Origin of the sequence: Enterococcus gallinarum, from assembly GCF_021496385.1 — a bacterium.
In the GTDB taxonomy this organism is placed as follows: domain Bacteria; phylum Bacillota; class Bacilli; order Lactobacillales; family Enterococcaceae; genus Enterococcus_D; species Enterococcus_D gallinarum.
In genome coordinates this window covers 1,595,172-1,652,842 of the sequence record NZ_CP050816.1, presented here as the reverse complement: position 1 = coordinate 1,652,842, position 57,671 = coordinate 1,595,172, and the positions used below count along the sequence as shown (strand labels likewise).

Below are 57,671 nucleotides of genomic sequence, written 5' to 3'. Positions count from 1 at the left end.
TACTGTGCCAGCGATGGCTTTGATCTCATATTCTTCTAGCAACCCATCGATGTGTTTCTTGAAGGTTTCTTTCTCAATAAATTGCATTTGAATAATTTCGACCTTCTCTTGATCGACGACCGGATAGATGCGCTGATACAGCTTGGCAGCGACACCTTCTCCCGTAAAGCACGTAACGATTACTGCCTTTTTATTGCCTTTGGCTTCCCGAACCGTGCGGAATTGCTCTTGAACGATCGTCTCAAAGGAACGCTGGATGTTTTGATAGATATCCTCGAGACTGCGTCCACTCTCTGCCATGCGCAAAGCTTCCAGCACGATCATCGTACTGGACATGGAGATTGCTTTCGTCCGAATGCCCGTTTCTTCATAAATAAGTGTTGCAAAAGAGTTCAATGATCCCATATCAGTGAGAAGCAATAGACCATTACTTAATTTATCTTTATTCTTAGAAACATAGGCCAGTAACTTTTCATACATGGCGCCCACTTCTGTATCCAATGACATATTCATTGCATAACCGCTAGTGGTTTCCAATAGCTCCTGTGCGGTTTCCAGCATACTGCTAGCTGTTGCTCTTCCATGCATCAAGACGACGACTTCTACCTTCTCAAGCGGCATGATCTGTTTTTTCACCTGAATAGCTAGAAACATACTAATAAAGCCAATTTCATCGAAGGGAATCTCCACGTGTCGTTCCTCTTCAATAATAGTTGATAGATCCATCGCCACTTGAAACTCTGATTTCAGATTTTTCCGAATCGTATTTAAGTCTGGATGAACGATCATGTGGCCTTCTTTTACGCGTTCTAATGTACTTTGAAGATGAAGTGCAAAGGCAAAACGTGCTTTTTCATTGTATGTACGATCCAATTTTTGCTCAGCGATATCATAAAGCTGATTGGTCAGTTTCCAAATATCTTCTGGAATCAACTCTTTGTGAACGGGATTTTGCGTCAGCTCTTCTACATACATTTCAAAATAGGCATCCACATCCTTGGAAATCAGATTTTCCAGATCGATCGTTGCAACACCTGTCTCGATCAAGCTGCTGACTTTCTCTTCAATCTCATTGTAAACCTGCATATTTCTTTGAGGATCTTGTGACCAAACAACATCTTGATCCCCAGGCTCGAAACTCAAAAAATCGCCTTTGCCTTCTAAAAATCGATCGAGACGTTCCGACATTTCTTTGATTTTCAACAATCCTTTTTGGACTTGCAGTGAACAATCTTCTTTACGAATCAATAAATGCTTTTTGCCGTAGGTCCGATAATGGAGGAAAGCTTTGGCACAGACTAATTTCAAATCACGTTTGATTTGACCGATATTGCCTTCTGCTTCATACAGCATAAAGGCCAAAATCGCATCTCGCTCAACGTCGATCCGTTGATTGAGCCGAGTTGCTTCTTGCTTGATAAATAAGGAGATGATTTCATATCGTTCATCCAGTGAACGACTCTCCACATTCGGCAAAGTGATGGCCATTGGAATCCTTCGGTTGAATGTCGTCAAAAATGTTTCTGAAGATTCTGTTGTAGCACCGATGATCTGCACAGAAGCTTCATACACTTGATTGCTTTCACCCAGAGGACGATAGACTCCCTTGTCGATAAAGGTAAAGAGCATTTCCTGGCCTTCCGGCGGCAAACGATGAATCTCATCCAGAAACAAAATACCGCCATCGGCTTTCGCCATTAGTCCGGGACTATCTTCCGCAGCGCCAGTGTATGCTCCTTTGCGGATCCCAAAGATATGACCAAATAGCAATTGGGGATTTTGCGCATAGTCCGCACAATTAAACGCAACAAATGGGGCATCTTTTTTCAGCATTTTTGATTCCACAGCGAAATGATACATACACTCCGCAAATAATGATTTCCCGGTCCCGGTTTCGCCGAATATAATAGTATGCAGTCCACGGGGCGGATATAGAATGGCCGCTTTCGCCTGTTGGATACTGACTTTCAAAGAAGCTTGAACGCCCACCAGACTTTCAAAACTAACCTCGGAGGACACATCCACATGAACTTCCTCATTCAATGGTTCATAGATTACTGGCCGACCAGCACGCTTGCTGATTTTATTTTCTTTAAATAATTCACTGAGATAACGGCTTGCATTACTGCGATCGATTTGTAAAATCTCCGCAACCTCTAAGGCTGTCAGACCTTGTTTGTGCAGTTCGATCGTCTGAAAGATTTCTTCTTTCCTTGAATTCACGAAAATGCCTCCTCAATATTACACACTAGTAATTAACCACCGTTAATGGTAACACAAAAAGACGCTCAATGGCGTCTTTTGCCTTTATCTTTTTGGTTTTTTTGCTTTTTCTTCGTTTTCTTTGGCATAGTGTGTAATTTTTCAGAAGTTTTTCTGGAATTTTTCTGCACACTCTGCTCTTTTTTAGGTTCACTTTTAACTTCCGGACGCTCTGTGTGAAGCGCACCTCCATGCAAGAAAACTTCTTGCAGCGTTACATCCAGCTGTGCGGCAATTTTCTTTAGATCCTTTAATGTATGGTCTTGGACGATCGTGATCACTGTTCCCTCATTTCCCATCCGTCCCACACGACCTGCTCGGTGAAGATAAGATTCTTTCTCTTGTGGAACCTCGGTGTTGACCACATACCCCAGCTGATCGACATCCAATCCTCTGGCAGCAACATCTGTCGTTAGTAATTCACAAATCTTTCCCTGACGGAACCCATCAAGCGAAGCACGGCGGGTCAGTTTGTTCTGGTCTGAAGCAAGGGAGGCGACTGGCAAACCATGAAAGAGCAGTTTTTCTTCAGCATTACCTAATGCACTTAATTCATTGAAAAAAATCAATCCTTGAAAATCTGGTAAGTAAGCCAACCGGCGCAAAGCATCCACTAGTTTACGACTCGGGTAATTCAAATAATAATGATGGATCATCCCTTTGCTCTGGTCTTCCTCTGTCACATCAATGACCTGTGGTGTTTCAAAAGCCAGTTCTTGAATTTCTTTTAGAACCTCATTGGCAGTTGCAGAGAAGAAACTGCGAGTCGCCTGTTTTGGAATAAGCGTCAAGATTTTGCTAGCGAGCCCAAAGGCCCCTTCTTTCAGTAATTGATCCACTTCATCCAAGACTATCCCGTGAATCTGTTGCGTTTTGACTTTTTTTAATTTGATCAATTCCAATACTCGTCCTGGTGTCCCCACCAAAACTTCTGGTTTGGCCTTCAACTTTTCAATTTGTCGCTTAGTATTTGCGCCGCCAATCAGTGGTAAAACCTGCAAATCTAAAAGCTGGGCCCAATCTCGTGCGACCTGTGTGACCTGCATGGCCAGTTCTTGGGAAGAGGTCAAAATCAGGAGCTGATTGCCTTCACCAACTTTTACAGTTTCCAATAAAGGTAGTAAATAGGCCAATGTTTTCCCTGAACCTGTCGGCGAAACGCCTACTACTGATTGTCCTGATTTCAAGAAGGGGTAAACCCGTTCTTGAATCAGTGATGGCGCAGAAAAGCCGCTGCTTTGCCATTTTTCTTGCCAAACTTCTGCTAAATAAGTTGCTGTCATACATTCCATTCCTTACTCTTTGTCTGTGTCAAAGGATATTTCTGCGTGTTTTCTCATGAGATAGATCGCTTCATTGACATCACGAGCTAATTCGATCCATTCTTCATAGCGCGCACCCAATTGGGGATCTGCTTTATTTTCGATGACTTCTGCAAAATCTGCAGCTTCTTCGACCATCGGATTTGCCTGCGCAGTCACCGGTAATACCGTTTCATTATTTGTACGGTCATAAAATACCGCTTGTTCAATGGCATTGACTGCATTTAGTTCCAGTGTTCCATTTTCAAAATATATTTCTGATTTCAAGTCAGAGTTGCCGATTTTTCCAGTTTGAATGGTTACGTCAAAAGTTTCATAACGTAAAATGATCGTACCGATCCCATCGACTCCTGTCACGATTTTCCGGGCAAAATAATAAACATTTTGTGGTCTGCCAAACCAAGCTAGTGCTGCATAAACGGGATAAACACCCAGATCTACCAATGCGCCGCCAGAAAAATGGGGAGAAAAAATATTTGGCTCCTCTCCTGCTAACACTGCATCATACCGTGAAGAGTATTTCATATAGGTAAAGTTTGCACCAATGATATTGCCATGTTCAGTTAAGACAGACGCAATGGTGTCAAAACTTTTCTCATGAATGTTGCGCGCTGCTTCAAAAAATAAAACTTGATTTTCATTGGCCAATTCAATGATCTCAGCCATTTCTGATGGTGTCGAAAAGGCAGGTTTTTCGACGATCACATTTTTTCCTGACAAAATCCCTTGTTTTGCTTGTTCAAAATGCAAACTGTTGGGAGATGCAATATATACCGTATCTAATTCTTCTAGTTGAAAGAAAGCCGTTAAATCATCTACACAAGTCACTTCTCCGTATTTCTCTGCAAAAGACTGAGCAGTCGCCAGTTTTCTAGAATAGACAGCCGTTAGATGGTAGCGTCCCGTTTCATGTGCAGCTTGTACAAATTGATCCGTGATCCAATTTGTACCGATTATCCCTAAATGAATCATTCATATTCCCTCTTTTCTTATAAGTTTGGGTCTTCAAAAGCAGCCGTAAGATCAAAAGGTACTGCTTTATTAATGGAAATGCTGGTTTCATCCACAAGACAATTATACGCGAAAACTTGGATTCCGTCTGCAATTGCTTGTCCGATTTTTTTTGCTAGCTCTGGTTGCATGGCACGATGGATCGTCGCGACATCAATGTCTTCAAATTGGACGACAAACAATACCGCGGCATAGTACCCTTCTTTCTTGGCATCTATCAGTTCACTTACATGTTTCAATCCGCGACTGGTGGGCGCATCTGGAAAAGCACCCACTCGTTTGTTTTCCAAAGTCATCCCTTTGATTTCTATAAAGCCCTTTTCTCCGACATCTGTTTCAAAATAAAAATCAAACTTTGAACGGTGATACGTCACTTCTCTCTTTAGTAAAGTTAGATTGCCTGTGATCTGCGGTAAAAGAATCGTTCCGTCCAATAAGGATTCATAGGCCAAACGGTTTGGGACTTGACTGTCGATATTGATCCATTGGTCGCCCTTTTTTACTGCGATCAAATCATAATTAGTTTTTCTCTTTGGACTATTCCAGTATTGCAAAGTGACTAACGCACCAGCAACAAGTACCTCTTTTCCTCGACCAGTATTTTTGACGTGAACGATTACTTCCTCCCCTGACATCAATCGACAGCGGGCAATAAAGCGATTTTCCCGAATAATAAATATCGCTAAGTGACTATTTGGATATTCCATCTTTTTCCCTCTCCATTAATACCTCGGCCTTAAAACAGCCGGACTTCCTTAAATAAACGCTAAATCAGTTGATCTAGTAATTGATGATGTTCTGATTCTCAGTGAAAGACTCTCTTTCAATTAAAGTAGGAGAAAGCAGAAAACTTTCTATCTGATTTTACCATAAGCTATGGAACAATGCTTTGGGTCAGCATCATTGCTGCAGCTATCCGCTGCCGCTGCAATTTTCTGGTATTTTCTGAGGGCTGTAAGATTTTGATAAATGGATTATACGGTCAATTAAAAACTTTTAAAGTTCCGACCAAAGTAGGAGGATTTCTTTGTTCCCCATGGTATACTAGTTCCATCATAGGTAGGAATGGATGTGAAAATGTGAAAAAACGTTCACTGTTGATTGGTCTGTCACTTTTGACCGGTGTTGCCAGTTCGCTCATATTAAGAAAAGAAAAGCAAAAAACTGAGCCCCGCCAACAATTCGTGGGGAAATGGCAGTTCACTTCAAAAATGAAAGACACTGTATCCATTGAGATCACAGAGGAGCATTCACTGACAATTGATGGGAAACATTCGCCTACTGTGATCGTTGAGCTGACCCCATCAAGATTGGTTTTACTAGATTCATTGGGTTACCATTTGATCATTGAACAAAAGGACCAGCGCTTCACCCTTTATGATGAAGCAGAAGATTGGCAATATCCTTTGACAAAGATCGAATGATTTCTTCAAAGTTTCTTCATTATTTATTCTTGATTTCCTCTGAAAATGCTCAGACTTTCTACCAGCATTTTTAGACGGTTCATGCTATGATAGTAATAAGAAGTGGTTGAACAAGGTGTTCCGTTGAGTGATAGATGATCGTTCATAGATTAAGGTGTAGGTTCGATTCCTACCTTCCACATTAATTAAAAACAGAAAGAAGGGATTTCTATGTTAGCGACGTTTGTTTCACTTTTTTCAATCTTTGGTTTAGCCGCATTACTTGGAGGAACGCTGTTTCTTGCCCGCCAATTGATGCAGCAAGAAACAAGAGCAGTGAAAGTACCTGTAAAAGTGCAAAGTGAGGATCCCCGAAATCATATTCGCCGATAGTTTTATTAGATAAAAAAACTGCTTTTCTTTGTTCGTTAAAGAAAAGCTTTTTTTTGTGTCTAAAAATAACTGTTGTTTCAAGACAAAGCGATCACTGGTGTGATTCGGCAAGAAGAAAAAAGCTGGTTCTTACGAATTTTTGAACTTTCTGCTAGAGTATTGCAACTCAAGAAACTCTTTGTTAAACTTTTGATTTAGATACAGAAACGAAGGAGTTTACCTATGCAGAAATTATCCAAAATCTGGTATTCATTGATTGCGGGTCTAGCAACCCTCTTTTTTATTGCCGGAATACCATTGATCTCCCACGCTGAGGAGACTACATTTACCGCTGAAGAAATCAAAAACTTTTCTATCGATGCAAAAGCTGCTTTTTCAGTGGATTTCGATACAGGCAAGATTTTATATGACCAAGAGGGAGAAACCCCGATGGGCATCGCCTCAGTGACAAAAATCATTAGTCTGTATCTAGTAGCAGAACAAGTCAAGGAAGGCAAATTGACTTGGGAAGACCCTGTTGAAATCTCACAATATGCAGCCGACCTCAGTGTCACACCTGACTTGTCCAATGTTCCTTTGCATCGTGATGTTCAATACACCGTTAAAGACCTTTATGAAGCGAGCTACATTCAATCAGCTAATGCTGCGGTCGTTGCCCTAGCAGAGAAAATTGCCGGGTCGGAGCCAGCCTTTGTCGATCAAATGAAAGACAAACTCACTGAATGGGGAATCACAGATGCTAAGATTGTCAATGCTTCCGGACTGAATAACACCTATCTGGGAGAAAACCTTTACCCTGGTTCCACTTCCACTGATGAAAATGAATTATCTGCAAAAGATGTCGCTATCGTAGCGAGACATTTGCTCCAAGACTTCCCAGAAGTATTAGAAGTCACCAGCACGGTTACCAAAACATTTGGTGAAGGTTCCTACTCACCAGTTGAGATGGTCAACTGGAACTGGATGCTACCTGGTTTCATCAACGCCAAAGATGGTGTTGACGGTTTGAAAACCGGAACCACTGATTTAGCAGGTGCTTGCTTTGTTGGAACGGCTGTGCGAGATGGCCAGCGTATTATCACCGTAGTGTTGAACGTCAACGGTCATGCTGAGAATCCTAGTGTACGTTTCACCGAAACAGGCAAACTGATGGATTACTCATTTGATGCGTGGGAGCAAGTTCCTATTCTATCTGCTGGTGATCAGTTAGCAGATACAAAAACGGTCGCTGTTAAAAACGGCAAAGAACTTACTGTTCCCATAGCGGTAAAAAATGATCTTTCTGTTTGGGTACGTAAAGATATGGATCCAAAAGACTTCACCACAACAATCGATTATAACAAAACAATGAACGAAGAAACCGTCTCTGCACCAGTTGCCAAAGCAACGGATTTAGGAAAAGTAACAGCAACGATTCCTGCAGATACATTAGGTTATATGGATGGTAGTAAAGAAGTCCCTACTACTGAGCTGATCACTACTAAAGCCGTTGAAAAAGCAAATATTTTTGTTATCGGCTGGCGATCAGTTGCCAATTTCTTTACAAATCTCTTTTAATCAAAAATAAACTTCCAGTGTTTGGCGTTGCCGGTAAGACCGGTGATCACTAAAACACTGGAAGTTTTTTGTTAAGAGAGTAACTCTTCTTTGGTCACAACAGGCGCAATCGGTTCAATAGGAAAATACAGTTCTACTTCCCCTTCTTGAAAATTAGGCAGGTAGTGTTCCTGAATAGCTGCTGCCAGTTGAACATTATTTTCTGGAAGAACTTCTCTCAACATCTTCTCTGTCATCATGTTTAGATTGGATTCATTTGTTTTTACGACCATGTATTCCATCTCTGGCATTTGCCAACGGACCCAATCTACTGGTGGAAAATTATCCGTAGTGACTTGGACACCCGCAAGGTAACGTCCTGTCTCTTGCCATGGTTCCAGCCAGTTCTCTCCGTCACTCATCAATCCCCAGAACTGCAGATCTTCCGCTTCTTGATCGGCTAGCAAAAACTCGATTTCTTCAAAATCTTTCGTTGCAAGATCCCATAGTGCCGGTACCCATGAAGGGCCTTCTTCAGCAAGACCTTTCCCTTCTTTTCCGACAACATAAAACGCTGGGAGTGTTACTCGGATCACTTCACCTAATTCCATGCTTGTGCCTCCTTCTTTCTTCTCTATCCATTGTAGCGAATTCAAGAAAATTCAGCAACTTTGACCACATCTGCAAGCTTTTTCTTCGAAAATTAGGTATACTGTTCTTAGATTTAAAGGAGTGAAAAGAATGGATTTTACACAAATTGGGCTTTTCAGTATCGCTTATATCTTAGGAGCGATTTTTGTTTTTTGGTACCGCAAGAAAAAAGATGACCCAGATATCTTTTTCTTCGAGTGTTGTTGGACGATTGCCGCTTTATTGGCCTATTTGTCCATTTCGGAATTACGTACTGGCAGTTTTTTTATCTTAGCCCCGCTTAGTTTGGCCGGATTATTTTTATATTCCTATTTTAAAAACAAGCATCGTTTAGTGAATGGTTTGCTTTTTAATGTCTTCATCTTGACCTTTGGGATTTATTTGCTCGTTAATCTTTATCGGACAGAAGATATTTTAGTCGGTGGGATTTTAGCTGTTGCATTAGTTGGCTTTCTATTCGTTTTTCTTTTTGGTTTGTATGGATTGATTATTTTCCTCTATTGGAATTCAATCGTCGTTTTACGCCGAGAATCCCACTCATTGGCCAACCTGTTGACATTGGTTTTAGCTATCGTTTTAACGATCTTGTTGGTATCGGATTCCTTTTTACATGCCTTACCAAGTTGGGTCAGTGTTTTATTTACAATTTTTCCGGCATCGCTGCTTTATTTTTTTGTGGTTTTTCTTAACTTTTTGTCGATCTCGGTTATTTATCAATTCAATCATCCCCGCTATGACCAGGACTTCATTATAGTTTTAGGGGCAGGTCTCCTTAATGGCGAGAAAGTTTCTCCATTATTAGCCCAACGGATCGATAAAGCCATCGCATTTTATCATCTTCAATTTCGTGCGAAGAAAACAGCCCCTCGTCTTTTGATGTCCGGTGGTCAAGGCAGCGACGAAAAAATTCCTGAAGCAGTGGCCATGAAAGAATATGCCGTTTCTCAAGGAATCCCTGAAAGTGAAATCTTAGTGGAAGCCAATTCGACAACGACTTACGAAAATATGAAATTCTCCAAAGAAATCATGGATTCGTTACGTCCAGAAGGATATCACGCAATCTTTGCTTCCAATAACTATCATATTTTCCGGGCAGGGATGTACGCCGACCAAGCGCATGTCAAAGCAGATGGGATTGGCTCACACACAGCCTTCTATTACTTGCCGAATGCTTTTTTACGAGAATATATCGCCATTTTGTTCATGCACAAAAAAAGACATGCGTTAGCTATAGGCGGAATTGCAATCATCATCTTATTGATGACTATTCTCGAATTTTTCTTTGGAAACTAGCGTAAGTATGCCCTTTGAATGGAATCATGAGCACCACGATCCAATTGTTTCACCACCATACAAAAAAAGCGCCTGGAATCTGATAAATCACTACAGATTCTAGGCGCTTGCCTGTTTTATTAGAGATGTGTTGGTCGTTGTTTATGCCAAAACCGTTGTTGCCATTTTGCTTTCATGGCTTGAGTCATTGGTTCTGATGCTTCCTTCACCGCACAATATTTATCCACCATGGTTACGATATAACTTTCTTTATATCGGGGTGGTGCAATGGTTGCTCCCCACATATGTTTCAAAATAATGTCCCGCTCGAGATCACTTAATTCAGTAATTTTCTCTGCGTTTTTAACGGCAATTCGCGGATGCATATAGGCATGTGTTCCTTCATCGAATTTGGTTGTACGCCAATCATAATAGAAAAGGTCATGCAATAATCCAGCCCGAGCTGTTGCACGAGCATTGCCGCCCCATTTTTTTGCCAATTTATAACTGTAATAAGAAACGCTGATCGAATGTTCTAAACGTGTGGAACTCATATGTTGAACATAATTGGCTAATTTTTTTACAGCTTCTGTCTCTAACAAATCTGCTACATAAGACATATACTCGCTATCTTCTTGCCATTTTTCTGTCATAGATTTATGCCTGCCACCTTTTTGATACTGCTTATTTCTTACAAATAGAAGTATAGCATCTGCTCAGACAGAATTCTAGGAGAATCCAAAGAGTTGCTTTGAGTTTAACAGTTCCTTAAAAAAGTCTAACTGACAAAAAAGTACATCAAAATACCGGCAGCAATAGCTACATTCAGTGATTCTGCTTGCCCATAGATAGGAATATAGACATTTTGATCGGTCAACCCTAAAATATCTGGATGGACGCCTTGTCCTTCGTTCCCTAAAATAAACGCAGCTGTTCCTTTCTTAGATAACTCCGTATAAGAAACCGCCTCTTTATTCAATTCAGTCCCGTAAATAGCAGTCCCTTGGGCTTTTAATTTTTGGATGAATGCTGGCACATCCCCTTCAAGGATCGGTAAATGAAAGTTGCTGCCTTGCATACTACGCAAGACTTTTGTGCTGTAACGATCAGCTGTGCCTGTTCCTAAAAAGACCCCAGCAAAACCCGCAGCATCGGCTGTACGAATCATGGTCCCAACATTCCCTGGATCCTGGACATTATCTAAAATCAGCCAATTTCCATGAATCGTTTCTTGAACCGTCTCTTTTTCGATCACTGCAAAGATCCCTTGGGGTGTCGGTAAATCTGATAGAAAAGCAGCTACTTCATCGGAGATACGAAATACTTTGTCTTGATAGTCTTTTAATTGATTGCCGGTTTCTTGGATTCCTTTATCAGTAACAAATAGATAATTGATCGGTGCCGATGCTGCAATGGCTTCTTGTACCAAATGCCAACCGTCGATTATATACTTATTGGTTTGATTGCGGTATTTTTTTTGTGCGAGTTTTTTGACCTCTTTGATCAATGTATTTTTTTTTGAAAGAATTTCCCTCATCCTGTTCACCTCGCCTCATTATAGCATGAGTCAAAGGATGAAACTTGTTCTTTCGTTAGAAAAACGCTATCATATACCATAGAGGTTGACTGAAACGAGGGGTGATTTGATGAAAAAAATACGCATTCAAGTTCAAGGCCGAGTCCAAGGAGTCGGTTTTCGTTACACGACAAAATTGTTAGCGGACCGGATGGGGATCCAAGGATCCGTCAAAAATGAATCTGATGGCTCAGTAACGATCGAAGCTATCGGCGAAGAGAAACAGGTAGACGCTTTTGTTGAAGCAGTCAAAGATTCACCGTCTCCTTCTGGTAAAGTGACAAGTACAAAGATCCAAGAAGATCCTTCTATCAAGGAAAGAACAAGTTTTGATGTTGAATATGGTTACTAAATCTACGACGAAAGATTGATTTTTCAATGAATTTCCTTTTGTACATTGAAATAGTCGGTCTTTTTTAGTATAGTTATTTTTGTCTAAATTTATAGTGAAGAGGAAGAAAAGAATGTCAAAAATGAATAAATGGCTGCTCTCGTCTGGATTGTTAGGACTTTTACTGACTTTATCCGGATGTGTCAGCACAAACTCTGATGGAACACCGAATGAAAACGGCATGATCTATCGTTTCTTAGTGAAACCATTAGGTAATTTGATCACCATGCTGGTAGAAAACTTCGATTGGTCTTATGGTTGGGCAATTATCGCTGTGACAATCGTTGTACGCCTTATTATCTTACCGCTTGGGATCCATCAATCGAAGAAAACGATGATCCAAAGTGAAAAAATGCAGTTCTTGAAACCGCAGGTAGATATCGCACAAGCCAACTTGAAAAAAGCGACCACTCGTGAAGAGCAAATGCAAGCACAAGCAGACATGCAAAAAATTTATTCTGAAAATAATGTCAGCATGTTTGGCGGAATCGGTTGCTTGCCGCTGCTGATTCAGATGCCAATATTTTCAGCTTTATATTTTACTGCTCGTTACACACAAGGGATTCAAAATTCGGAATTCTTTGGGATTTCCTTAGGACAACCAAGTTTCCTATTTGTAGCCATTGCTGGTATTTCGTATCTCATACAAGGATATATTTCAACCATTGGAATCCCAGAAGAACAGAAAAAAACGATGAAAACAATGTTGATCGTTTCGCCATTGATGATTGTCTTCATGTCATTAAGTGCACCTGCTGGTGTAACGTTGTACTGGGTTGTCGGCGGGGTCTTCAGCTGCCTGCAAACCTTTATTACAAATGTCATCATGAAACCTAAGATTCGTGCGCAAGTTGAAGCAGAAATGAAAGCCAATCCGCCTAAAACGGTCGTGACGCCTCGGAAAGATGTCACTCCTACGCAGCAGACGCAGCCTACAACGCCAAAAAACTTGAATCATAAAAATGCAAAAGGCCGTAATGCCGGCAAACAACAACGAAAATAAATTTAGAACTATGACCGACTCTTCTCGGTCATAGTTTTTTTGATTGCTTTTTTAGGGTATTCTTTTCTGATTGAATTGATTATGGAATCAAGATTCGCTATAGTGAAAGAGAGGTGAGTTCATGTTCCAAGCATATAGCAATATTTTTGTGATTTTTAGTTTGATGTTTATTGGCTACTGGTTGTCTTTTAAGCAATGGTTCTCAAATCGTACAGCAGATACCTTTTCAAAACTTGTTTTGAATCTCTCACTGCCGGCAAGTATGTTTTTGAATATCATCAAGAATTTTACCCGCGATGAATTCCTTTCACTGTTTTCTGGAATGATCATTCCATTATTATCCATTGTCATTACTTATGGGATCAGTAAACTTTGGCAGCGTGTCTTTCAAGTAGCTCCCACTCATCATGGATCCTTCTCCACCATGTTTACTTTTTCCAATACAATTTTTATTGGATTACCGATCAACCTGGCTATTTTTGGCGAAAAGGCTGTTCCTTATGTCTTGCTTTATTATATTGTCAACACTAGTTTGTTTTGGACGGTTGGGATCTATGAAATCGCTCGAGACAGCCCTAGTTTCGAAGAAGCAAAAGTCTCCTTTCACCCTTTAGTTGTGTTGAAAAAAATCTTCTCTCCTGCATTGATTGGGTTTATTATTGGATTGATCTGGATGCTCTTCGATTTTCCTTTACCGAAATTTATTGCAGGCCTAGGAGGCTATCTTTCTGAGTTGACCACGCCTCTATCCATGTTCATCATTGGGATCATCGTTTACTATAGTGGTATCAAGAATTTACGTATGACCAAGGATCTTGCCGGTGTCCTCGCAGGTCGTTTTCTCCTCTCTCCATTGATCGTGTGGCTGATTGGTCAATGGATACAGGTTCCTTCATTGATGCTGCAAGTCTTTATCATCCAAGCATCGATGCCTGTTCAAAATTCTGTGCCGATCCTGGTTAGAAATTACCAGGGAGATGAAGAGTTTGCTGCTTCTTCATTAGGCTACTCCGTTTTGATTTATATGATTTACATTCCATTATTGTTGATGGTTTTATTATGACATGCAGCAAAAGTGTCGATGTATAAAAACAAAAAAACGATTCGAGGACCTATCATTTCTGAGAAAGATAGTGCCTGCGAATCGTTTTTATAGTTGATAATAAATTTCTTCTTTATAGCATATCAAACAACGACAATTGATTTTCATCCGGTAAATCTTTCAAGACACCATTGTCTGTCATATATTCGATTAATGTTTTGGAAACTTTTCCTCGATTGGCCAGATCTTCTTTGGACAAGAACGGACCATCTTTCCGGGCCTCACAGATTTGTTTGGCTACGTTTAGACCTAAACTTGGTACAGCTCGAAATGGTGCGATCAGCTTGTTGCCATCGATCACAAAATTCTCAGCATCCGATTTATATAAATCGATCATGCCAAATTCATAGCCTCTTTCCAACATTTCATTGGCCAATTCTAAAACAGTCAGCAAGTTTTTTTCTTTTGTCGATGCATCCATGCCTTTGTCATTGATTTCTTGCATCCGCTCTTTTACCGCTTCTTTGCCTTTTGACATGGCGATCAAATCAAAGTCGTCCGCACGAACAGAGAAATAGGCACAGTAATACAGAATTGGGAAATATACTTTGAAGTAAGCGACCCGCAATGCCATCAATACATAGGCTGCCGCATGGGCTTTGGGGAACATATACTTGATCTTAGAACAAGAATCGATATACCATTCAGGGACATTATTTTCCCGCATCGCTTGCAGATACGTATCTCGCAAATCATCCGGGATCTTGTTCCATTGTCCTTTACGAACCGTCTCCATGATTTTGAAAGCCATACCGTCATCTAATCCTGCATGAATCAGATAGACCATGATGTCATCCCGACAACCAATGACTTCTGCCAAGTTGGCATCACCGCGCCGAATCAGTTCCTCGGCATTTCCCAGCCAAACATCCGTTCCGTGGGAAAGCCCTGAAATCTGCAACAGCTCTGCGAAGGTGGACGGATGGGTCTGTTCCAACATCCCCCGTACGAAACGGGTCCCAAATTCAGGAATCCCTAAAGTACCAGTTTTAGAATAAATTTGCTCTTCTGTTACACCTAAAACATCCGTTCCGCCAAAAATACGCATAACTTCTGGATCATCGGTAGGGATCGTTTTTGGATCAATTCCAGATAAGTCCTGTAACATCCGAATCACTGTCGGATCATCATGTCCTAAAATATCCAGTTTCAAAATATTGTCATGGATCGAGTGGAAATCAAAGTGTGTCGTCTTCCATTCAGAATTCATATCATCGGCTGGGTATTGAATCGGTGTGAAATCATAGACATCCATATAATCGGGGATTACAATGATCCCCCCTGGATGCTGTCCGGTGGTGCGCTTCACTCCGGTAGCCCCTTTGGCCAATCGGTCCACTTCTGCTGCACGATAATGAAGATTGTGATCCCGCTCAAACCCTTTTACAAAACCGAATGCGGTTTTGTCTGCTACCGTACCGATCGTTCCTGCACGGTAAACATAATCTTCTCCGAAAAGAACCTTTGTATAATTGTGCGCTTCGGGCTGGTATTCCCCAGAGAAGTTCAAATCGATATCGGGGACTTTATCTCCATGGAAACCTAAGAAGGTTTCAAACGGAATGTCATGACCGTCCTTGTTTAGTCGGGTGCCGCATTTCGGACATTTTTTTTCTGGCATATCATAGCCAGAACCATAAGACCCGTCCTCATAAAACTCCGAGTACTGACAGTCTGGGCAATAATAATGAGGAGCTAATGGATTCACTTCAGTGATCCCCGTCATCGTTGCGACAAAACTGGAACCGACAGATCCCCGCGAGCCCACCAAGTAGCCATCTTCATTGCTCTTGTGTACCAGTTTTTGGGAGATCAGGTAAATCACGGAGAAGCCATTTCCGATAATGGAATCTAATTCTTTTTTCAATCGCTTTTCAACGATCTCAGGCAAAGGATCCCCATATAATTCTTTGGCACGATTGTAACTTAGATCTGTGATTTCTTGTTCGGAACCTGGGATTTTTGGCGTATACAAATCATCCTTGACTGGAATGACCTTTTCACACATATCCGCAATTTTGTTGGGGTTCGTCACGACGATTTCTTTGGCTGTATCTGGGCCTAAAAATTGAAAAGCGGTCAGCATCTCATCTGTCGTCCGAAAGTGAACAGCTGGGAGACTATGGCGATTCAGAGGATTGGCTCCCCCCATTGAATTGATCAAAATCTTACGATAGATCGCATCTTCTTCATTCAAATAATGTACATTCCCTGTAGCTACCACCACTTTGCCTAATTCGTTGCCAATCTCGATCAAATTGCGAATAATGTCTTCTAGGTCTGATTCATTCTTAACAAGTTCGGTCTCAATCAAATGAGCGTAAACTTCTTTGGGCATGACTTCAATATAATCGTAGAACTCTGCTAATTTACGGGCAGCATCCACCCCTTTTTGCATCATGGCGACAAAGACTTCTCCCTTGTCACAGGCGGTTCCTACAAGTAATCCTTCCCGCAGCTTCACCAATTCCGAGCGAGGAATTCTTGGGACTTTGTCATGGAAATATTTCACGTTCGACATCGAGATCAATTTAAATAAATTTTTTAATCCGGCTTGCGTCTTCGCCAAGATCGTCGCATGGAATGGTCGCGCCGCTTTGAAGGAGTTCTCTCCTCCCACATGGCGGTTCAAGTCTTCATGCAGCAGCATGCCATGCTTTTCCATCGCTTCTTTGACAAAGATCCAAGCTAAATGGCCCGTGGCTTCCGCATCATAGATCGCTCGGTGATGCTGTTCTAAGCTGACGCCGAATTTTTTAGATAAGACGCCTAGACCAAAACGTTTGAACTCAGGATATAAGTAACGTGCCAGTTCTAATGTATCAATAACCGGATTTTCGGCTTCTGGAATCCCATATTTTCGATAACTCGTATTTAAAAAGCCCATATCGAAAGAAGCATTGTGGGCAACCAAGATTGCTCCTTCAGAAAACTCTCTAAAGAGTCGCAATACTTCTTCTTCTGATTTAGAACCGCGAACCATTTCATCGGTGATCCCTGTAAGCTCTACGGTGGTGCGAGACAATGGGTGTCCTGGATCAATGAATTCATCAAATGAGCCTTCCACATTGCCTTTATGCATGCGGACAGCCGCTAATTCGATAATTGTATCATAAACGGCAGATAGCCCCGTCGTTTCCACGTCAAACACAATATACGTGGCATCCGTCAAAGGAACTGGTTTAGGATTATAAGCTACTGCAACGCCATCATCAACGATATTGGCTTCAACCCCATATAAAATCTTAACACCAGCTTTTTCACCCGCATGATGGGCATCTGGGAAAGCTTGCGCGCCACCATGGTCCGTAATAGCGATCGCCTTATGTCCCCATTTTCCAGCTTGTGCAACTAAATCACTGATATTATTCGTGGCATCCATCGTACTCATATTTGAATGAAGATGGAGTTCCACCCGTTTTTCTCCTTCAGGTGCATAGTCTTTCCGAATCTCGTGTTTTACCTCAATCAAGTCTTGAGCATTCATAACAAGATCTCGCATAAAGGTATCTTCCTGCACGCTTCCGCGAACTTTTACCCAGCTGCCTTTGGCGATTGCCTCAAAGATTTGTTCATCTTTTTCATTATTGGAGAACTTTTTGACACTGAAAGATGACGTATAATCCGTGATTTTCAGAATCAAGATCTTCCGCTTTGAACGTAATTCCCGAACTTCTTTATCAAAGACATATCCTTGGATCGTCACACGGCGTTCTTCCTCAATGATATTAATCATTGGGGTAACGGGTTCATCGGCTGGAATATTCCTTCCCAATGCAATCGGACCGTCAAATTCAACAGCTTTCACTTCTTTTTTCCGCTGTTCATGGGCGATCAAGTTCTCAGCAGCCTGTAATTGGAAAGCAGCAGTCTGTTCTTCTTTACGAGCTTCCAATTCTTTTAAAGCTTCTTCTGCTTGTTCGGCATCCATTTCAGGAATGATACGAAATTTTTGAAAACCAAATGTTTGATAGTTTTCTTCAATGATTGGTAAATATTGTTGCTGCAAAATCGCGATTACCGCTTCATTGGTAACAGGCAGGATCACTTTTTTCTCATTCACTACCGGTAGCTGATTCTTAATGACTTGCTGTACTAGTGGACGATCACAGTTTTGATTTGCGAGTGCTAATGGCCAGTACTCTTGGATCAGTTGTTGATCGAAGGCATTATCCTTGGCTTCAATGATCATTCGCACCGCAGCGATTTCCTTAAAGGCCAGTTCCAAATGTTGTTTGAACGATTGATACACCATAACGGGTAGCAATGTATCAAACTGCAAGTAAAATGTCCAAGCTTTTGACTGGCGATGGACCACGACTTGTTTGATTTGAGCGGTCTGTATCAAAGGATGTTGGCGTAAATTAGGACCAGCATTGATTTGCTCTAATAAAATCTCAAAGGTCTCTCTTTCTTTTGACAATTGACCATCCTCCTTTTTCTCAGTATTAATTAGTATACCTCTTTTTCTTTTGTCTTTCATTAAAAAATCGAGAAAGGGCTCCCCCTTCCTCGATTTTTGTCACGGATCATTCAGATGCAGTCAACAAGATCGTTAATGTCGTAGCCACTTCCTCTTTACGAACTTCAACGGTTGCATTTGTGTGTTTGATTTTTATTTCGACAATCCCTTCTGTCGCTTTGTTGCCAATGGTCAATCGAATCGGACAGCCTATCAAATCCGCATCCGCAAATTTGACACCAGCACGTTCGTTGCGATCATCTACTAAAACTTCATAACCGACAGCAAGCATCGCTTGCTCTACTTCCTCGCACAAAGCAGTTTGATACGAGTCTTCCATTGTGGTTTGAATAATATGGATATCATAGGGTGCAATCTCTTTCGGCCAATCGATTCCCTCTTCATTGCCGTGCTGTTCAACGATTGTTGATAGAAGACGAGATACACCGATGCCATAACACCCCATCATGACTGGCGTCTCCTGACCGTTCTCATCGACAACTGTCGCACCAAGTCTTTCACTGTATTTGGTTCCTAGCTTGAAAATGTGGCCAACTTCGATTCCTCGTGTGAAAGTTAGGACCCCTTTGCCATCTGGAGAAGGATCACCTTCTTGCACCAATCGAAAATCAGCAAATGCCAATGGGGAAAAATCTCGTCCTACATTTGCGTTTTGATAGTAATGGCCCGGTTGATTTCCAAAGACGATCACATTTGCTAAATCTTGTACATGCTGATCAGCATATAAGCGGACATTTTCCGGCAGCGCAATGGGACTGATTGCTTCAGTTTGCAGATGACAACGTAATTCTTCTGGTGTAGCTATTTTCAATTGATCGGCTTCTAGAAAATTTTTGACTTTTGCTTCGTTCAATTGATGATCGCCACGTAGAAGAATCATGACCGGTTCTCCATCAGCAAACAAAAGAAAGGACTGAACGATCTTAGTCAAGTCACTCTCACAAGCTGCAGCTACTTCTTCCAGAGAATAAGATGGATCAACCTGCAACTCTGCGCGCTCAAGAAAGGTTTCGTGAGATTTCTTTGATACATACAAACTTGTGGCCATTTTCCAATTCGCCACGTAGTCGCTTTCCGTTGAGTAGCAAATTAGTTCTTCACCAATCTGCGACAGTGCCATGAATTCTTTGGAATCATGCCCTCCCATCAGACCGTTATCACCAATCACTGCGCGATACTCCAGACCACAACGCTGCAAAATCGCGTGATAGGCTGCTTCATACCGACGATAAGTCGTATCTAAACTTGACTCATCGACATGAAATGAGTAGCCGTCTTGCATGATGAATTCGCGACTGCGAATCAAACCGAAGCGCGGACGTTGTTCGTCTCGGTATTTTGACTGAATCTGATACAAACTGATCGGCAGACGTTTGTAGGAAGAGATCTCACTTTTGATCAATTCCGTAAAAGGCTCTTCATGGGTTGGCCCCAAGACATACTCCCGCTCGTTTCGATCTGTTAACTGATACAGTGAGCGCCCATAAAGCCCATCTCGCCCAGTACTTTGCCATAGTTCCAAGGGCAATAAAACTGGCATCGTCATTTCTACTGCATCAATTTTGGCTAATTCTTCCCGCATCAATTTTTTGATTTTCTCCAACACCCGCTGGGCTAAAGGCAAATACATGTAGATGCCTGCTGCCACTTGCCGAATATAACCGGCTCTAACTAAAAGTTGATGACTCAATGTTTCCGCATCACTTGGTATTTCCCGCAATGTCGGAATAAACAGTTTCGACTGCTTCATTTTTTTCTCCTTTGCTGCAAACACTTTGCTATACCATACACCCTGCTTGGCCCATATCAGCTGCTTCCTCTAATCAAAAGAAAAAGCGCTGAATATCATTCCAAGTCACTAACACCATCAGCAACATCAAAAAACCAAACCCAATTAACGTGATGATTCCTTCTTTTTCTTGACTGATCGGTTTACCTCGGACACCTTCAAGAATGTTCAAAACGAGTTTGCCGCCATCCAACCCTGGAATAGGCAACAAATTAAAGATTCCTAAGTTGATGGAGATCGCCGCCATCATCATGACGACAGAGGCTACCCCTTGTGAGGCTGCTTGTGAGGACAATTGGAAAATGGCCACCGGACCGCCTAATTTGTCCAGATCTGGTTGTACGATCAAATTACCGACAGCTCGGAAAATCAGTAAAGCATTGTTGAAGGTCAATTTCAAGCCACCTAATAGCTTGTCACCAAGACTTGTTTTCAAGCCAGGACTGATTCCCATAAATCCTACTTTTTCTCCTTCAGCAGATTTCCCTTCTGGCGTTGCTTCAATCGTTAATGTATCACTTCCCCGCTTCACTTCAAGGGGGATCTTCGTGTCAGGATAATTTTGGATCTCACTGCTCAATTCCTGCCAGTTGGATACTGTCTTGCCATTGACTGCTAAGATCTCATCGCCATCTTTCAAGCCTGCCTCAGCGGCTGGCGAACCATTTTGGATACCAGAGATGCTGGTCGTATTCACATCTTGTACACCACCCTGTGCAAACACTAACCCTGTGAATAAAACAAAAGCTAAGATGAAGTTATTCATCGGTCCAGCAAAATTGGTCAACATTCGCTGCCAAAGTTTCGCTGACTGAAATTGAACATCTTTCGGTGCAATCCTTACTTCAACACCGTCTTCATGAATAATGGTTGCATCATGATCGACCGCATAAGCGACTTTTTCTTGTTCATTTCCATTGATGTACCCTGCAATCGTCAACTTTTCTTCGAGATCAAAGTCTACCACTTCCATCGGAATCGCATGAGGCAACTGCACCTTTTTGCTAGTATTGATCTTGATGACTTTTCCATCCTTGTCTTGCACAAGTGAGATCGGCATACCTGGTGTCAGCTCTGTCTCATCTTCGCCCCAGCCTGCCATTTGAACATAGCCACCTAATGGTAACATTCGAATCGTGTAAGTCGTTCCATCTTTTCCTTGATGGGCAAAAAGCTTTGGACCCATTCCAATGGCAAATTCCCGAACTAAAATCCCTGCACGTTTGGCAAAGAAGTAGTGTCCAAATTCGTGGATTACGACCACAACAGAAAATATGATAATAAACACAAGAATCGTTTTCATTCTGTTTCCTCGCTTTCACTGTTCCCTCTTGCTAAAGGGGAAACCTTTCTTTATTTTATCACACCCACACCTAATGAGGAACTTCCGGCGTTATTGTAACAAGAATTTAAAGAACCAAGCTCTAACACGCATAAAAAGACTGTGGCTCTTTCTCACAACACATTCCTTAACAGGAAGAGTGTTCTTTTTTCCTTACCCTCGCATTCTTCACAGGGGTCCGTCAAAAAAGCTTCGACCGCCAAGTAGTCGAGAACTAAAAAACCTCTAAATGTCTGGTCCCGTGAAAACAGGCTTCATTTAGAGGTTGAAATAAGGTTAAAATGAGGTTAAAAAGTGTCTTCTTTCTGCGGAGCTGATCAAACAAATTAATGACCTAGCACTTATCTAGTCAAGCAAGTGATTATTGCTCGTTTATCTAGACTAACTAAATGATTGCTTTAGAAAACACCTAATAAGTACATGATTGGAAAAACAAACAGCATACTATCAAAACGATCAAGAATCCCGCCGTGGCCAGGCAAAATATTGCCTGAATCTTTTACTCCGTAGTGTCGCTTGATAGCTGATTCGACAAGGTCACCAAACTGACCAGCAATCGAAAAAATAATCGTCAATACGATCATGATCAGACTTCCATGGCCAAAGTAATCGTTGCCTGGGAATGCCAACAAATAAAGAGCTGCCACAACGACTGCCGAAACAATTCCGCCCAATGCCCCTTCAACGGTCTTGTTCGGTGAGATCTCCGGCCATAGCTTATGTGCGCCGAATCGGCGGCCAACCATATAAGCACCAATATCTGTCGCCCAAACAATAAACAAGCCAAAAATCAGCACAACTAATCCGTTTGGTACTAATCTAGCCGTCAAGAAACGTTCAAAGCCGACACCCACATACAGACTGACTAAAACGGGGAAACCTGCTTCATCAATGGTGTACATATTTTTGGAAACGACAGCGATCCCTAGCAACAACAAGACAATCAGATAAAACAAAGCACTTTTATCTGTATTTGCTGGTAAGAAAGCAAACCAAGGATCTTTAGGTAAGACTAAGATCACAGCCCCAAGAATCGATAACACCCCTTCAAAACTGAGAACCGCTAATCCTTTCATCCGAAATAATTCAAACACACCAATTCCGGCAAGTAAAGCTGCCGTCAACTCGATGGCTATTCCACCGACATAAATAACTGGTAAAAAAAATGCTAATGCCACCACTGCGGTGATCACACGTTGTTTCACTTTTTGTCCTCCTTCTTGTTCAACCCGCCAAAACGCCGATTTCGCTGTTGAAAACTGCCGATGGCAGCTTCTAACAATTGGGCATCAAAGTCAGGCCATAATGCTTTAGTGAAAAAGAGCTCGCTATAAGCAATTTGCCAAAGAAGAAAATTACTGATCCGTTCTTCACCACTCGTTCGAATCACCAATTCAGGATCGCGAAGTGCAGCAGGCAAGAAGCCAGTCATGAGATGCTGGTCCATCATTTCTTCGGTGATTTCTACCGTCTCCTGTGTGTGGTCTAGTTCTTCATACAGCTTTTGGATCGCCTGCAGCATTTCAGCACGACTGCCATAGTTCAAAGCGAAATTCAGGACCATTCCTGTATTCTCCTTGGTCTGTTCGATGGCACGATTGACAGCATCTTGAGTGTGAGCAGGCAAATATTCAGTAAAGCCCATCACATGGACCTTCACATTTTCTTTGATCAGCTCTGGTACAAACGTGTCAAAAAAATCAACTGGCAATTGCATCAAGTAATCGACTTCTTCATTTGGTCGTTTCCAATTTTCCGTTGAGAATGCGTACAATGTCAAGACTTTGACTCCAAGCCGCGAGGCATGGGTCGTGATCGTCTTCACTGTCTCCATCCCTTCTTTGTGCCCTGCCACCCGCGGTAAACGCCGATTCTGAGCCCAGCGGCCATTTCCGTCCATAATGATCGCGATATGCTGAGGCACAGGTAATGCCGGATCAAGTTCGTATTCAGTTTCTTCCTTAACATATTTGTCTTTTTGTGGAAAAAAACGCAACATATGATTCGCTCCTCTTCCATTTCGTAAAATTCATCTTTTTCATTATAACAATAATCATATTTCTTGCCTATGAAAAGTAAAAAAAGAAATCTATATTAAAGAAAAACAAAAACATTTTCTCTTTGTTAGGAATAAAAAAAGGGCGCTTGTGCGCCCCTGCTTCTTATACTTCTAATAATTCTTGTTCTTTTTCAGCTGCGATCTGATCGATTTCTTTAATACTGTTGTCTGTCAATGTTTGAACTTCTTTTTCTGATTCTCTTAAATCATCGACCGTGATATCGCCAGATTTTTCTTGCTTCTTGTAAGCATCCATCGCATCACGACGGATATTACGGACAGCAATTTTCGCATTCTCCGCTTCTTTTTTCACATCTTTTGCCAATTCTTTCCGGCGCTCTTCCGTCAATTGCGGAATGACTAAACGGATTACTGTACCATCGTTAGCAGGTGTGATACCGATGTCGCTTTGCATGATCGCTTTTTCGACTTCTTGGATCATTGTTTTGTCGAAAGGCGTAATCATCAAAATACGCGCTTCAGGAATCGTGATTGATGCCATTTGATTTAGTGGTGTTGGAACACCATAGTAGGTTACCATCACACGGTCTAAAATACTTGCGTTCGCACGGCCAGCACGAATTTGTCCTAACTCGCGCTGCAAGTTTTCTGCTGCTTTTTTCATTTTATCTTTTGCTTCTGTTAAAATTTTGTCAGCCATTCTATTTCCCCCTTACTGTCGTTCCAATATGTTCTCCTAAGATTGCACGGCGAATATTTCCTTGTTCATTTAAATTAAAGACAACTAACGGAATATCATTATCCATGCTTAATGAGCTTGCAGTGGAATCCATGACTTGCAATCCTTTCGAAATCACTTCTAGATGCGTAAGCTCTTCAAACTTCACTGCACTTTGATCGATTTTTGGATCTGCTGAGTAGACACCATCGACGTTATTTTTTGCCATCAAGATCACATCTGCATTGATTTCAGCTGCTCTTAAGGCAGCCGTAGTATCTGTTGAGAAATAAGGATTCCCTGTGCCGCCAGCAAAGATCACTACACGCCCTTTTTCTAGATGACGTTCTGCCCGACGGCGAATATAAGGTTCTGCGATTTGGCGCATTTCGATCGATGTTTGGACGCGAGTCGGTACGCCAGCGTTCTCAAGAGTGTCTTGCAACGCCAATGCATTCATGACAGTTGCCAACATTCCCATGTAGTCTGCTTGCGCTCGTTCCATGCCCATTTGTGCACCGATCTGACCACGCCAAATGTTACCGCCGCCTACTACGATCGCCATTTCAACACCAAGTTCATGGACTTCTTTGATCTCTTTGACGATTTCTTGGATCGTTGGCGGTTTGATACCAAATCCTTCATCCCCTGCCAATGCTTCGCCGCTCAATTTTAACACAACACGTTGATATTTTGGTTTACCCATGATGATTCCTCCGTACATTCTCCAATACTATTGTAGCATATTGGCGCCATTCTGTTTGAATTTGTGCAATTTTTTTGAAAATCGGTTTTTGCTTAAAAAAAGGGAGCGCACTTCCATGCGTTCCCATCTGTTCGAGGAACAGAATTATTTTTTGACTTGGCTCATAACTTCTTCTACAAAGTTATCTTCGCGTTTTTCGATACCTTCGCCGACTTCAAAACGAACAAATGATTTCACTGTTGCGCCTTTTGAAGCAACAAATTTTTCAACAGTCATGTCAGGATCTTTAACGAATGGTTGGTCAACCAAAGCGATTTCTGCTTTGAATTTTTTCAAACGGCCTTCAACCATTTTTTCAACGATGTTAGCTGGTTTGCCTTCGTTCAATGCTTGTTCAGTCAAAACTTGTTTTTCGTGATCCAATTCTTCTTGTGAGATTTGAGATTCATTCACATAGCGAGGATTGATTGCAGCAACGTGCATAGCGACATCTTTTGCAACTGATTCGTCTGTTGTTCCTTCAAGAACAGTCAAGACAGCGATACGTCCGCCCATGTGCAAGTAGCCACCGAAAGCAGAGTTGTCATCTTTTTCAACAACTTCAAAACGACGGAAGCTGATTTTTTCACCGATAACTTGAGTTGCTTCGATCAATGCTGCTTCCATTTTACCTTTTGATGTTTCCAACTGCAAAGCAGCTTCCATGTCAGCAGGTTTGTTTGCAGCGATTACTTCTGCGATTTCTTTAACTAAATCTTGGAACATTTCGTTTTTAGAAACGAAGTCTGTTTCAGAGTTTACTTCAACGATTGCAGCAGCATTCCCGTTGATAGCAACAGATGCCAATCCTTCAGCAGCAATCCGATCATTTTTCTTTGCAGCTTTAGCCATTCCTTTTTCACGTAATAGATCAACGGCTTTTTCGATATCTCCTTCGACTTCAACTAAGGCACGTTTTGCATCCATCATACCTACACCAGTCATGTCGCGCAATTCTTTTACTAATTTAGCTGTTACTTCTGCCATTTTTTGTTTTCCTCCTAAATGTCATTTAACAAGCCTGAACTTGCCTTTTAAAAAAGCTGTTTCAAAGGAGAGTGAGGCTTGGCGCCTAGCCTTTGAAACAGCTCCATCATTTCTTATTCAGCTGATACATTGTCGCCTTCGACAACATCAACGATTTCTTCGATTGAAGTAGCATTTTCTGTTGATTCAGCAGAAAAATCTTCTTCAACTACTTGGTCTTCGCCTTGGTTGCCTTCGATAAATGCATCTGCCATTTTAGCAGTGATCAATTTAACGGCACGAATCGCATCGTCGTTTGATGGGATAACTACGTCGATCTCATCTGGATCACAGTTTGTATCAACCATCGCTACGATTGGGATATTTAATTTACGTGCTTCTTGGATCGCAATGCGTTCTTTGCGTGGGTCAACAACGTACATTACATCTGGAATTCTTGGCATATCAGCGATACCGCCTAAGAATTTTTCAAGACGTTCGCGTTCTTTGTTCAAACCAACGACTTCTTTTTTAGGAAGGACATCAAATGTGCCATCTTCTTCCATTTTGTTGATTTGTTTCAAGCGAGCAACACGTTTTTGGATAGTTTCCCAGTTCGTCAATGTTCCACCTAACCAACGATGGTTTACGTAGTATTGACCTGAACGGATAGCTTCTTCTTTGATTGCTTCTTGGGCTTGTTTTTTTGTTCCTACGAACAAAGCAACTCCGCCTTCTTCAGCAACGTTTTTCATGTAGTCGTATGCTGCATCTACTAACTTAACAGTTTTTTGTAAGTCGATGATGTAGATACCGTTTCTTTCTGTGAAGATATATTTCTTCATTTTTGGGTTCCAGCGACGTGTTTGGTGTCCAAAGTGTACGCCGGCTTCTAGCAATTGTTTCATTGAGATTACTGCCATGATGTGTTTCCTCCAATTTGGTTTTTGATTTCCTCTCTTGCTCTTTAGCTCTTCGAAGAACTGATTATCAGCACCGCTTCGCAGATGGAACAAGATGTGGATTTGCGGAGTCAAAAAACTCACGCCTTAAACAGTATACAGTAGCTACTAAAGAATTGCAACTGCTTTTCCTCATAAACCTAGCTGTTTACTTTTACATTTTTTTCTTACAAACAACGGGTGTTCAGTCTGACTAAAGCCTAGGTTTTTAATCCTTTTTCTGCTATGATAATGCTGAAGAATTCAATTAAAGGAGTCTATTTATGCGTAAATCCGACCGGCATTTATTGATCAAACAGATTATTGCAGAACATAGTGTGGGAACTCAAGAAGAACTGTTGCAGTTGCTCGAAGCACAAGGAGTAACCGCTACGCAGGCAACGATCTCCCGCGATATCCGTGATCTAAAAATTGTCAAACAGCCTGATGAGACTGGACAAACAAAATTTGTTCTCTTTCAAGGAATGAATACTCAAGAAAATGAAAAAGCGGAAGAACAACGGCTGATTCACATGCTGGAAGATGTCGTCACCAAAGTGGATCGTGTTCAATTTATGACGCTAATCAATACGATCCCTGACAATGCACCTTTATTGGCAGCGGCTTTAGATGAAGTTTCGATGCCTGAGAAAGTTTGTTCTCTCGCCGGCTTTGATACAGTAGCCGTTATTTCCCGTACAAATGAAGATGCCATCAAGCTGACTGAATATATCAAGTCCCATGCTATTCTCTAAAGAATCGAAAAAAAGATACCAGCGGCAAGCATATAGGCTGCCGTTGGTATCTTTTTTTTTATTTACATTTTATCAGGTGCATGTAATCCTAACAGACGCAAATCTTCTTTTAACAAGACTGTTACAGCGTAAACCAATGCCAATCGAGCATCTTTTTGCGCATCTTCTGCTAAAATCTTGACATTTGCATAGTATTTATTGAAGGCTTGCGCTAATTTGATCGCATGTTTAGCAATCACTGATGGCTCATATTTATCTGCAGCCTGTAAGATAGTTTCTGGGTAGCGTTGGATCAACTTGATCACTTCCCAGCTCTCTGCATCATTCAAAGCAAGAGCTTGCGCATTGGCAGGATCAAATTGTGCTTTTTCTAAAATGCTCATCGCCCGTGCATGAGAATATTGGACGTAAGGTCCGGTTTCTCCTTCAAAACGAACGACTTCTTCCAATGTGAAATCGAAGTTGTTCAGGCGATCATTTTTTAAATCATGAAAGACGACCGCACCGACACCCACTTGTTTTGCCACTTCATCTTTGTTCGCTAAGCCTGGATTTTTTTCTGTGATTTGTTCTTTCGCAGATTCGATGGCTTCATTCAATACTTCTTCTAATAAAACGATTTTTCCTTTACGAGTAGACAGCTTCTTACCATCTTTGGTGATCAAACCAAATGGGATGTGGTGCATATCATCTGACCAATCGAAGCCCATTTCTTTAAGAACTGCTTTCAATTGCTTAAAATGATAGCTTTGTTCGTTACCGACAACATACAGAGACTTAGCAAAGTTATAAGTCCGTTTGCGGTACAATGCTGCCGCCATATCCCGAGTGATATATAATGTTGCGCCGTCAGATTTGCGGATCAACGCTGGATTGAGATCATAGGCAGTCAAATCAACGATTTCTGCGCCTTGGTCTTCTTGTAATAAATGTTTTTCTTCCAAAAGTTCAACGACTTCCGTCATTTTATCATTGTAGAAGGCTTCCCCATTCAATGAATCAAAACTTACTTCCAGCATGTCATAGATTTTGTTGAACTCTTGCAATGACTCATCGCGGAACCATTGCCATAATTCGGTTGCTTCTTGATCACCGTCTTCTAGCTTCTTGAACCATGCCCGAGCTTCATCTTCCAACGCTTTATCATTTTCTGCTTGTTCATGGAATTCAACATATAAACGCAAGAGTTCATTGATTGGTTCTTTTTTAACTGCTTCTTCAGAACCCCATTTTTTATAGGCGACGATCAATTTCCCAAATTGAGTTCCCCAGTCTCCTAAATGATTGATCCGAATTGGCTGATAACCGATTTTTTCAAGAATAAAGCCAATCGAATTACCGATCACCGTCGAACGCAAATGGCCCATGGAGATTGGTTTCGCAATGTTTGGTGAAGACATATCAATCGGAACCGCCTGCTGATTGCCAATTGATTGATCTCCATAATGATTTTTTTCCTTCAAGACGGTTTGTAAGACGTGTTCGCTGATCACTTCTTTATTCATAAAAAAGTTCAAGTATGGACCCACGACTTCGATTTTTTCAAAAGAAGCTGGATCAATTTTTTCCGCCAGCTCGCTAGCGATCTGTTGCGGTGCTTTGCGATAGACTTTGGCTAAAGCAAAGGCAGGAAAAGCAACGTCTCCGTGTTCAGCAGTTTTAGGATTTTCTAACAATTGACTGACTTGTTCTAAAGTCAAATCTTCTTTGACAGCGGCATAAATAGCTTGTGCAACGATTTGTTTATTATTCATTTTCTTTCCCTCCATTTGTTTCGATACGAAAGCAATGCCCAGCGAATGTACATGCGGAACAACTAAAAAAAGCCTCTAGTGCATCACATGCACTAGAGACGAGATTTCCCGCGGTACCACTCTATTTGTCCTTTAAGGAATGATTCTTAAAAGACCTACTTATTTCTGATAACGGCAGAATTCCGTTTGCTAGGCAAAATCTCACAAGTGCGCTTCACTTTCTTGATTGTTCGGCTCACACCTTCCCGAACTCGCTGAAAAACAAAAGCTACTCTTCTTGCTCATCGATTATCTACTATTTTGTTCCCAGAAAGTATAACAAAAAATAATCGGTTTGGCTAGCCGGTTTTTCGCCTTTGCATGGATTTCGCTAGTTAAACCTTTGGAATAAAAAGATCTCCTAGGGTGACAGCCATAATGGCTTTGATAGAGTGAAGGCGATTTTCTGCTTGATCGAACTGGCGCGCTTGCTTGCTGTGAAAAACGTCATTCGTCACTTCCATCTCCTTCAAGCCAAAATCAGCAGCGATTTTGGCCCCATATTTAGTTTGTGTATCATGAAAAGCTGGTAAACAATGGAGGAAAATGGCTTGTTCATTATTGGTTTTTTTCATTAATTCGGCATTTACTTGGTAAGGCATCAGCAAGTCGATTCGTTCTTTAAATTTTGCTTCTTCTCCCATTGAAACCCATACATCGGTATAAACGACGTCTGCTCCTGCTACAGCTGCCACATCATCTGTAATCAAAATTTCGGCTTGTGATGCTTGGGCAAATTGCTCTGCCAGCTCGATGACTTGCTGTTCCGGCTGTAATTCTTTTGGTGCGATGATTCGAATAGCAACACCGAGAATCCCGCTAGTCACAAGTAAGGATTGCGCAACGTTATTTCTTCCATCGCCGCAGTAAGCGATCGTCAGACCTTCAAGACTGCCAAAATTTTCTTGAATCGTCATAAAGTCTGCGATCATCTGTGTCGGGTGCCACATGTCAGACAATCCATTCCAGACAGGTACACCAGAATATTTCGCCAAGTCTTCAACGATTCTTTGGCTAAATCCTCGATATTCGATCCCATCAAACATCCGACCAAATACTTTTGCAGAGTCCTCAACAGATTCTTTTGATCCCATCTGGATATCGTTTGCTCCTAAAAATTCCGGATGCGCTCCTAGATCAACGGCAGCAACGGTAAAGGCAGCTCGTGTTCGAGTAGAATTTTTTTCAAACAAAAGAGCGATATTTTTTCCTTCCAAATAACGATGCGGGATATTCTTTTGCTTTAATTCTTTTACATGTAATGAAAAATCGATCAGATACTGCAATTCATCTCTGGTGAAATCTTTTTCTGCTAAAAAACTGCGACCTTTAAAAACGGATTTCATTTCTTTTGCACCCTTTCTTGCCTATGTTTTTAGCCAGTATACATCTTTTCTAATTTTCATTCAATATATACAAGTTTTACGTATTTTTAATCAATTTTATCCAAATAATTAACCAAAAGACCGTGGGCTGCCATTCGGATTCGTATCCCGATGACGCCACGGTCTTCTCTGTAATGTTGAGCAGAAAATGCTTGATTATTTCATTTCATGACCAAAACTTAGGCTTGGCACAGCATTCAAAGATAGTGGGGCAAACTGTTTTTTTTCTAACAAGATATGCCCAAAGGCCCCGATCATTGCCGCATTATCGCCACATAAACGCAAAGGTGGGATAATCAAGTCAATCTCAGGCAGGGCAGTCATTGCTTCATCTAGTGCCTGACGCAGGCCTTGGTTTGCAGCAACGCCACCTGCAACAATCAATTGGTTAACAGGATAAGTCTTGCAGGCGCGAATCGTCTTAGTGACCAAAACCTCTACGACACTTGCTTGAAAACTAGCAGCAAGGTTGGCTTCGTCCAATGTTTCTCCTCGTTGCTGCGCATTATGGACAAAATTAATAAAGGCACTCTTTAATCCGCTAAAACTAAAATCAAAATTGTCTTCATGAATCATTGCTCTGGGAAAATGGTACGTGTCCTCACCTAAATGCGCCAAACGATCGATTTCTTTTCCGCTAGGATAAGAAAGTTCTAAGACTCGTCCCACCTTGTCATATGCTTCTCCTGCAGCATCGTCACGTGTCTCGCCAATAATCTCAAAGGAACCATCTTCTGTCATATAAACTAGCTCCGTATGACCACCGCTCACTAGCAAGGCAAGCAATGGAAAGGTCAGAGGTTTGACAAAACGGGCCGCATAGATATGCCCCGCCATATGATTGACTGGCAACAAGGGTAATCCATGCGCCCAGGCAAACGCTTTGGCTGCCGAAAGACCGATCAGCAACGCCCCCACTAAGCCTGGACCGTACGTGACCGCTACAGCGGATAAGTCTTCTGGTGTCACTTCTGCTTGTTTCAGTGCCTCTTCTAAACAAAGAGTAATCTGCTCCACATGATGTCGACTAGCTACTTCTGGGACAACGCCACCAAAACGTTGATGACTTTTAATTTGAGAAGCCACGATATTGCTTAAAATCGTGTCCCCGTTCTTTATGACAGCGACACTTGTTTCGTCGCAGCTGCTTTCAATGGCTAAAATCAATTCATTCATTTGATTGATGCTGGCCTCACTTTCTTTTCCATGATCAATGCATCCTCTTGAGGATGACTATAATAATTTTTGCGCCGCCCAATGATTTCAAAACCCATTCGCAGGTATAAGGCTTGTGCTGGAAAATTACGGACCCGCACTTCTAGAAAAATCCTTTCGACGCCAGCAGATTGACAAGACTGAATAACAGCTTGCAGCAAGAGTTTCCCCAATCCCTGTCCTTTTTTTTCCGGTAAGACTGCGAGATTAAAGATTTCAGCTTCGTCTAAAACCCGACGGTAACTAACAAATGCCTCCATTGGCTGGAGTACTAAATAGTGACTGTCAACAGCAGCCAAATCCTGCTTGAATTGTTCACAAGTCCAGGGAGAGCCATCTTGGTAACTCGCTTCTGCCAATTGCCATAACAGCTCTTCACTTTTTGCAGGCAACTCTTCTTTATTCAACAGTTTATTCATTTAAAAATTTCACCATATCCAATGCATCTTCATTTCCTTCTGTATAGTAGGCAGTTTTGATCGCTCGCGAGACAAAGCCCAGCTGTCGATAAAGCCGCTGAGCGTCACGATTACTTAAACGCACTTCTAACGAAATTCGGTCACATTTGTTTTTTCGCGCATACTGTTCGATTTCAGTCAACAAAAAAGAGCCGACACCTCGGCCTTGATATTCAGGTATAACAGCAATATTGGTAATATGAGCATCTTCTCCCAACAAACGAACGCCCGCAAAACCGATCATGCGCTCATTTTGTAAGATACACAAGTACAAATGCTTAAATCGCGAATAAATCTCTGAAAGAAACGCGCTCTTGGTCCAAGGCAGCTCCCCGGCATACACCAATCGTTCCACTTGCAGTAACTCTTTGATATCTTCGCCGACGATTTCACGAATCACATACGTTTCATCCTGAATCGTTTTCGTCTGTTCCGGGTATTGAACTTTACGAAAAAGGGTCAGCTTTCCTTTGAAAGATTTAAATTTTTTCAACATACGTATCCGCTCCTGGAGTATGAGATGCCAACCACTTTTCTTCCGCTTCAACAAGTTTCAAATACTCTGGCACAAAATCATGGATCGACGAAACGGGTTCCTCTGTTTCACTTAATTCTGCCAACACGACGCCATTCGGATAATTCCACAAAGAAACGTGATTGATCTGTGCAGACGGCATTGCTTCAGTGATTTGCGGGGCAAATTTTGCAGCATCAGCGCCAACAAAAAGTACCTCTGTGTGCAACTCAGCTAATGCATGCAACAATGTCGGTAATGCCACATGCTGGTCAGGGATCACTGACTGCAGCTTCCCTTCCTGCCAACGATAGCCACCAGCATAGACATTGTTGCGACGTGCGTCAAATAATGGCACGATCACTTTCAAAACCCCAACACAATTCGCAGCTATGTTCTTCAAACTCGACACGCCCACCAATGGGATATGTAATGTATCGGCTAATGTTTTAGCGGTCGTGACACCGATCCGCAATCCTGTATAAGATCCCGGACCTTGGGCAACTGCGATTCGCTCTAACTGCTGCGGCAATACCCCCACAGATTGCATCAATAAATCGATTGCCGGCATCAATGCACTGCTGTGATTTTTGATAGCCATCGTCTGACTTTGTCCTAGGATCTCCTGACCATCCATGACTGCAATGGCCAATGTTTGATTTGATGTATCGATCGCTAATGTTTTCATTGCTTTTTCTCCCCAATCAAAAAACTCACTCATATTTTACCATATTCTGATAAAATGCCAAACTTTGCTTATTTGCTTTCATAGGTGCATGGTTACTGGTGAACTAAAAAAATGGCCAAAGAATCTATGGCAGCCGCGACAGTTTCTAACTGCGACGGAAAACTGTTCCATTACTGGAGACTTTTTCCCATAGATTCTCAGGACATTTCTATTTGTTGCAGATGAACTTTCCCATCATTGATTCGTAGATTGACGTTTAATCAACTCCGTTGCGATAGTGACCTTTCGCGGAACAGGAGCTGGATTCTTGATGATCTCAAGTAGTGTGGTTACAGCCAACTCTCCCATCCACTCCGTATGAACTTTGATTGTCGAAAGGGTTGGAAAAACATACTTGGCAACACTGACATCGTTAAAGCCGATCAAGGAGATATCTTCTGGCACACGAATCTTTTCTTCCTGCAGTGCCCGCAGTGCTCCGATGGCTAAAGCATCGCTGGAAGCAAATAACGCAGTAGGCAGTGGCAAGGCGTCTTGCAAGAACTGTTTCATTGCCTGATATCCATCTTCGACAGTAAACGCTGCTGCAATGTGATACCCTTCGTCATAAAGACGCAAGCGTGTCAGTCGTTCCTTGAATAGCGTCAGCCGCGGATCTTCAATTTCTTGTCGACTTCCTTTTGTAAATTCAATACCAGATAAGATACCGATTTTTTGATGTCCTTTAGCAACAAAATGATCAATGACCAAATCCACTGCTTGCTGAAAATCGACTACCAATGAATCCACTCCAGCCGACAGCCCGTCAAAATCAACGAGTAGCAGATGAGGCTGCGTCTTTTTTAATTGTGCGATCTGCTGGGCATCAAATTTTCCTAAAGCAATCGTTCCATCTACTTGGGTCTCACTGATAGAAGCAAACGATTCTTTTAACAAGCGAATCCCCAATTCTTCCGTCTTGTTCTCAATCCCAAGCCGAATAGCTAAATAGTAAAGATCGGCCAGTTCTTCTTCGGTATCAAACCACTGAATCAAACGAATCCGACCGTTTTCGACTTGGCTTTTCTTTTTATGTTTTGTATAGTTCAGTGCTTCGGCGGTTTTGAATATTTTTTCTTTGGTTTCTGAACTGACGGCTAACTCACTGTCATAATTGAGGACACGAGAAACAGTCGCTGGTGAAACGCCTGCCTGTTCAGCAATATCTTTAATTGTAGCCATTCCCGCGCCTCCATTCTTTCAAATTCATCTCAATAACTTCAAAGTTTATTGATAAAACGCATGAATGCAGCCTGACCGGATGCATCTCGCTTGAAAACCCCTGCGTATTCCAAAACTTTTGCAAAAATCCCACCAACTTCTTGATAAACAATCTCTGTTACATTCTCCTCAGTGATGGTGTAGGTTTCCTTCATCTCTTGTGCCCACGGAATATGATAAGCAGCAATTTGATTTGGCTGATCAAGAAGATAGGCCCTCACTTCTTCTAACTCCGTTGCTAAACGTGGAGGCAAGACCGCTAATCCCATCACCTCGATTAACCCAATGTTTTCTTTTTTGATATGCTGAACATCTTTATGAGGATGAAAAATACCATCAGGATGTTCGTCAGAAACATTGTTATCCCGAAGAACAAGATCCATTTCAAAGTATTCGCCCTGTTTTCGAGCAATTGGTGTGATGGTGTGGTGCGGTGTGCCATCTTCTGAACAAGCATTGATCGAAACGGAAGGATCTGAGTACTCTTTCCATTGTGCCAAAATATAATCAGAAGCAGCAGCCACTTTTTGCTTGTCTCGACCTTGAATCCGAATAACCGAAAGCGGCCATTTAACGATTCCCACCGTTAGCTCGTCAAAACCAGTTAGTTTGAATGTTTTCTCAATGGGTGCTTTTGCCATCGCAAATGTATGCCGTCCACCTTGATAATGATCGTGGGACAAGATCGATCCGCCTACGATTGGCAAATCAGCATTTGAACCGACAAAATAGTGAGGCAGAACCTCAATGATTTGCAATAGACGATCAAAGGTTTTGCGCGTGATCTTCATCGGACGATGCTCTAAAGACAAAAAGATGGAATGCTCATTGTAATAAGCGTACGGAGAGTACTGAAGCCCCCACGCTTCGCCGTCCAGATTCATCCGAATAATGCGATGATTTGTTCGAGCCGGGTAATTCAGCCGCCCTTTATAACCTTCATTTTCCAAACAAAGCAGACATTTAGGATAATCGATCGCTGCTGCTGCTCGCTGCGCAGCGATTTCTTTCGGATCTTTTTCGGGTTTGGATAGATTGATCGTGATCTCTAATTCTCCATACTCGGTCATTACCGGAAAAACAATATTTTTCTTGATGGCTCGAGTCTTGATGTAATCATTTTGCTGACATAAATGGTAAAAATAATCCGTTGCCTCTTGTGGGTCTTTTGCATAGTGCTGGGCAAAGAAAGCATTGACCACAGAAGGCGGTGGCGTCAAGAAATCCATCAATTGCGTTTCAAGGATTTCGGTTTCAGCAAGTGCCTCGCCGATCACCTGATTTTTTTTTGCTTGAGTGACCAATTGATCCATCAATACCACGGCTGATTCTTCGACCGGTCGTACAGTAGCTGATTCAAAGGCTTCTTCACCAATCATACCAAGGATCCTATTTTGTAAATAAATACGATCCATTTCCATCCAACCACCAGCCTGGATCGCTAATGTCACGAAATCACAGATTGTTTGACTGAGCGTCATTTTGTTGCCTCCTAGTCTTGATAACCTTCTGGATGGCTAACGTGCCAATTCCAAGCTGTTTCAATTATTTGTTTCACATCAGTGTAACTAGGTTCCCAACCTAACACCGCTTTTGCTTTATCACTAGAAGCGACCAATGTTCCCGGATCTCCGGCACGTCGCGGTGCTACTTTCGCTGGAATATCTTTTTGCGTAACAGTACGCGCTGCATCCAACATTTCTTTGACTGAGTAGCCATTGTTGCTGCCAAGATTGAAAACATTGCTAGGATTGCCTTTTTTCAAATATTCTAATGCTAAAATGTGGGCGTTGCATAGATCTTCTACGTGTACGTAGTCTCTGATACAAGTTCCATCTGGCGTATCATAGTCATCACCGAAAATTGCTAGCTCCTGACGCTGACCTAAAGCGACTTGCAAGATGATTGGAACTAAGTGAGTCTCAGGATCATGGTCTTCCCCGATTGAAGCATCTGACTTAGCTCCTGCAACATTAAAGTAGCGTAAAGCGACGTATTTCATGCCGTAAGCTTCATCACACCAACGCATCATTTTTTCCATCATGAGTTTGCTTTCCCCATAAGGATTTTTGGGATTTGTAGGTGTTTCTTCTGTGATTGGGCTTTGTTCTGGCTCGCCATAAGTCGCTGCAGTAGAAGAAAAGACAATATGATCAACGTTGTTGTCTTTCATTACTTCTAATAATACCTGCATCCCATACACATTGTTGTTGAAGTATTTCAACGGTTTCTCAACTGATTCACCGACAAGAGAGCTTGCGGCAAAATGGATCACGCCATCAATCGTTTCTTTCTCAAAAACGCTTTGCAAAAATGCTTTGTCTCGAATATCTCCTTCGTAGAAAACAGCCTCTGGATGGATCGCTTGACGATGACCTGTTAAAAGGTTATCCACGACAACGGCTTGGTATCCTTTCGTAATCAATTGATCAACTGCATGAGAGCCGATATATCCGGCGCCACCTAATACTAAAATAGCCATTCTTAATCATCCTTTTCTTTCATTTATTCAATGAATCCGTCTTACATTCTACAGTTTTCGCGCGCCATCATCAATGCTTGCTTGGTAAATATCTGTCTCATAGCCGATTTTTTCACGATAGCTTTCTTTGACAGCCGTTGCAAATGCTTCCCACTCGCTTTTTTTCACCAAAGCAATTGCACAACCACCAAATCCAGCCCCTGTCATTCGGGCTCCCAAAACTGCTGGCTGTTCTTGTGCCGCTGCCACCAAAGTGTCTAACTCGATACCCGTAACTTCATAATCATCTCTTAAAGAAGCATGAGAAGCATCTAACAGATGACCAAAAGATTCTAAATCTCCCGCTTCTAATGCCGCTTTAGCTTTTAAGGTACGCTGATTCTCAGTTACAGCATGTTTTGCGCGCTTGATCAAGGTTGGATCTTCAATCAGTGAAGTATGTGCAAAGAACGTTGCTTCGTCCAATTCACCAAGCGATTGGATTTTCAGTTTCGTTTGAAGTCGTTTTAATGCTTCTTCACACTCCCCACGGCGCTCGTTGTATTTTGAATCTGCCAATTCCCGCCGCTTGTTTGTATTCATGATAGCTACGACATAGTCCCCAAATTCTGCAGGTACAAGGTCATAAGCTAAAGTGTTGGTATCTAGCAGTAATGCATGGTCTTTTTTTCCCATTCCTATAGCAAATTGATCCATGATACCTGAATTAACCCCAATAAATTCATTCTCAACTTTTTTCCCTGTCAAAATCAACTCTAAACGTTCGATCGCCAATCCGAACAAATCATCAAGAATCACTCCTGTCAATAATTCAATGGAGGCTGAAGAAGACAAGCCGGCACCATTAGGAATATTGCCATAAAAAGCGATTTCAATACCAGAGTCGATTGCATGACCCGCTGCTTTCAAATAGCGAATCACACCTTTAGGGTAATTGGTCCAGTCGTCTTCTTTGCGGTACTCCAAATCGTCTAAGGAAAAAGTGATGATCCCCTTTTCAGGGAAGTTTTCCGAATAAAGACGTATTTGCTTATCTGCCCGTTTTCGTGCTACACCATACGTTCCTATCGTGATAGAGGCTGGAAAGACATACCCGCCATTATAATCTGTATGTTCCCCGATCAAGTTGATTCGTCCTGGTGCAAAATACGATCCTGTGCCTTTTTCACCGAATTTTTCTGCAAAAATTTGTTGTAGCTGTTCCATCTTTTTCGCTCCTTCATTTTATTTAGTAAATTTATTATAAAATATTTACTAAATTTTATCAATACTTTACTCGCGATACAAGGGCTTATTTTTGATATTTTTGTACTTTTGTTTCATAATAGAAATAAATAGATAAAGGCGAGGTGGAGAAGAATGAAACGATTTCTTTCAGGTTTCTTAGTTGGTACAGTAGCAACTATCGCAGCAGCTGCTAGCGTAGTTATGACTGTCAAAAAACAAGTGATCGATCCAATTGACGAACAACAAGCACTAAATGAAGAAAAAAGGAAACGAGCTATGCGTAAAAGTGTCTCTCGTTAATACAAAAACTGCCATTGAAGATTTTACTTCAATGGCAGTTTTTTCAATTCTTCAGCTAATACAACCGCTTGATTATGTGTTTCATCTTTTGCACCATAAACCAATGTCACGGTTTTATGGTCTTTTACTATTTGCTGCAATGCACTAAAGGCATCATCGGCTGGCTTCTTTTTTAGTTCTGCTAGGTATCTTTGACAAAACGCATCAAAGCGCTCTGGATCATGACCAAACCATTTACGCAATTCCGTACTAGGTGCAACTTCTTTCAACCAAGAATCAATCGCCGCCACTTCTTTTTTGACGCCTCTTGGCCAGATTCGATCAACAAGGACTCGATAACCATCTGTTGGTGCTGCAGCCTCGTATACACGTTTTACTTTAATCATTTCCTTCCACTCCTTTGAATCTACCTTAACACATTCTTTCAAAAAAAAGACCGAGTCCATGATGACAAGATTCTCAGTTACAGCTGCTGAATGGTTTCTAACGATTCATTCTCGCGCCTCTTAGGAACATCTTGTTTGATCATTGATCTCAGTCTTTTGATTGATTAACTAGTTTTCTTTTTCGTTTTTCCGCTCCAGCCTTCATAGCCTTCTTTTAGAATGTAAATTTCTTTAAACCCTTCTTTGCGAAGTTTATTCGCAGCACGGATACTTAGAGATTTACGGGTATCATATAAGTAGATGGGCTGATCTTTCCGAAATGCGCTAAACGAATTGGTTAATACCGTAAATGGGATATTTCGTGCACCTAAGATATGACCGGCATCGAACTCGTTTTTCTCCCGCACATCGATCACTTGTGCTTTTTTCATGCCATTTTTAAATTCTTCTTCGGAAATGATTTTGGCTGATCGTCTTCCCATAATTTGGAAGTACGCCCAATTCAATGCGATTGCCAATAAAATCAATCCTAAAATAATATTAATCCAGTTCCAAACAGACATCTTACCTATTCCTCTCTACTTTGCAAATTGTAATGCTAATGACGCAGCGCCGATCACACCAGCATCATTCCCTAACTCAGCTAATTTGATTTCCGTGCTTTCCGTTACTTGCGGGAATGTGAATTCTGCAAAGTAAGCTGCTACACGACTACGTAAAAATTCACCTGCTGCTGAGACACCGCCACCCAGTACAATACTTGAAGGATTCAGTGTATTGCCCAAGTTTCCACAAGCAAGGCCTAAATAGAAGCAGACTTTATCTACTACCATCAATGCAAACGGATCTTTCGCTTGGGCCGCTTCAAAAATATCTTTGCTGGAAATATCTTCGCCATTATCCAGATTTTTTTTCAATTCAGAATCGCCAGCATACTCTTCCGCCAAATGTCTTGCTACCCGAACGACACCCGTCGCACTTGACACGGTCTCTAAACAACCACGCTTCCCACAAGTACATTCAAATCCTTCTGGATCTACTGTAATATGCCCGATTTCTCCTGCACAGCCTGCTACACCATGCAAAAGTTGTCCTTCCATGATGATTCCACCGCCAACACCTGTACCGAGGGTGATAAAGATCACATCGGGATTGTTGTCACCTGCGCCTTTCCAGCGTTCGCCTAACGCAGCAACATTGGCATCGTTATCGATAGCAAAAGGAATCCCTGTCCCTTTTTCAATCGCTTCTTTGACAGGTTGCAACGTTTTCCAATTCAAATTGTAAGCACCGATAACTGTTCCTTTTTTGCGATCGACACTTCCTGGAGTCCCCATACCGATCCCAATGAAGTCTTCTGCTTTCATGCCATACAAATCCAGACGATGATTGATTGATGCAATGATCTCTGGTACGATGTGAGAACCCTCATCAAGAATATTGGTATCGATGCTCCATTTTTGTTGAATCTCTCCTTCAGAAGTCAACACAGCAAACTTGACTGTTGTTCCTCCTAGATCAATCCCGATGATTTTTTTGTCCATCACTTATTTTCCTCCCGGCTTTCTTCAATCCGATGTTCACGCTTTAAAATGCGCCAAGCGGTCAAATAGGTATCTCGATCGATCAAACGGCTGTCATAAAGATTTTTGACTTCCATCTGGATCAACTCGATATCATAGATTCGCTTGCCAACATAAATATAGACACCAAATTGTTTCAATAGTTGTTGTACGTCATATAACGTTTCCATAAACACACTTCCTGCTTATTATACAAGTATTTGATACTTTTTTAAACCATATATCACAAAAACTGCCAGTAAAAAAAGAAAAACAATGGCGGAAAGAATGCGGGTATGAATCGAATATTTCCCGAAGTTCTTTGGTAAAGCCAATGCATTGCCTAAGATGAATCCTCCTAAGATTCCTCCGACATGTCCCCAAATATCAATCGATTGATCAAATAGACCAAATACGAAATTCAAGACAACGAACAATGCAAATTGACGAACCATCGCTTGGATCTGGTAATCATTCTTAAAGTGGAGTCCCAGAATCAGAAAAGCACCAAACAGACCAAACAATGACGTGCTCGCACCTGCAGATTGGACACCGGCCTGATTAAAGGCAAAACTCATCGCGTTCCCCATAACCCCACTCATCAAATACAAAATGAAGAAACGAGCATGACCGTAGATCGCTTCCACCTGTTGACCCATAAAATAAAGAATAACAGAATTCACTGCAAAATGAGCGAGACCAAAGTGAATGAAAATCGGCGTTACAAAACGCCAATACTCGTTCATGTAAGCAACATAAGGGCCAAACATCACCCCCATCACTTGAGTCATCGGACTAATATAGCCGATAATAAAGACTAACGTCTGGATGGCTAAAAACGTATAAGTAAAGATTGGACGATTAAGCCAGCGTTTCATTTGTTTATTCATTGTCTACTCCTTTTTCTCCGAAAGAAACTTTATCAGTGATTATTTTCTGGACCGGAATATCAAAAGAATCAGGTTGCCACCGGACATCAAATTGTTCTGCAAAAACCAATGACACAGTTTTCCCTTGGAAATCTGCCAGAAACCGATCATAATAACCGCCGCCAAAACCAATCCGATATCCCTCATGAGAAAAAATCAAACCAGGAACGATCAAAAGATCCAGGTCCAATGCATCGATTTTTTTTTGAGAAAGAGGCTCTTCTACCCCAAAACTGGAAAGCTGATATTCAGTCTGTGGTTCCACTTGATAAAAGTGAAGTTTCTTTCTCACAGAACGTGGCACAGCAATTTGTTTACCAGAGTGAAATCCGCGCTCAAAAATCGGCTTTGTATCAAATTCAAACGGCAATGACCGAATCACGCCAATGGATTCTGCTTCGAGCCACTCTTTGGAAGCAAACAACAAAGACTGAATGATCTGCTCTTTGGTTTGCTTTGTTCGTGGATCCAGTTGCTTGAGTCGGGTTAGCCCTTGTTCACGCAAAATTTTTTTATCCATAATTAACCAACTCCTACTCCGAATAGTACCAAAAACCGGACTCAAATAGCAAACGCAATCGTGAAAAAATTCTCACGACTGCGTTTTTTGACGAATCAGCAAAAACAAAAAGTACGGAGCACCAATGATCGCAATCACGATACCAGCAGGAATTTCGCCACTTTGAAGTAAAAGACGGCCGACTGTGTCGCTGACTAGCACCAAAATAGCACCAATCATTCCCGCTGCTATCAATGCCCAACGAGATTCTTTGCCAATCAATCGTTTAGCGATATGGGGCGCCAATAAACCAATAAAAGATAAGTTTCCAGTATAGCCAACACTGCTTGCGGCCAGGCCAATCGCTACGAACAACAAACCGGTGCGCAAAAGATTTAGGGGAACACCTAAACTGATCGCCTGTTCTTCTCCAAAACCCAGTAAATTGATCAAAGGTGTAATCATGAATGCCAACAATCCTAGAATCAAGAACCAAGGCAACAAACTTAGTACTTGCGTCCACGAAGTTCCCCAGATAGTCCCCGAAAGCCATGCCGTAACAAAACTATATCGTTCTTTTGACAATTGAACAGTCAATAATAACGACGCAGAAGCAAGTCCAGCATTAACAGCAATTCCAGATAATAAAATTCGCTCCATTGAAAGCAGCTGCCGCTGTTTATAAGCGATAGCATAGACTAGCAGTGCAGCTAATAGTCCGCCAATCATACCAATTAGTGGTAACAGCTGGGAGCCCTGGGCATAAAAGCCTAAGTAGAGCATGACACATAAGCCAGCTCCATTATTGATTCCTAAAATACTTGCATCCGCCAACTCATTTCTGGTTACTCCCTGTAACAAAAAACCTGAGAAGCCAAACGCACTTCCAGCAATCAGTGCCAGTACTGCTCGAGGAAGTCGGAAATCGAAGAATATCAATGACTGGCTAGCTGTTAGAGTTTGCTGCCAAAGAGCGAGCCAGAGATCAAAAGAAAAGAACGTCTTTCCCACCATGATACTGCCACAAAACGCCAGAAGAACCAAAACAAAAAGGAAACCGATTTTTTTCTTCATAGCTGTTCCCTCCGAATCTTCACTAATAAGAAAGGAACCCCAATCAAAGCCATCATGATTCCAAAAGGCGTTTCAAAAGGTGGCTGAATGATTCGTCCTACCCAATCTGCTAAGATTACCAATATTCCCCCCGCCACTATTGTCAAAGGTAAGATCATTTGATAATTTTTGCCAATCAGTCCGCGAATCACATGAGGGACTATCAATCCAATAAAGCTGACCGGTCCCACCAGTGAAACAGCCATCCCAGCTAATAGAACAACTACGGCTAAAGAAACAAGTCGAATCCGTTCAGGATGTTTGCCTAAAGAGATTGCCGTCTCATCTCCCATAGCCAGCAAATTCAAAGATTTTCCGAGTCCTAGGATGATGAAGAGCGCCACCAGATAAATAGGGGTGATCACTTGTAATTGTGTCCACGTTACATTTGCTGCACCGCCAATAAACCAAAAGGCCAAGTCTTGATTCAAATCAAATTGTAAAGATAATACTTGACTAATCGCAGAAAAAAAAGAACTCAATGCAACACCTGCTAGAATCAATCCAGTCGGCGTCATACCGATCCTTGAATACTTCGTCAACAAAAATAAAAAAGAAGTAGCTAGAAAAGCGCCTAAGAAAGAAAACAACGCTGCCTGATTCGGTTGTAGTGAGGGAAACAAGATAAATGCAACGGCTAATCCGACTGCAGCCCCACTATTGATTCCTAGTAAACCGCTATCTGCTAGCGAATTTTTGGTGACTCCTTGCATGATGGCACCAGTTACAGCAAAACTGCTGCCAACAATAAACGAAGCACAGATCCGCGGCAAACGGATATTTCTAAGCACTTGATGGGTTTGATTTTCTGGATCAAATGCGTAAAAGGCCTCTTTAATAGTTATTAAGGGAATATCAGCTGCCCCTTGCGTCAATGCCAGAAAAAACACAGCGACCAATAATCCGCTTAGAACAAGCAAAAGAATTGTAAATTTTTTCATGTGTTGGCTCCTAATTCATAGGTCAAAAGCAACGGTTTCGAACTATTGGGAAACGTACCTAAAACAGCTTCGATAGCGAACAATTGTTGGAGCCATGAATGGGTCAAAACTTCTTCTGGTGTCCCCCAAGTCATTAATTGACCTTCTTTTAAGGCAAAAATATAATCAGAAAATCGAGATGCATGATTCAGATCGTGAATCGACATAATGATCGTTTTCCCATATTTTTCATTGATTCGTTTTAACAATAACAGTACTTCTAGTTGATGTGCCGGATCTAAAAAAGTCGTCGGTTCATCTAAGATAACAATCTCTGTATCTTGTGCCAAAGCCATAGCGATCCAAACCCGCTGTTTCTGACCTCCTGAAAGCGTATGGATACTAGCATCCGCTAGTTCGGTCAAATCTGTCGCAGCTAATGCCCATTCAATGGCTTGATAATCTTTTGCGGTCAACCGACCTAGCCCTTTTTGATAAGGAAAACGACCATAAGAAACGATCTCTCGAATGGTTAATCCGATGGAAGAATCACTGACTTGTGACAACAAAGCAATCTGGCTTGCGACTTCCTTCGTTTTGATCGTTTGTAGATTCTGTTCATTTAGATAAACTTCCCCTTCCATAGGTAGCAGGATTCGGGCTAATGCTTTTAGAAAAGTCGACTTGCCACTCCCATTAGGTCCAATCAAACCAATGATCTTCCCTTCTGGGATGTCGATTGTTATCTTTTGCACAATTTTTTGTTTTTGATAGCCGACAGTCAAATCGACCGTGCGTAAGTTTGCCATATCTTTCCCTCAAAATTCTATTGATAATGATTATCAATTATGACGGTTTTCCTTCTATCCGTCAATGCTTCAAAGCAAAAAACCAGGGATTGACAAATCACTTTTTCTTCGTGATAATGACAAAAAGAAAGTGAGAATGATTCTCATTTATCCCATAAGGAGGAACCTAATGAAAAAACGAACCCTAAAAACACTTTTTTGGCTGTCTTGTACCCTAGTCAGCTTAACAGCATTGAGTGCTTGTTCAGCTAATTCCAATAATACCAAGTCATCTTCCTCAGCTGAGACGGCAACGCTGAAAGATGCGGCTGGACATGAAGTAACAATCCCCGATAATCCAAAGCGAATCATCGGCAGTTATTTAGAAGATTACTTAGTAGCCTTGAACGTCACACCAGTAGCACAATGGACTGTTGGTAATAACAGTGATCAAGGCTATTTGCAAGAGAAACTAAGTGATGTACCAAGGATCAGCTACGACTTGCCCTATGAGGACGTCTTAAGTTATGAACCAGACTTGTTGCTGATCGACAGCAATACGATGGTTGAAGGGGATAAATATGCACAATACAGCAAAATCGCCCCTACTTATGTAGTCAAAAATGGTGAAAATGTCTCTTGGCGAGACCGTTTGACAGATATCGCAAAAGTTCTTCATAAAGAAGATCAAGCAAAAACAGTAGAAAAAGACTATGATGACTTAGTAAAAACAACTAAGCAAGAATTTTCAGGTAAAATCAATGGGAAGTCGGTGGCTGTTCTCTGGGTCACCAACAATTCTGCTTTTATGGTTGCTGACGATCGTTCCAGCGGTCAGCTCCTCTATCATGAACTAGGATTCTCCGTACCGCCACTTGTTTCTGAGATCAGTAAAACAGCGACAGCTGACTGGTCTGCCGTTTCTTTGGAGAAATTAGCTGAATTAGATGCTGATTACCTGATTCTAGTAAACAGCGATCAAGGAGCCGACTTTTTTAAAGACCAAGTTTGGCAAAATCTTAAAGCGGTCAAAGAAGGAAATCTTTGGGAGTTTGGACCTGAATCCAGCTGGCTGTATAACGGACCGATTGCTTATACAAAAATGATCGAAGACGTGAAAAATAAATTGGATGAAAATGGTTGATTTCATTCAAAAAATCGTCAAGTAAAATTACTTAACAAATTTCATTAAACTACTAGCATTCCTTTGCCAAACATGCTATTATATTTTAGTCTGAGAGAAATCTTAGAGGATTCTTGAATATATGGGAGGGAAAAACATGCGCGTAAACATCACATTAGAGTGCACTTCTTGTAAAGAACGCAACTACTTAACAAACAAAAACAAACGTAACAATCCTGATCGTTTGGAAAAGAAAAAATATTGCCCACGTGAAAGAAAAGTTACTTTACACCGTGAAACAAAATAATTCATTTTAAGTCGACTGCGCTTGCTGATAAATAAGCATTGCAGTCGGCTTTTTATTTTTGTGCTATACCCATATGTTCACTTTAAAATAGATAGATGACAAAATCGTAACTTGTTTTTAATTGTTAATAATGCTATTTTTTAACTACAGACTAAATATGCGTATAAATAATAATACAGCAAGGGAAAGTATAGAATCAAAGAAAGTTTTGCTTACCCCAATATTCCCTTTGATTACCTAGAAAATTAAGATCCCCTTTTTTTATCTCTCAAAAGATGACCTTATTCTTTACGTGACAAGTATTTTTCCCAATTCCAACAATCATTCTGATAAAATCGTTTTTTCCGCTAGAACTTCTTCTTTGAACCAAGTCATTTGGTCTTGAAAATTAATCGTCCCATCTCGAATATAATCTGCTTGTGGAGAAACAATTTCTTCGTGCATCAAAAAAAGCGGTCGCGCTTCCTCTAGATACCCCGTGACCCAATTAATAATTTTCTCTGGCTGTTGTTGAAAGTCTCTAATGATTAGTCTACCCAAGACAATATCCAGAGGTGTTCTTAAATAAATGACCTTGTCGATAGCAGGTGCGAGTTGCTGATGGACATACCCAAACGGAAAATCGATCAAGATCAGCGCACAGTGGTGAATGATTTGTTTTAGGTCATTTATCAATGGTTGAATATCAAATTGATTGATTGCTTCGTAGGGTTCTTTTAACAGAGCCTCAGAGGATGGTGCAGAAGGCAATGCATCGATACTATAATCATCAAAAGATAAAACTGCTGTACCGGGACATAGATTGGCGACCTTTTGGATAAAGGTGGTTTTCCCTGAAGCAGTCACTCCACTAACAACGATAACTCTTGCTTTTTTCATCTGTTTCTCCTTTGTTTTCATTTTCTGTTTAAGTCTTGCGACACATCTAGCTGTTTCTTCTAAGCGTAAAGTAGTTTTGATGCAATACCAAACAGGTGTTTAAAAATTTACTAATTCATATAGATTTTTTTTACATTACTCCGGAAATAAGGTAACTTATCATATAAAGGAGCGTGATCGTGTGAAGGTAGACAAAATCGAATACAAACGAGTAATCAATGATGCCGGACATCTTGAATATGATCTTTTGCAGTATCTTGAAAAAAATCGCGAGAGTGCTTCTCCGGAAATCAAACGTACTGAGATCGATTACTTGATCGATCATGATATTCAACACCGCATCATCCAAAATGCTCGTAAAAGCTTGCTTGGAGACAAAATCATACTTAAAGATGCCATCAGTCAAGACTATCTTTTATTAAAAAAATATACCGACTTTTTTCGCACTTATCAGTGATTGTAATGAAAAAGCAGAACCAGAGAGAAGCTCTCAGTTCTGCTTTTTTTTATTCTTCAAAATGTTCTTGGTAAACGTCTTCGACTGTTTGGTTTGGATCAATCACAATATAAAGGCTTTTTGTTTTTTCACTGATTTTTGTTGATTGATAAACGTTATCTAATCCTTCAGTATCTTTGTCTTTGTATGGGAAGTACACAAGATCAGGTGTTCCATTACGGTAAAGAATTTCCATTCGTTCAATATCTTCGTATTTCAAAGCGCGGGCGAACATGCCTAATTCCAATCCACCTAAATTGATATCATGTGTTGCAACATGATCCCCTTCTTGGAAGATTTCAATTTTGAATCCTGCACATGGATGGATCTCAACAAATTCGCTTCCGTGGATGCGGCCAAAACTAGTAGTGATTTGCTTGATCCACAAATCTCCAATATAACGGCGCTCAATCGTCCATGTTTCTCCATTACGGAAATAAAATTTCAATGCTTTCATTTCTCTTGCCATGACATAACGCTCCTTTTTTTTAATAATACATTTCAATTTTAACACATTGTCTGCTAAGGAGCACAAATTAACTTTCTTTCTCGCTCACTTTTTTTAAAAAACCTTCGATATCGACCGCCGCTCGATGATGCGTACCTGTCGCTAGCAGTTGATCGTTTTCATAGACACGAAAAGTAAACTCATACGTCTTTTCATTCGAGATCTCTTCACAGCATACCTGAACGGTTGCACCGATTCCTGAAGCCGCCCGGTGCTCGATCGTAAATTGTGTTCCTACTGTTGTCTTACCAGACGCTATACGCGATTCCAATGCTTCAAAACAGACAGCTTCTACCATGGCAGCCAAACGAGGGGTCGCTAAGACAGGCAGTCCTCCCGATCCAACTGCAAGAGCTGTATCTTCCTCGGTAACCAAAAATTCTTTTTCGATCATTGTTTTCTCACCTGCTTATTTATAGGTTATTTAATACGATTGTTTTGGCAAAAGCCAATAATGCTTTCTCTTCATTTGCGACTCGTTTCTCAATCACCGCTTTTTCGGCAGCTGCTAGCACTTCTTTCATCCAAGGACCGCCGGATTGGTCAAAGTGGCTCAGCAAGTCGCGCCCATTGATGGCCAAGTCTTTAAGTGAATGGATTGGCAACGCCTGGTAGCGAGCTTGACTAACAGAGGGATCTACCTCTTGTCCATAATAGTACAGCAATTCTTCTGATAGTCGAGCGGCCTCGCTGCCCAGATGGTACAATGCTTCATCACTAAACGGCCCTGCTTTCCGCAGCAATACTCCCTCGAATAACGATTGGACCATCCGAATCAATTCATTGGAACACTTCCATTGCTTCAAAAAAGGACGAACTTCTGCTGTAGAAAGTCCAATCTGGTCAATCAATAGTGTCCAGGCAGAAGCTTCATTGTTCAATGGTCTCTCCGGTAAATCAGCCATTCGCAACAGAGCTTCACCGGCTTGTTTCAGTCCTGGACAATAGAGATAACATTCAGTCGCTACAAAAGCCTTTAAAGCTGAATTGCGATGTGCCCCTAACAGCAATTTGACGAACTCAATGGTGATTCTCTCCACGGATATTTTTGCCAATAGCTGATGATTGTCATAAATTGCCTCAAATGTTCGTGGTTCCAATGTAAAGCCCAGTTGACTGACAAAGCGTAAGCCCCGCATCATACGTAGTGCATCTTCATGAAATCGTTCGTGCGGCTGACCCACTGCTCGCAGAATTTTCTGTTGCAAGTCTGCCAGTCCATCAAACAAATCAATGATTTCACCATCTTTTTTCAGAGCAAAAGCGTTGATTGTAAAATCTCTGCGCTTCAAATCTTCAGCCAAAGAGCGCACAAAAGCAACTTTGTCTGGCCGACGGAAATCTTGATAGGCTTCTTCTGTCCGAAAAGTCGTGATCTCATATTGTTCATTTTCCCATAAAACAAGGACTGTTCCGTGCTCGATACCCAAATCGATGGTACGAGGAAAAAGTTCTTTGATCTCAGCTGGAAAGGCACTTGTTGCAATATCTACATCATGGATTGGCTGTCCTAAGATTGTATCTCTGACACTTCCTCCCACAAAGTAGGCATCAAACCCGGCTGCTTCGATTCTTTGCAATACAGGGATTGCTTGTTCAAATTCTTGTGGTAACTTAGTCAGCTTCATTCATTTTCCCATCTTTTCTTTCAAAGCGATACGCATCTCTGCGGTTGAACTTTTTCATATTGGATTCAAAAACTTCCGTCAAATCGATACCCATGGAATTTGCCATAATCATGGTGACAAAAAGGACATCACCTAGTTCTTCAGCAACTGTTTTCTCGACTTCCGTCTTCTTCTTGGCCTTTTCCCCATAGTGATGATTGACTTCCCTTGCCAACTCGCCGACTTCTTCAGTAAGTCGGGCCATCTGTGCTAAAGGGCTGAAATACCCCGCCTTGAATTGTTGGATATAGGCATCGACTTCTTCTTGCATCTCATATAGTGAACGTTTTTCTGTCATCCTCTTCACCCTTTCTTTCACATTTTAGCAAAAGAAAACGCACCTGCCTAGATAGAGGATCGACTTGCTCATATTGTTTAATGCCAAATTTCGTGCTAAATTGGTACTTGTGAGATTTAGAAATGGGGGAAACAGGATGCGATCTTTTTTTTCGTGGCGGACAGTCCGCGATATTGCCTTAATTGTTCTAGGAACGAGTGTCTATGGTTTTGGTCTCGTCTATTTAAATATACCTAATGATTTAGCTGAAGGCGGCGTCACCGGGATCACGTTGATCATGCGCGCATTGTGGGGCATCAATCCCGCTTACAGTACACTGATTTTGAATATCCCAATCATTTTGCTAGGAGGTAAGATTCTTGGCAGACGTTCGCTAGTCTATACAGTGATTGGAACCTTTGGTCTTTCATTTTGGTTAGGTTTCTGGCAGACGGTTCCATTATTGATCGATCTGCAGCATGACTTACTGATCGTTGCGTTACTCGCAGGACTAATTGCAGGGATCGGCAGTGGTGTTGTTTATAAAGTTGGTGGGACAACAGGTGGCGTGGATGTATTAGCCCGGATCCTAGAAAAGAACTTTGGGATCACGATTGGTCGTTCTCTCTTGATCTTTGATGTTTTCGTTCTATTGCTTTCCTTAACCTATATCGATTTGAAACGCATGATGTACACGCTAATCTTTTCCTATGTTTTCGCTCGCGTGATTGATTCGATCCTAGATGGCGGCTATTCAGCAAAAGGGATCATTGTTATCAGTAATCATAGTGAAGAAATTGCCCCTGTCTTAATGAATGAATTGGAACGAGGCGTCACCTTTTTAAATGGGGAAGGAGCCTATTCCGGTGGTAACAAACGGATCATTTATATGGTAGTAAGCGGCCGGGAAATTTCAGAGGTCAAACGGATCGTTGCCGACTTCGATCAACAAGCGTTCGTATCGGTGATCAATGTCCATGAAGTCGAAGGGGAAGGCTTCACTTATTTACGTCCTAAATCACGATTTTTGCAACGCAAGGCAGCAAAATCAAAAGGATAACCCCATTCTTCCATCCTATCTAATTATAAAGAAAAAACCGCAAGAAACTTGATTTCTCCCGCACACTGTTGCAAACGACGAACGCTCGGTACTGGGAGTCCTCTTCTTTCTTGCGGTTCTTTTCTGTTCCACTAGTTTTTATTACTTCACATCGCGCTTTTTAATAGCTTTATTAATGACTTTTTTCTTTTTGATCGAGTTTGAAGCGGTTGACTTCATCCGATAATTCCAAAAAAGCATCCCGATCCCCATTTTCCAAAGCAAGATCGATTTGGCGGTATAATTTCTCAATTTTTAGCTGCATAGCTTCTTTGTCAAGATATTCTGTCACATTTTTTTGTACTTCTTCGTCAACATGGTCATTCCACCGTTCAAAAGGATTGTCCTCCAGAACAGCTAAATAAAGTGGTTTTTCCCAAGGATTTGGAAAGATACATTCTAAATAAAGCGGCTGTTTCCAATTCATCCTGATTTCGTGAAAAATTTGATCGATATCATAAAAGGTTTGATTCTGGATCGTCAACACAAATGGCTCGCCGCCAATCTCTGTACTGCGAACACTCAACCCCCGATCTGTCTGCATCGCCCCTTCAACAATATGAACATTTGTCAAAATGGCTTCATGATTTGCTAGGTAGTTCAGAACCCAAGAAACTTCTCGTCGGCTGAATGATACAGTAGAAACTAACCAATTGAGAAATTTTTTCTTTTCTTGTACATTGATGTTCATTTCCCTCACCTATCTTTCTAATAGATCCTCCACGATCGATTGCACTTCCAGATCACCAGGTTCGTGAGCCAGATAATGCCTCAGTAAAGGTAGAGCTTCTGATAATCGTCCTTCTTCTCTTAAGAACAATCCATATTCTTTCATAAAAGCTGGTTCATGCTGCAATCCTTCATTCGCTTGTTCATAGAACCTCGCTGCTTGGTCAAACTCTTCTAACGCGTTATAAGCCTGTGCTAAATTCCATAGAGCATGGGGTTGTTCATTGTCTTCCATCTTCTCGATAGCCAACACAGCTTCTTGCCAACGCTCTTCATTCAAATAAAGATTACTCAGTGTAAGCAGGGTTTCATCTTCTTTTTCCCCCGTCTCAAGGGCTTTTAATAAGAAGGATTCGGCTGCTTCGCTGTCATGCAACCGATACGCATTTTCTGATGCAAAATGATAAAAATCCACTTGAAATGGATCTTCATGGATTCCTTCTTCAATGACAGTTTGTGCCTCTTCCAGTTGCTCTTCTTCTTGTAATGCTTCTGCTAAATAGAGATACAAGGAACGGTATTGCGGATTCAGTGCCCGCAACTGCTGCAAATATCGAATCGCATGCTCATTTTCTTTTAATTGTAAGTAAACTAAAGCGGTTTGGAATAGACGGTCATCTGTTTGATCCTCAGCTAGACTTGCTTCCAGATATTCGATGGCTTCTTCAAATTTCCCAGCCATACTCAATGCGGCTCCGGTCCGTTCCAATAAGGAAATACCTGTGATTTCCTGGATATTTTCCTTTAGTAATCCTTGATAAAACTCTGCCGCTTCTTGATAACGGTCGGTTGAAAAATACAATTCCGCTAGTGCAAAACGAATCAGCGATTCTTTGGGCAGCAGCTTTTGGGCTTCCAATAATTTTGCTTCACTGACTTCGGGGATCCCAATCAATTGATAGAGATCAGCACTGATCAATAACGCTCGTGGATAAAAAGAGCTTTGCGGTGTGATCCGATCTAGATAATCAAAAGCTTCGTCGATTTGATCATTTTCCATAGCAATTTCTGCTAACGATAGCAACCATTCTTCATTTTCGGGGTCACGTTCTTGCAGTGTATCAAATACTTCTCTTGCTTCTTCTAAAAAGCCGATTTGGATCAATTCTTCTCCTAATTCGGCTAAGACTTCATTTTGATCTGATTGCAGGGCTTTTGCAAAATTCAATTGCGCATCAGCTAAATTCTCGGCTGCTAATGCCTGTAACATTTTTTCACTGTATGTTTCCATCTAAGTTCCTCTTATCTGATTGATTATTGTTTGGTAAGCGCTCATTGTCTGGACGAGATCCTCTTCTAATGCGCTGGTTCTGCCCCCTATTGTACCAATTTCTGATAAAAAAAGCAGTTTTTTCTCTTTTTTCTGTAACAGCAGAACTTGCTGAAAATAGTCGCTTAAAGATAGTTGGTCAGGCAATACTAAAGGAAACCCTAGTTGGTCAAGCCACAAGCAAAGCTTATCTAATTTGACTGCTAACTGCTGTTGTTGAACATTCCAGATTAAGTGAAAGAGTAGGCCATAAAAAAGTTTCATTGCATCAGACAGCAAATGTCCATTTTCAGTCTTATAAAAAGCATCTGTAAAGACTTGTCCATATTCTTCAAGTGCTGCACCGTTTGCTTGATAGGCTTGGATCACCCGATCTGTATATGCTGCAAACGAACGATTGTTTACTTGTTTTTCTGTCAGAAACGTGCGAAAGAGTTCCCGCAGAAAAGCTTGATCCGTGAGCAGTCCGCAACGAATCAATACAAGTAAGTCCACCAACTTCCCATCTTTTTGTTTTTCAGCAATCGTTTGATCGTATACGACCACTTGCGGTACATTGGGACTTTGCAAAACAGGAATATCTGGTTTCTTAACAATGATCGCAGATTCTTTGACACTTTTAGCTAACGCCCGTAAAGACACCGGGATCAACCAAAGATCGCTAGTCAGAATCGACGTGTAGTGAATAAAACTGCTTAACGCCAGCACACCTTCATTGCCGAAACCCACGATCAAATAGTTCTCCTGTTTCGAAAAGCGGCTTAGGAAGGACATAAAGGCCTGAAATTCCGTAAAATTATTGCAATACATTTGATTGGTACAAATATACCAGCTGACTTCTTTGGGTAAAAACAAACGGGTTAGTTTTTCAGAGAAACGATCATAATACCGCTGGTTTGTGAGAATGATGACTTGATCATTGGAAATTTCCTGCGTCCGTAAAACAGCATTCAATGTTTCCCCATACAAGATTTGCGTCTGCTGTTCTTTTCTAGAAAAGACAAATTCCATACATCCGCCCCCCATCTACGATTTGTTACTTCTATTATAACAAGAATCAACCATTTCACCTACTAACTAGCGAAAGGATGAGGGAAAGTCATGGATTTGAAATCAAAAAACAAACGACCTCTTTTTTTAAAAAAGGTCGTTTGTTTCGTAACGCTTGGTTCATAAAATCAAACAAGAAGAGTATAGAGAGATTGATTGTCCCGCAAATCAATATATTGTGGATCAAATCTTGACATTCGCGCCAGTAGTGGGGGCAGATCTTCCTGCCTTTTTAGCAGAATCCCTAACAGTACTGGTCCTGTTCCGCGATTGATTTTTTTGGTGTATTCAAATCGAGTGATATCATCCGTAGGACCCAAAATATTGCTAACAAATTCTTTCAACGCCCCAGGTCTTTGAGGAAAATTGACCACAAAATAATGTTTTAAGCCTTGATAAATCAAGGACTTTTCCTCAATCTCTGCCATTCGAGTACTATCGTTATTGCCGCCGCTGATAATACAAACAACGGTTTTCCCTTTAATCTCTTCTTTGATCAATTCCAGAGCGGCGACACTCAGTGCTCCCGCTGGTTCTGCCACAACTGCTTGTTTACTGTATAAGTCCAAGATAGTTTGGCAAATTAAACCCTCATCTACCGCTACTAATCGATCGACGTACTGGGCTGCATGCTGGTAGGTCAATTGACCGACTTTTTTGACAGCTGCTCCATCTACAAATTTATCGATCTGCTCTAATGTGGTCGGACCATGATTATCAAAAGCCGCCTGCATCGAAGCGGCGCCTAGAGGTTCAGCACCAACCATTGAGATTGTAGGCTGTTTTGCTTTCAAATAAGTTGCAACACCACTGATCAACCCGCCACCGCCAATTGCTGCCACAACATAATCGATAGAATAATTGCGCTGCTTTGCTTCTGCCATCAGTTCAACTGCCAATGTTCCTTGGCCTGCAATAATGGCGGGATCATCAAAGGGATCAATAAACGCCATTTGATGGTCTTCGGCATAGTGTTGGGCTGCCTCGGCGGAAGCATCGAAGGTATCACCGACAAGTTCGATACGAACAAAATCACCGCCAAAAAACAAAACTTGCGCTACTTTTTGTTGCGGTGTCGTCGTCGGCATAAAGATAACCGCCGGCACTTTCAATTCATGACAGGTATAGGCGACCCCTTGGGCATGATTGCCGGCACTTGCACAGACAACCCCCCGCTTCAGTATAGCCGGATCTTGCTGTGCGATTGCATAATATGCCCCCCGCAATTTAAACGATCGGACCTTCTGAAGATCCTCTCGTTTCAGTAAGACAGTCGCTTGATACTTCTCGGATAAAAACCGATCATGCTGTAAAGGAGTCTTTGAAACGACTGATTGCAAGCTTTCATGTGCTTGTTCTATTTGATCGACAGATACCAGCAATCACTGTTCCTCCTTAATCTTTCGTAACAAAAGGCATCATTTTTCTTAATTCTGACCCAACTTTTTCGATTGGATGATTCCCGTTTTGTTCCCGCATTTTTTTGAATTCCGGAAAACCAGCTTGATTATCCGCAATAAAACCTTTGGCAAACGTGCCGTTTTGAATATCTTTCAAGACATTCTTCATATTGGCTTTTGTTTGTTCGGTAATGATTCGTGAACCAGAGACATAATCCCCATATTCTGCTGTATTGGAGATTGAATCACGCATCTTGGCGAATCCTCCTTCATAAATCAAGTCAACAATCAGTTTCATTTCGTGACAAACTTCAAAATAGGCTAGTTCTGGCTGATAGCCGGCTTCTACCAGCGTTTCAAACCCAGCCTCGATCATACTTGTCAGTCCGCCACATAATACGGCTTGTTCCCCAAACAAGTCTGTTTCCGTCTCTTCCTTGAACGTTGTTTCTAGTACGCCGACTCTTGTAGCCCCGATTCCTTTGGCATAGGACAAGGCTGTCTCTTGTGCATTGCCAGTAGCATCTTGATAAACAGCAAACAACGCAGGGACAGCAAATCCTTCGCTAAAGGTCCGGCGCACCAAATGGCCTGGTCCTTTAGGTGCCACCAGGAAGACATCCACCTCTTTTGGAGGCGTGATGACCTCAAAATGAATATTAAAGCCATGAGCAAAGGCTAATGCATCCCCTGCAGAAAGATTAGGCGCAATTTCCTTCTCGTAAAGTTCTCCTTGGATCTCATCAGGAGCTAAGATCATCACAACATTTGCTTGTTGTACAGCTTCAGAAACTGGAAGCACGGTAAATCCATCATTCTTTGCGTTCTCAGCTGATTTTCCTGCACGAATCCCGATCACGACGTCGTGCCCTGTATCCCGTAAATTCTGTGCATGGGCATGTCCTTGAGAACCGTAACCAATGATTGCAATAGTCTTATCTCCTAAATTGTCTGTCACTTCGTTATAATATACTTTTACCATGTATGCTTCCCTCCGAAATCTTTTTTTATTAAAAGCAACTGTTCTTGCATTTAACCTCTAGTGAAACCTGTCACACCGGTACGAGCCATTTGCTTGATTCCATAAGGCCGCAACACGTCGATACAGGCTGCTACTTTCTCTGAGTCTCCCGCTACTTGAACCACGATAGTCTTCAATGCAACATCAACGATGTGGGCTCGAAATGGTTCGATCACAGCTTGGATCTCCGAACGTGTAGTCGTTGGCGCGTTCACTTTGATCAGCACTAATTCCCGTTCAATATGGGGGTCTTCTGTAATATCTGAAACTTTTAAGACATCGATTTGCTTATTCAATTGCTTTATCACTTGTTCTGTCTCCAGTGGGTTTTCTGCGTTGATAATGATCGTCATTCGCGAAAATTCCGGCTGTTCGGTGGTCCCAACTGAAATACTTTCGATATTCACCTGACGACGATTCAACACACTGGTGACGCGGCTTAAAACACCAGCTTCGTTATGCACGATGGCAGCAAGGATACGTTTCATAGTCTTTTAAACTCCTATCATCTCATGATTGGCTTTTCCTGGTGGAATCATTGGCAGCACATGTTCCGTTGGCGAGATCAGTACCTCGATTAGTCGTGCACCAGGTTCTAGCAATGCATTGGCCAAATCGATGGTCAATTGATCTGGGGTTTCGATC

Annotated in this window: 59 protein-coding genes, 1 pseudogene and 1 other annotated feature (2 of these 61 cut by a window edge); of the genes and pseudogenes, 13 read left to right on the top strand and 47 right to left on the bottom strand. The window is 41.6% G+C overall.

The window, feature by feature from the left end; genetic code table 11:
* From HED61_RS08180 to sfsA, 4 genes are all read right to left on the bottom strand, one after another.
* A protein-coding gene (locus HED61_RS08180; RefSeq protein WP_195957785.1) for a sigma 54-interacting transcriptional regulator crosses the window boundary here: on the bottom strand, positions 1-2,223 show its 5' portion. 489 nt of this gene lie to the left of the window's left edge; 2,223 of the gene's 2,712 nt are visible here — the first part of the coding sequence; the start codon lies at positions 2,221-2,223; its stop codon lies beyond the left edge, outside the window.
* Between the two features lie 65 nt (positions 2,224-2,288).
* Positions 2,289-3,545 (bottom strand): DEAD/DEAH box helicase, encoded by a 1,257-nt coding sequence (locus tag HED61_RS08175; protein WP_230322350.1) that lies wholly within the window; start codon positions 3,543-3,545, stop codon positions 2,289-2,291.
* A gap of 12 nt (positions 3,546-3,557) precedes the next feature.
* Positions 3,558-4,556 carry a Gfo/Idh/MocA family protein gene (locus tag HED61_RS08170; protein ID WP_195957787.1) on the bottom strand — a complete coding sequence of 333 codons (999 nt, stop codon included), beginning with the start codon at positions 4,554-4,556 and terminating at the stop codon, positions 3,558-3,560.
* Positions 4,557-4,573: 17 nt separating this feature from the next.
* Complete coding sequence (sfsA, locus tag HED61_RS08165; protein WP_005472220.1) at positions 4,574-5,302, bottom strand: DNA/RNA nuclease SfsA; 729 nt, start codon at positions 5,300-5,302, stop codon at positions 4,574-4,576.
* A gap of 372 nt (positions 5,303-5,674) precedes the next feature.
* Between sfsA and HED61_RS08160 the strand changes: the two genes are divergently transcribed.
* From HED61_RS08160 to HED61_RS08150, 3 genes are all read left to right on the top strand, one after another.
* Positions 5,675-6,019: a DUF4828 domain-containing protein gene (locus HED61_RS08160; protein ID WP_003126895.1), complete on the top strand. Its 345-nt coding sequence runs from the start codon at positions 5,675-5,677 to the stop codon at positions 6,017-6,019.
* Positions 6,020-6,229: 210 nt separating this feature from the next.
* A complete protein-coding gene (locus tag HED61_RS08155) occupies positions 6,230-6,391 on the top strand; it encodes a hypothetical protein (protein ID WP_003126893.1) in 162 nt (53 codons plus the stop codon).
* A gap of 222 nt (positions 6,392-6,613) precedes the next feature.
* On the top strand, positions 6,614-7,948 hold the full coding sequence (locus HED61_RS08150; RefSeq protein ID WP_219645287.1) for a serine hydrolase: 1,335 nt from the start codon (positions 6,614-6,616) through the stop codon (positions 7,946-7,948).
* Positions 7,949-8,019: 71 nt separating this feature from the next.
* Here the strand turns inward: HED61_RS08150 and HED61_RS08145 are convergent, their stop codons facing one another.
* Entirely contained in the window at positions 8,020-8,538 is a 519-nt protein-coding gene (locus tag HED61_RS08145) for a GyrI-like domain-containing protein (protein WP_103299887.1), read from the bottom strand.
* A 130-nt stretch (positions 8,539-8,668) separates the two neighbouring features.
* On the opposite strand from HED61_RS08145, the gene HED61_RS08140 reads away from it, so the two are divergent.
* Positions 8,669-9,871, top strand: a complete 1,203-nt coding sequence (locus tag HED61_RS08140; RefSeq protein ID WP_219645288.1) for a YdcF family protein — start codon at positions 8,669-8,671, stop codon at positions 9,869-9,871.
* Positions 9,872-9,990: 119 nt separating this feature from the next.
* Here the strand turns inward: HED61_RS08140 and HED61_RS08135 are convergent, their stop codons facing one another.
* Together HED61_RS08135 and HED61_RS08130 are read right to left on the bottom strand one after the other, a co-directional pair.
* The gene (locus tag HED61_RS08135; protein ID WP_003126881.1) at positions 9,991-10,503 is read right to left on the bottom strand and encodes an HD domain-containing protein; all 513 of its coding nucleotides are present in this window, start codon (positions 10,501-10,503) and stop codon (positions 9,991-9,993) included.
* Between the two features lie 125 nt (positions 10,504-10,628).
* On the bottom strand, positions 10,629-11,387 hold the full coding sequence (locus tag HED61_RS08130) for a TrmH family RNA methyltransferase (RefSeq protein ID WP_081131697.1): 759 nt from the start codon (positions 11,385-11,387) through the stop codon (positions 10,629-10,631).
* Positions 11,388-11,496: 109 nt separating this feature from the next.
* Here HED61_RS08130 and HED61_RS08125 point away from each other — a divergent pair, with 109 nt between their 5' ends.
* The 3 genes from HED61_RS08125 (at position 11,497) to HED61_RS08115 (ending at position 13,883) form a co-directional block, all read left to right on the top strand.
* A complete protein-coding gene (locus HED61_RS08125; protein ID WP_005472207.1) occupies positions 11,497-11,778 on the top strand; it encodes an acylphosphatase in 282 nt (93 codons plus the stop codon).
* A gap of 112 nt (positions 11,779-11,890) precedes the next feature.
* On the top strand, positions 11,891-12,820 hold the full coding sequence (gene yidC / locus HED61_RS08120) for a membrane protein insertase YidC (protein ID WP_005472205.1): 930 nt from the start codon (positions 11,891-11,893) through the stop codon (positions 12,818-12,820).
* 121 nt (positions 12,821-12,941) lie between these two features.
* Positions 12,942-13,883 carry an AEC family transporter gene (locus HED61_RS08115; protein ID WP_195957789.1) on the top strand — a complete coding sequence of 314 codons (942 nt, stop codon included), beginning with the start codon at positions 12,942-12,944 and terminating at the stop codon, positions 13,881-13,883.
* A 112-nt stretch (positions 13,884-13,995) separates the two neighbouring features.
* On the opposite strand, the gene HED61_RS08110 is transcribed toward HED61_RS08115, so the two are convergent.
* From HED61_RS08110 to rpsB, 9 genes are all read right to left on the bottom strand, one after another.
* A complete protein-coding gene (locus HED61_RS08110; RefSeq protein ID WP_005472203.1) occupies positions 13,996-18,345 on the bottom strand; it encodes a PolC-type DNA polymerase III in 4,350 nt (1,449 codons plus the stop codon).
* A gap of 106 nt (positions 18,346-18,451) precedes the next feature.
* Positions 18,452-20,155 carry a proline--tRNA ligase gene (locus HED61_RS08105; protein WP_219645289.1) on the bottom strand — a complete coding sequence of 568 codons (1,704 nt, stop codon included), beginning with the start codon at positions 20,153-20,155 and terminating at the stop codon, positions 18,452-18,454.
* A gap of 73 nt (positions 20,156-20,228) precedes the next feature.
* Positions 20,229-21,497 carry an RIP metalloprotease RseP gene (gene rseP / locus HED61_RS08100; protein ID WP_081131699.1) on the bottom strand — a complete coding sequence of 423 codons (1,269 nt, stop codon included), beginning with the start codon at positions 21,495-21,497 and terminating at the stop codon, positions 20,229-20,231.
* A gap of 437 nt (positions 21,498-21,934) precedes the next feature.
* The gene (locus HED61_RS08095; RefSeq protein ID WP_003126872.1) at positions 21,935-22,741 is read right to left on the bottom strand and encodes a phosphatidate cytidylyltransferase; all 807 of its coding nucleotides are present in this window, start codon (positions 22,739-22,741) and stop codon (positions 21,935-21,937) included.
* Positions 22,738-23,535 carry an isoprenyl transferase gene (locus tag HED61_RS08090; RefSeq protein WP_003126871.1) on the bottom strand — a complete coding sequence of 266 codons (798 nt, stop codon included), beginning with the start codon at positions 23,533-23,535 and terminating at the stop codon, positions 22,738-22,740. The genes HED61_RS08095 and HED61_RS08090 overlap by 4 nt, the downstream gene beginning before the upstream one ends.
* A gap of 163 nt (positions 23,536-23,698) precedes the next feature.
* A complete protein-coding gene (gene frr, locus HED61_RS08085) occupies positions 23,699-24,256 on the bottom strand; it encodes a ribosome recycling factor (RefSeq protein WP_003126870.1) in 558 nt (185 codons plus the stop codon).
* Between the two features lies 1 nt (position 24,257).
* On the bottom strand, positions 24,258-24,980 hold the full coding sequence (gene pyrH / locus HED61_RS08080; RefSeq protein WP_003126869.1) for a UMP kinase: 723 nt from the start codon (positions 24,978-24,980) through the stop codon (positions 24,258-24,260).
* A 144-nt stretch (positions 24,981-25,124) separates the two neighbouring features.
* Positions 25,125-26,006: a translation elongation factor Ts gene (tsf, locus tag HED61_RS08075; protein WP_005472197.1), complete on the bottom strand. Its 882-nt coding sequence runs from the start codon at positions 26,004-26,006 to the stop codon at positions 25,125-25,127.
* 113 nt (positions 26,007-26,119) lie between these two features.
* Positions 26,120-26,908, bottom strand: coding sequence for a 30S ribosomal protein S2 (gene rpsB / locus HED61_RS08070; RefSeq protein ID WP_003126867.1), 789 nt, complete (start codon positions 26,906-26,908; stop codon positions 26,120-26,122).
* Positions 26,909-27,210: 302 nt separating this feature from the next.
* On the opposite strand from rpsB, the gene HED61_RS08065 reads away from it, so the two are divergent.
* On the top strand, positions 27,211-27,681 hold the full coding sequence (locus HED61_RS08065; RefSeq protein ID WP_003126866.1) for an arginine repressor: 471 nt from the start codon (positions 27,211-27,213) through the stop codon (positions 27,679-27,681).
* 62 nt (positions 27,682-27,743) lie between these two features.
* Here HED61_RS08065 and argS read toward each other — a convergent pair whose 3' ends face one another.
* The 10 genes from argS to HED61_RS08015 form a co-directional block, all read right to left on the bottom strand.
* Complete coding sequence (gene argS / locus HED61_RS08060; RefSeq protein WP_003126865.1) at positions 27,744-29,435, bottom strand: arginine--tRNA ligase; 1,692 nt, start codon at positions 29,433-29,435, stop codon at positions 27,744-27,746.
* Between the two features lie 91 nt (positions 29,436-29,526).
* Positions 29,527-29,729: a binding site (T-box leader), on the bottom strand.
* Positions 29,730-29,809: 80 nt separating this feature from the next.
* Entirely contained in the window at positions 29,810-30,820 is a 1,011-nt protein-coding gene (gene argF / locus HED61_RS08055; protein WP_156247262.1) for an ornithine carbamoyltransferase, read from the bottom strand.
* A gap of 195 nt (positions 30,821-31,015) precedes the next feature.
* Entirely contained in the window at positions 31,016-32,035 is a 1,020-nt protein-coding gene (gene tsaD, locus HED61_RS08050) for a tRNA (adenosine(37)-N6)-threonylcarbamoyltransferase complex transferase subunit TsaD (protein WP_219645290.1), read from the bottom strand.
* Positions 32,032-32,493 (bottom strand): ribosomal protein S18-alanine N-acetyltransferase, encoded by a 462-nt coding sequence (rimI, locus tag HED61_RS08045; RefSeq protein WP_003126862.1) that lies wholly within the window; start codon positions 32,491-32,493, stop codon positions 32,032-32,034. Before rimI (HED61_RS08045) ends, tsaD begins: the two co-directional genes overlap by 4 nt.
* Positions 32,486-33,028, bottom strand: a complete 543-nt coding sequence (rimI, locus tag HED61_RS08040; RefSeq protein ID WP_021151217.1) for a ribosomal protein S18-alanine N-acetyltransferase — start codon at positions 33,026-33,028, stop codon at positions 32,486-32,488. The genes rimI (HED61_RS08045) and rimI (HED61_RS08040) overlap by 8 nt, the downstream gene beginning before the upstream one ends.
* Complete coding sequence (gene tsaB, locus HED61_RS08035) at positions 33,012-33,734, bottom strand: tRNA (adenosine(37)-N6)-threonylcarbamoyltransferase complex dimerization subunit type 1 TsaB (RefSeq protein ID WP_081131704.1); 723 nt, start codon at positions 33,732-33,734, stop codon at positions 33,012-33,014. Before tsaB ends, rimI (HED61_RS08040) begins: the two co-directional genes overlap by 17 nt.
* 234 nt (positions 33,735-33,968) lie before the next feature.
* Complete coding sequence (locus tag HED61_RS08030) at positions 33,969-34,955, bottom strand: LacI family DNA-binding transcriptional regulator (protein WP_003126857.1); 987 nt, start codon at positions 34,953-34,955, stop codon at positions 33,969-33,971.
* 38 nt (positions 34,956-34,993) lie between these two features.
* Entirely contained in the window at positions 34,994-36,475 is a 1,482-nt protein-coding gene (galT, locus tag HED61_RS08025; RefSeq protein WP_219645291.1) for a UDP-glucose--hexose-1-phosphate uridylyltransferase, read from the bottom strand.
* 11 nt (positions 36,476-36,486) lie between these two features.
* Positions 36,487-37,476, bottom strand: coding sequence for a UDP-glucose 4-epimerase GalE (gene galE, locus HED61_RS08020; RefSeq protein WP_021151224.1), 990 nt, complete (start codon positions 37,474-37,476; stop codon positions 36,487-36,489).
* Positions 37,477-37,524: 48 nt separating this feature from the next.
* A complete protein-coding gene (locus tag HED61_RS08015; RefSeq protein ID WP_003126854.1) occupies positions 37,525-38,682 on the bottom strand; it encodes a galactokinase in 1,158 nt (385 codons plus the stop codon).
* Between the two features lie 153 nt (positions 38,683-38,835).
* Between HED61_RS08015 and HED61_RS08010 the strand changes: the two genes are divergently transcribed.
* On the top strand, positions 38,836-39,003 hold the full coding sequence (locus HED61_RS08010; RefSeq protein WP_003126853.1) for a DUF3042 family protein: 168 nt from the start codon (positions 38,836-38,838) through the stop codon (positions 39,001-39,003).
* Positions 39,004-39,026: 23 nt separating this feature from the next.
* On the opposite strand, the gene HED61_RS08005 is transcribed toward HED61_RS08010, so the two are convergent.
* From HED61_RS08005 to HED61_RS07965, 9 genes are all read right to left on the bottom strand, one after another.
* Positions 39,027-39,389: a DUF488 domain-containing protein gene (locus tag HED61_RS08005; RefSeq protein ID WP_005472185.1), complete on the bottom strand. Its 363-nt coding sequence runs from the start codon at positions 39,387-39,389 to the stop codon at positions 39,027-39,029.
* 164 nt (positions 39,390-39,553) lie between these two features.
* Complete coding sequence (locus HED61_RS08000; RefSeq protein WP_005472184.1) at positions 39,554-39,952, bottom strand: rhodanese-like domain-containing protein; 399 nt, start codon at positions 39,950-39,952, stop codon at positions 39,554-39,556.
* Between the two features lie 15 nt (positions 39,953-39,967).
* Positions 39,968-40,933, bottom strand: coding sequence for an ROK family glucokinase (locus HED61_RS07995; protein WP_005472183.1), 966 nt, complete (start codon positions 40,931-40,933; stop codon positions 39,968-39,970).
* The gene (locus tag HED61_RS07990; RefSeq protein WP_005472182.1) at positions 40,933-41,142 is read right to left on the bottom strand and encodes a YqgQ family protein; all 210 of its coding nucleotides are present in this window, start codon (positions 41,140-41,142) and stop codon (positions 40,933-40,935) included. The genes HED61_RS07995 and HED61_RS07990 overlap by 1 nt, the downstream gene beginning before the upstream one ends.
* An 18-nt stretch (positions 41,143-41,160) precedes the next feature.
* Positions 41,161-41,841: a rhomboid family intramembrane serine protease gene (locus tag HED61_RS07985; RefSeq protein WP_003126848.1), complete on the bottom strand. Its 681-nt coding sequence runs from the start codon at positions 41,839-41,841 to the stop codon at positions 41,161-41,163.
* Positions 41,834-42,400 (bottom strand): 5-formyltetrahydrofolate cyclo-ligase, encoded by a 567-nt coding sequence (locus tag HED61_RS07980; protein WP_103299880.1) that lies wholly within the window; start codon positions 42,398-42,400, stop codon positions 41,834-41,836. Before HED61_RS07980 ends, HED61_RS07985 begins: the two co-directional genes overlap by 8 nt.
* Positions 42,401-42,472: 72 nt before the next feature.
* A complete protein-coding gene (locus HED61_RS07975) occupies positions 42,473-43,453 on the bottom strand; it encodes a FecCD family ABC transporter permease (RefSeq protein WP_103299879.1) in 981 nt (326 codons plus the stop codon).
* On the bottom strand, positions 43,450-44,433 hold the full coding sequence (locus tag HED61_RS07970) for a FecCD family ABC transporter permease (protein ID WP_219645292.1): 984 nt from the start codon (positions 44,431-44,433) through the stop codon (positions 43,450-43,452). Before HED61_RS07970 ends, HED61_RS07975 begins: the two co-directional genes overlap by 4 nt.
* The gene (locus HED61_RS07965; protein WP_060814786.1) at positions 44,430-45,221 is read right to left on the bottom strand and encodes an ABC transporter ATP-binding protein; all 792 of its coding nucleotides are present in this window, start codon (positions 45,219-45,221) and stop codon (positions 44,430-44,432) included. The genes HED61_RS07970 and HED61_RS07965 overlap by 4 nt, the downstream gene beginning before the upstream one ends.
* A 169-nt stretch (positions 45,222-45,390) precedes the next feature.
* Between HED61_RS07965 and HED61_RS07960 the strand changes: the two genes are divergently transcribed.
* Together HED61_RS07960 and rpmG are read left to right on the top strand one after the other, a co-directional pair.
* Positions 45,391-46,344 carry an ABC transporter substrate-binding protein gene (locus HED61_RS07960; RefSeq protein WP_219645293.1) on the top strand — a complete coding sequence of 318 codons (954 nt, stop codon included), beginning with the start codon at positions 45,391-45,393 and terminating at the stop codon, positions 46,342-46,344.
* A gap of 121 nt (positions 46,345-46,465) precedes the next feature.
* Positions 46,466-46,630, top strand: a complete 165-nt coding sequence (rpmG, locus tag HED61_RS07955) for a 50S ribosomal protein L33 (protein ID WP_369914469.1) — start codon at positions 46,466-46,468, stop codon at positions 46,628-46,630.
* Between the two features lie 321 nt (positions 46,631-46,951).
* Here rpmG and HED61_RS07950 read toward each other — a convergent pair whose 3' ends face one another.
* Positions 46,952-47,509 (bottom strand): nucleoside/nucleotide kinase family protein, encoded by a 558-nt coding sequence (locus HED61_RS07950; RefSeq protein WP_138371717.1) that lies wholly within the window; start codon positions 47,507-47,509, stop codon positions 46,952-46,954.
* Between the two features lie 181 nt (positions 47,510-47,690).
* On the opposite strand from HED61_RS07950, the gene HED61_RS07945 reads away from it, so the two are divergent.
* Positions 47,691-47,966, top strand: a complete 276-nt coding sequence (locus HED61_RS07945; protein WP_081131714.1) for a hypothetical protein — start codon at positions 47,691-47,693, stop codon at positions 47,964-47,966.
* Between the two features lie 49 nt (positions 47,967-48,015).
* Here the strand turns inward: HED61_RS07945 and HED61_RS07940 are convergent, their stop codons facing one another.
* From HED61_RS07940 to HED61_RS07925, 4 genes are all read right to left on the bottom strand, one after another.
* Positions 48,016-48,474 carry a hypothetical protein gene (locus HED61_RS07940; protein ID WP_003126837.1) on the bottom strand — a complete coding sequence of 153 codons (459 nt, stop codon included), beginning with the start codon at positions 48,472-48,474 and terminating at the stop codon, positions 48,016-48,018.
* A gap of 67 nt (positions 48,475-48,541) precedes the next feature.
* On the bottom strand, positions 48,542-48,907 hold the full coding sequence (locus tag HED61_RS07935) for a thioesterase family protein (RefSeq protein WP_003126836.1): 366 nt from the start codon (positions 48,905-48,907) through the stop codon (positions 48,542-48,544).
* Between the two features lie 19 nt (positions 48,908-48,926).
* Complete coding sequence (locus HED61_RS07930; RefSeq protein ID WP_103299871.1) at positions 48,927-50,141, bottom strand: CCA tRNA nucleotidyltransferase; 1,215 nt, start codon at positions 50,139-50,141, stop codon at positions 48,927-48,929.
* The gene (locus HED61_RS07925; protein ID WP_003126834.1) at positions 50,128-50,478 is read right to left on the bottom strand and encodes a nucleotide pyrophosphohydrolase; all 351 of its coding nucleotides are present in this window, start codon (positions 50,476-50,478) and stop codon (positions 50,128-50,130) included. The genes HED61_RS07930 and HED61_RS07925 overlap by 14 nt, the downstream gene beginning before the upstream one ends.
* A 136-nt stretch (positions 50,479-50,614) precedes the next feature.
* On the opposite strand from HED61_RS07925, the gene HED61_RS07920 reads away from it, so the two are divergent.
* Positions 50,615-51,517, top strand: coding sequence for a YitT family protein (locus tag HED61_RS07920; RefSeq protein WP_081131716.1), 903 nt, complete (start codon positions 50,615-50,617; stop codon positions 51,515-51,517).
* Positions 51,518-51,689: 172 nt separating this feature from the next.
* Here the strand turns inward: HED61_RS07920 and HED61_RS07915 are convergent, their stop codons facing one another.
* From HED61_RS07915 to ilvB, 7 genes and pseudogenes are all read right to left on the bottom strand, one after another.
* A complete protein-coding gene (locus HED61_RS07915) occupies positions 51,690-52,247 on the bottom strand; it encodes a YpiB family protein (RefSeq protein ID WP_003126831.1) in 558 nt (185 codons plus the stop codon).
* A 9-nt stretch (positions 52,248-52,256) separates the two neighbouring features.
* Positions 52,257-53,516: a tetratricopeptide repeat protein gene (locus HED61_RS07910; protein ID WP_081131717.1), complete on the bottom strand. Its 1,260-nt coding sequence runs from the start codon at positions 53,514-53,516 to the stop codon at positions 52,257-52,259.
* Entirely contained in the window at positions 53,517-54,566 is a 1,050-nt protein-coding gene (locus HED61_RS07905; protein ID WP_005472178.1) for a hypothetical protein, read from the bottom strand.
* Positions 54,567-54,733: 167 nt separating this feature from the next.
* The gene (gene ilvA, locus HED61_RS07900) at positions 54,734-55,987 is read right to left on the bottom strand and encodes a threonine ammonia-lyase IlvA (RefSeq protein ID WP_219645294.1); all 1,254 of its coding nucleotides are present in this window, start codon (positions 55,985-55,987) and stop codon (positions 54,734-54,736) included.
* 13 nt (positions 55,988-56,000) lie between these two features.
* Positions 56,001-56,999 (bottom strand): annotated as a pseudogene (gene ilvC, locus HED61_RS07895) (ketol-acid reductoisomerase); the annotation flags it as partial.
* A 38-nt stretch (positions 57,000-57,037) separates the two neighbouring features.
* The gene (ilvN, locus tag HED61_RS07890) at positions 57,038-57,514 is read right to left on the bottom strand and encodes an acetolactate synthase small subunit (RefSeq protein ID WP_081131721.1); all 477 of its coding nucleotides are present in this window, start codon (positions 57,512-57,514) and stop codon (positions 57,038-57,040) included.
* A gap of 6 nt (positions 57,515-57,520) precedes the next feature.
* On the bottom strand, positions 57,521-57,671 hold the end of the coding sequence (gene ilvB / locus HED61_RS07885; RefSeq protein ID WP_219645295.1) for a biosynthetic-type acetolactate synthase large subunit. 1,547 nt of this gene lie beyond the right edge of the window; the window shows 151 of its 1,698 coding nt (coding positions 1,548-1,698); its start codon lies beyond the right edge, outside the window; the stop codon is at positions 57,521-57,523.

Coding starts and splice junctions, on each gene's coding strand:
- HED61_RS08175 (WP_230322350.1), bottom strand. CDS start 3,545: ATGACAGCAACTTATTTAGCAGAAGTTTGGCAAGAAAAATGGCAAAGC.
- HED61_RS08170 (WP_195957787.1), bottom strand. CDS start 4,556: ATGATTCATTTAGGGATAATCGGTACAAATTGGATCACGGATCAATTT.
- sfsA (WP_005472220.1), bottom strand. CDS start 5,302: ATGGAATATCCAAATAGTCACTTAGCGATATTTATTATTCGGGAAAAT.
- HED61_RS08155 (WP_003126893.1), top strand. CDS start 6,230: ATGTTAGCGACGTTTGTTTCACTTTTTTCAATCTTTGGTTTAGCCGCA.
- HED61_RS08150 (WP_219645287.1), top strand. CDS start 6,614: ATGCAGAAATTATCCAAAATCTGGTATTCATTGATTGCGGGTCTAGCA.
- HED61_RS08145 (WP_103299887.1), bottom strand. CDS start 8,538: ATGGAATTAGGTGAAGTGATCCGAGTAACACTCCCAGCGTTTTATGTT.
- HED61_RS08140 (WP_219645288.1), top strand. CDS start 8,669: ATGGATTTTACACAAATTGGGCTTTTCAGTATCGCTTATATCTTAGGA.
- HED61_RS08135 (WP_003126881.1), bottom strand. CDS start 10,503: ATGACAGAAAAATGGCAAGAAGATAGCGAGTATATGTCTTATGTAGCA.
- HED61_RS08130 (WP_081131697.1), bottom strand. CDS start 11,387: ATGAGGGAAATTCTTTCAAAAAAAAATACATTGATCAAAGAGGTCAAA.
- HED61_RS08125 (WP_005472207.1), top strand. CDS start 11,497: ATGAAAAAAATACGCATTCAAGTTCAAGGCCGAGTCCAAGGAGTCGGT.
- yidC (WP_005472205.1), top strand. CDS start 11,891: ATGTCAAAAATGAATAAATGGCTGCTCTCGTCTGGATTGTTAGGACTT.
- HED61_RS08115 (WP_195957789.1), top strand. CDS start 12,942: ATGTTCCAAGCATATAGCAATATTTTTGTGATTTTTAGTTTGATGTTT.
- HED61_RS08105 (WP_219645289.1), bottom strand. CDS start 20,155: ATGAAGCAGTCGAAACTGTTTATTCCGACATTGCGGGAAATACCAAGT.
- rseP (WP_081131699.1), bottom strand. CDS start 21,497: ATGAAAACGATTCTTGTGTTTATTATCATATTTTCTGTTGTGGTCGTA.
- HED61_RS08090 (WP_003126871.1), bottom strand. CDS start 23,535: ATGTTGCGTTTTTTTCCACAAAAAGACAAATATGTTAAGGAAGAAACT.
- frr (WP_003126870.1), bottom strand. CDS start 24,256: ATGGCTGACAAAATTTTAACAGAAGCAAAAGATAAAATGAAAAAAGCA.
- pyrH (WP_003126869.1), bottom strand. CDS start 24,980: ATGGGTAAACCAAAATATCAACGTGTTGTGTTAAAATTGAGCGGCGAA.
- tsf (WP_005472197.1), bottom strand. CDS start 26,006: ATGGCAGAAGTAACAGCTAAATTAGTAAAAGAATTGCGCGACATGACT.
- rpsB (WP_003126867.1), bottom strand. CDS start 26,908: ATGGCAGTAATCTCAATGAAACAATTGCTAGAAGCCGGCGTACACTTT.
- HED61_RS08065 (WP_003126866.1), top strand. CDS start 27,211: ATGCGTAAATCCGACCGGCATTTATTGATCAAACAGATTATTGCAGAA.
- argS (WP_003126865.1), bottom strand. CDS start 29,435: ATGAATAATAAACAAATCGTTGCACAAGCTATTTATGCCGCTGTCAAA.
- argF (WP_156247262.1), bottom strand. CDS start 30,820: ATGAAATCCGTTTTTAAAGGTCGCAGTTTTTTAGCAGAAAAAGATTTC.
- tsaD (WP_219645290.1), bottom strand. CDS start 32,035: ATGAATGAATTGATTTTAGCCATTGAAAGCAGCTGCGACGAAACAAGT.
- rimI (WP_003126862.1), bottom strand. CDS start 32,493: ATGAATAAACTGTTGAATAAAGAAGAGTTGCCTGCAAAAAGTGAAGAG.
- rimI (WP_021151217.1), bottom strand. CDS start 33,028: ATGTTGAAAAAATTTAAATCTTTCAAAGGAAAGCTGACCCTTTTTCGT.
- tsaB (WP_081131704.1), bottom strand. CDS start 33,734: ATGAAAACATTAGCGATCGATACATCAAATCAAACATTGGCCATTGCA.
- HED61_RS08030 (WP_003126857.1), bottom strand. CDS start 34,955: ATGGCTACAATTAAAGATATTGCTGAACAGGCAGGCGTTTCACCAGCG.
- galT (WP_219645291.1), bottom strand. CDS start 36,475: ATGACGCTCAGTCAAACAATCTGTGATTTCGTGACATTAGCGATCCAG.
- galE (WP_021151224.1), bottom strand. CDS start 37,476: ATGGCTATTTTAGTATTAGGTGGCGCCGGATATATCGGCTCTCATGCA.
- HED61_RS08015 (WP_003126854.1), bottom strand. CDS start 38,682: ATGGAACAGCTACAACAAATTTTTGCAGAAAAATTCGGTGAAAAAGGC.
- HED61_RS08010 (WP_003126853.1), top strand. CDS start 38,836: ATGAAACGATTTCTTTCAGGTTTCTTAGTTGGTACAGTAGCAACTATC.
- HED61_RS08005 (WP_005472185.1), bottom strand. CDS start 39,389: ATGATTAAAGTAAAACGTGTATACGAGGCTGCAGCACCAACAGATGGT.
- HED61_RS08000 (WP_005472184.1), bottom strand. CDS start 39,952: ATGTCTGTTTGGAACTGGATTAATATTATTTTAGGATTGATTTTATTG.
- HED61_RS07995 (WP_005472183.1), bottom strand. CDS start 40,933: ATGGACAAAAAAATCATCGGGATTGATCTAGGAGGAACAACAGTCAAG.
- HED61_RS07990 (WP_005472182.1), bottom strand. CDS start 41,142: ATGGAAACGTTATATGACGTACAACAACTATTGAAACAATTTGGTGTC.
- HED61_RS07985 (WP_003126848.1), bottom strand. CDS start 41,841: ATGAATAAACAAATGAAACGCTGGCTTAATCGTCCAATCTTTACTTAT.
- HED61_RS07980 (WP_103299880.1), bottom strand. CDS start 42,400: ATGGATAAAAAAATTTTGCGTGAACAAGGGCTAACCCGACTCAAGCAA.
- HED61_RS07975 (WP_103299879.1), bottom strand. CDS start 43,453: ATGAAGAAAAAAATCGGTTTCCTTTTTGTTTTGGTTCTTCTGGCGTTT.
- HED61_RS07970 (WP_219645292.1), bottom strand. CDS start 44,433: ATGAAAAAATTTACAATTCTTTTGCTTGTTCTAAGCGGATTATTGGTC.
- HED61_RS07965 (WP_060814786.1), bottom strand. CDS start 45,221: ATGGCAAACTTACGCACGGTCGATTTGACTGTCGGCTATCAAAAACAA.
- HED61_RS07960 (WP_219645293.1), top strand. CDS start 45,391: ATGAAAAAACGAACCCTAAAAACACTTTTTTGGCTGTCTTGTACCCTA.
- rpmG (WP_369914469.1), top strand. CDS start 46,466: ATGGGAGGGAAAAACATGCGCGTAAACATCACATTAGAGTGCACTTCT.
- HED61_RS07950 (WP_138371717.1), bottom strand. CDS start 47,509: ATGAAAAAAGCAAGAGTTATCGTTGTTAGTGGAGTGACTGCTTCAGGG.
- HED61_RS07940 (WP_003126837.1), bottom strand. CDS start 48,474: ATGGCAAGAGAAATGAAAGCATTGAAATTTTATTTCCGTAATGGAGAA.
- HED61_RS07935 (WP_003126836.1), bottom strand. CDS start 48,907: ATGATCGAAAAAGAATTTTTGGTTACCGAGGAAGATACAGCTCTTGCA.
- HED61_RS07930 (WP_103299871.1), bottom strand. CDS start 50,141: ATGAAGCTGACTAAGTTACCACAAGAATTTGAACAAGCAATCCCTGTA.
- HED61_RS07925 (WP_003126834.1), bottom strand. CDS start 50,478: ATGACAGAAAAACGTTCACTATATGAGATGCAAGAAGAAGTCGATGCC.
- HED61_RS07920 (WP_081131716.1), top strand. CDS start 50,615: ATGCGATCTTTTTTTTCGTGGCGGACAGTCCGCGATATTGCCTTAATT.
- HED61_RS07915 (WP_003126831.1), bottom strand. CDS start 52,247: ATGAACATCAATGTACAAGAAAAGAAAAAATTTCTCAATTGGTTAGTT.
- HED61_RS07910 (WP_081131717.1), bottom strand. CDS start 53,516: ATGGAAACATACAGTGAAAAAATGTTACAGGCATTAGCAGCCGAGAAT.
- HED61_RS07905 (WP_005472178.1), bottom strand. CDS start 54,566: ATGGAATTTGTCTTTTCTAGAAAAGAACAGCAGACGCAAATCTTGTAT.
- ilvN (WP_081131721.1), bottom strand. CDS start 57,514: ATGAAACGTATCCTTGCTGCCATCGTGCATAACGAAGCTGGTGTTTTA.